The organism is Streptomyces sp. NPDC057010 (assembly GCF_042673805.1).
GTDB lineage: Bacteria > Actinomycetota > Actinomycetes > Streptomycetales > Streptomycetaceae > Streptomyces.
The window spans coordinates 1-54,092 of the sequence record NZ_JBHUSC010000027.1 but is presented as its reverse complement, the minus strand read 5'-3'; the positions used below and the strand labels follow the sequence as shown (position 1 = coordinate 54,092).

The window sequence follows — 54,092 nt, the reverse complement described above, 5'->3', positions numbered from 1 at the left end:
GTCGGGGTCGGAGGAGACGACGAGATCGGCGTCGGGCCGCAGCCGCCGCATCGCGGCGGCCGCCGCAAGCAGGCCGATTCCGGAGTCCATAAGCGCGATCTTCACCCGCCCACCTTAGTCGACACCCCCGCCCCGGGACGGGGACGACCCCGACGACCCGGCGAATCGTTCCGCCACGGGACGGGCCCGTGGGGCGGCCCACCAAGCCCCGCCGGCGATCGAGGCGCGGGGCACGGGGGCAGAGCCCGGTCTTGCAGCCGCACCCACACACCGGAGCAACCCCATCAAGCCCCACGGCGATCGAGACGCGGGGCACGGGGGCAGAGCCCGGTCCTGCAGCCGCACCCACACACCGGAGCAACCCCATCAAGCCCCACGGCGATCGAGACGCGGGACACAGGGGCAGAGCCCGGTCCTGCAGCCGCACCCACACACCGGAGCAACCCCATCAAGCCCCGCCGGCGATTGAGGCGCGGGACACAGGGGCAGAGCCCGGTCCTGCAGCCGCACCCACACACCGGAGCAACCCCATCAAGCCCCGCCGGCGATTGAGGCGCGGGGCACGGGGCGGAGCCCCGGTCTTGTAGCCGCGCCAGAGCGGCCCTCCAGGCAGGGCGGGCGGCGAGGCCCGAGGGGCGAGGTGCGCGACATGCCCCGCAGGGACCGGCACACTGCCGCCATGGGCCTCCTCACCGCCGCCGCCGCGGCCTACGCCTCCCTCGCCGCCTGGCTCTGGCTCACCCTCGCCCAGGGCATGTTCTGGCGCACCGACGTCCGCCTCCCCCCGCGCACCGCCCCCGCCCGCTGGCCGTCCGTCGCGATCGTCGTCCCGGCCCGGGACGAGGCCGGGGTGCTGCCCCGCAGCCTGCCCTCCCTCATCGCCCAGGACTACCCCGGCGAAGCCGAGGTGATCCTGGTCGACGACGGCAGTACCGACGGCACCGGCCCCCTCGCCCTGCGCCTCGCCCGCGAGAACCCCGGCCTCCCCCTCACCGTCACCTCCCCCGGCGACCCGGCCCCCGGCTGGACCGGCAAGCTCTGGGCCCTGCGCCACGGCATCGCGCTCGCCCGCACCGCGCACGCCGCCGAGCCCGACTACCTCCTCCTCACCGACGCCGACATCGCGCACGAGCCCGACAGCCTCCGCGAGCTCGTCGCCGCCGCCACCTCCGCCGACCTCGACCTGGTCTCCCAGATGGCGCGCCTGCGCGCCATCAGCCTCTGGGAACGGCTCGTCGTTCCCGCCTTCGTGTACTTCTTCGCCCAGCTCTACCCCTTCCGCCGGGTCAACCGCCCCGGCTCCCGCACCGCGGCCGCCGCCGGCGGCTGCGTCCTGCTGCGCACCGAGACCGCCGTGCGGGCGGGCGTCCCCGACGCCATCCGCCAGGCCGTCATCGACGACGTCTCCCTCGCCCGCGCGGTCCAGCGCTCCGGCGGCCGGATCTGGCTCGGGCTGGCGGAACGGGTGGACAGCGTGCGCCCGTACCCGGCGCTCGGCGACCTCTGGCGGATGGTGTCGCGCAGCGCCTACGCCCAATTGCGCCACCAGCCCCTCCTGCTCGCCGGCACGGTCGCGGGCCTGGTGCTCGTCTACCTCGTGCCCCCGGCCGCCCTCCTCGCGGGGCTCGCCGCCGGACGCCCCGCGCTCGCGTGGGCCGGCGGCCTGGCCTGGCTGCTGATGGCCGGCACCTACCTGCCGATGCTGCGCTACTACCGCCAGCCCGCCGCGCTCGCGCCGCTGCTTCCGCTCACGGCGCTGCTGTACCTCCTGATGACCGTCGACTCGGCCGTCCAGCACTACCGGGGCCGCGGAGCGGCGTGGAAGGGCCGTACCTATGCCCGTCCCAGCGACGCCTGAAACGGCGAACTGCCGCCCGAAACAGCGTCATCCGAGGTCACCGCGGTGTGACGCTGCGTCAGCACGAAATCGGTGCACGGCACAACCGGTGAGTACGAGTACGAACAAGGTGGGGTGGAAGTGACGAATCGTGCACGTGAACGCCAAGTGAAAGCTGTGGCCCTGACCTGCGAATATGCAGGTCAGGGGGGTGTTCGGGACACCTCGCTATGGACCCGGTGAAGTCGTGGGCTTAACTTAGGTCCCATGACCTCCCCCCGCTCCACTTATGGCGGCGGTTACTACTCCGCGCCCTCTTTCCCGGACACCCCCATCTACGACTCCCTCGTCGCCGAACGGGGCACTCCGCAGATCGCCCCGATCCGCGTCCCGGCCGCCTACGACTCCCCGAGCGCGGGCTATTCGAGCGGCGGGTACCTGCCGGCCCTCGCCTCGGCGCTGCCCGCGCTCCCCGCGGCGGTTCCGCAGCAGCAGAACGCCCCGGGCTACGGGTATCCGTACCCGCAGCAGGCCGCCCCTCAGCCGATGCCGCTCCAGCACGCACCGGCCCCCTACATCCCGCAGCAGCAGCCGGTGGCGGCCCGCGCGGGATACATCCCGCAGCCCCAGCCGCAGCAGCCCCGGCCGGTCGCCGCGGCCACCGGGTACGAGGCCATGCGGCCGGCCGCGCCGCGCCCCATGGCGGCTCCCGCGCCGGTGCCGGCCGCCGCGTACGAGGACCCGTACGGCCGCCCCTACCAAGGACGCGGCTACTGATCCGAGCGCGGTTATCCGCTGGGGCGGAGGAGGGGGCTCCTGAGAGGATTGCCCCCATGTCGAATCTGTATGTCCAGGAGCTCCACGTCCACCCCGTCAAATCGCTGGCGGGGGCCGCTCCCGACGAGGCGGCCGTGGAGCCCTGGGGTCTGTCCGGGGACCGGCGGTGGGCGCTGGTGGACTCCGGGGGCACGGTCATCACCCAACGCCAGCAGCCGCGGCTCGCCCTGGCGACGGCCCTTCCGCTGAGCGGCGGCCGGATCGCGGTGTCGGCGCCGGGCATGGCGGAGCTGCTCGTGGAGGTGCCCGAGCCGGGCCGGCCGGAGCCGGTCGCCCTGTTCGGGAAGAAGGTCGAGACCGTGGCCGCGGCGGATGCCGCGGCCGACTGGTTCAGCGCGTACCTCGGCGTGCCGGCCCGGCTGGTGCACCTGGACGATCCGGCCGTACGCCGGCCCGTGGATCCGGACTACGCGCTGCCGGGCGAGACGGTGAGCCTGGCCGACGGGTATCCGCTGCTGATCACCACCCTCGCCTCGCTGGACGCGCTCAACTCGCTGATCGCGCAGGGGGAACATCCGCACGAGGGTCCGCTGCCGATGAACCGTTTCCGCCCGAATGTGGTGGTTTCCGGGGCCGAGGCGTGGGCGGAGGACGGCTGGCGGCGCATCGCGATCGGCGACGCCGTCTTCCGCGGCGTACGGGAATGCGGGCGGTGCATCGTGACCACCACCGACCAGCACACCGCGAAGCGGGGCAAGGAGCCGCTGGTGAGCCTCGCCAGGCACCGGCGGATCGGCAAGTCCCTGGCCTTCGGGCGGCAGCTGGTGCCGGTGCGGCTGGGCACGGTGCGCGTCGGCGACGAGGTCCGCGTCCTGGAATGAGCTCCATGAGCTCCATGCGCTCATGGAGCTCGATGAGCGGGACGAGCGGAATGACACCTTCGAGGGGCTCCGCGCCCGGGCTGGAACCAACCGCCACGACCAGGCCGTTGGATCAGTCAGGACGGGTGGCCGCCCTGCCGGGCCAGCGGAGCCGGCTCGGGTGACGCTTGTCTCGCGCGTCCCGGAATGCGCGTCCCCGGGGCATGCGAGAGGCTTGGACGCGCAGGCATACGGAGGCAAAGGGGGTGCCGGACCGTGCGGACAGCAATGGGTGTGTGGCGTTGGCGGCGCAATCCGCTGCGCCGGCCGACCGATCTCTTCGAAGCGTGGGTGGCGTTCGCCGCGCTGGTGTGCGTGCTGCTGGTGGCTCCGGCCATCGGCTGGGTGGCGGGACTGCAGGTGGACGGGCAGCTCCAGCGGGCCGCGGTGGAGCAGCGCCAGGAACGGCACCTCGTTCCGGCGGTGGTGGTCCGGCAGGCCACCGAGTCGGCGGCGAGGGCGTCCGCCGATCCCTCGGCGCAGCAGAGCTCCCCGTACCGGACCAGGATCGTGGCCTCGTGGACCGCGCCCGACGGCAGCAGCCACGAGGGCACGGTGCCGGCCGCGGAGGAACCGCCGCGCCCCGGCGACCGGTTCCGGATATGGACCGACACGCACGGCCGCCTGGTGGCGCAGCCGCTCGATCCCTCCGCCGCAGCGTTCCACGCGGGGGTGGCGGGCCTGGCAGCGGCGATCGGCGCGGCCGCGCTGGTGGAAACGGTCCGCCGGCTGGTCGTACGCAGGCTCGTGCACCGGCGGTACATACGGCTGGACCGCGCATGGGCGGCGGCCGGGCCGGACTGGGGCCGGGCGGGCGCGGGCAGTTGACCTGGCGGCCCGCCGGCGTCCCGCGCGCTACGGTGGGGCATCGGCAGCGCGAAGACGAGGGTGGGGGCACGACAGCACCATGGCTCAGGGCACGGTCCAGGTAACGCACGGCGGGGCCTCGCGGTGGCGGCGCCGCTCCGGTGAGTATCCGACGCTGGCCGCCGCACTGGCCGTCGCGGGCGACGGGGACGTGCTGTCCATCTCCCCCGGCACCTACCGGGAGAACCTGGTCCTGAACCACGCCGTCACCCTGCGCGGGCCGGAGGGCGGGCTGGGGTCGGTGCGCATCGCGCCGCTCGACGGGGTCGCGCTGACCGTGCGCGCCTCCGCCGTGGTCCAGGACCTGCACCTGGAGGGCCAGGACCGGGCGGCCCCCGCGCTGCTCGTCGAGGACGGCTCCCCCGAGCTCACCGATCTGCGGGTGAGCACCCGGTCGGCGGCCGGCATCGAGGTGCGCGGCAGCGGTGCCCGGCCGCTGGTGCGGCGGTGCACGGTGGAGAACCCTACGGGGGTCGGTATCTCCGTCCTGGACGGCGGCGGCGGAGTGTTCGAGGAGTGCGAGGTCGTGGCCGCCGGGCAGAGCGGGATCTCGGTGCGTGGCGGCGGCCGTCCCCGGCTGGAGCGCTGCCGGGTCCACCACTCCGCGGGCGCCGGCATCGGGGTCACCGGCGAGGGCTCGGGACTGGAGGCGCTGGGCTGCGAGGTGTACGAGATCAAGGGCACCGGGGTGCAGATCGCCGCGCGCGCCGCGGCCCGGCTCACGGACTGCGCGGTGCACCGCACCACGGCCGACGGTGTCACGCTCGACACCGACGCCGTACTCACTCTGACCGGCTGTGACATCCACGACATCCCGGAGAACGCGGTCGACCTGCGGTCGCGTTCGGTCCTCACGCTCAGCCGCACCGCGGTGCGCCGCTTCGGCCGCAACGGCCTGTCGGTGTGGGACCCGGGGACGAGGGTCGACGCCGAGTCCTGCGAGATCCACGACAGTACGGGCGACTATCCGGCGGTGTGGGTCAGCGACGGGGCCACGGCCTCGCTCGCGAACTGCCGGGTGCACGACGTTCCGGACGCGCTGTTCGTCCTGGACCGGGGTTCGCGCGTCGACGTCGTCGACAGCGATCTCTCCCAGGTCCGCAACACCGCGGTCTCGGTGAGCGACGGGGCCACCGCGCAGCTCGACGACTGCCGGATCCGGGAGGCGGCGACCGGGGCCTGGTTCCGCGACCACGGCAGCGGCGGCACCCTCGCCAACTGCACGATCGACGCCGTGCAGACGGGGGTGATCGTCACCAAGGGCGCCGACCCGCTCCTGGAGCGGTGCACGGTCACCTCCCCCGCCGAGGCCGGGTTCTACGTGTCGGCGGGCGGCCGCGGCACCTTCACGGCCTGCCGGGTGACGGGCAGTTCCGGCTTCGGCTTCCACGTCATGGACGGCTGCCGCACCACCCTGGCGCGCTGTCACACCGAGCGCTGCGCGCGCGGTGGGTACGAGTTCGCCGAGGACGGGCCGGTCGCCGAGGACTGCACGGGTGACGAGTCCGGCTCGCGGGCGGCGGCCCAGGCGGCCGCGGGCGGTGTGTCCGCCGGGGCGCAGGCCGGGGTCCGTACGGTCACGGCGGCCCGGAGCCCCGAGGCACGGCAGGCCGCCCCGGCGCCGGAGGCCGGAGCCTCCGGGCTGCCGGAGGATCGGGGCGGGGCGGCCTCCGACGCCCGCGGGTCCGGTGCGGTGCTGGGCCAGCTCGACGCGCTGGTCGGCCTGGACAGCGTCAAGCGCGAGGTGCGCGCACTCACCGACATGATCGAGGTGGGCCGGCGGCGGCAACAGGCGGGCCTCAAGGCCGCCTCGGTGCGCCGGCACCTGGTCTTCACCGGCTCCCCCGGCACCGGCAAGACCACGGTCGCCCGGCTGTACGGGGAGATCCTGGCCTCCCTCGGCGTGCTGGAGCGCGGCCACCTGGTCGAGGTCTCCCGCGTGGACCTGGTCGGCGAGCACATCGGCTCCACGGCGATCCGTACGCAGGAGGCCTTCGAACGGGCGCGCGGCGGGGTGCTGTTCATCGACGAGGCGTATGCGCTGGCTCCGGAGGACTCGGGCCGGGACTTCGGGCGTGAGGCCATCGACACCCTGGTGAAGCTGATGGAGGACCACCGGGACGCGGTGGTGGTGATCGTCGCCGGGTACACGGCGGAGATGGAACGCTTCCTGACCGTCAACCCCGGTGTGGCCTCCCGGTTCTCACGGACCATCACCTTCCACGACTACGGGCCCGAGGAGCTGCTGCGGATCGTGGAGCAGCAGGCGGAGGAGCACGAGTACCGGCTCGGCGAGGGAACCTCCGAGGCCCTGCTGGCGTACTTCACGGAGCTGCCCAAGGGGCCCGCCTTCGGCAACGGCCGCACCGCGCGCCAGACCTTCGAGTCGATGGTCGAGAGGCACGCGGGGCGGGTGGCTCAGCTGTCGGAGCCGAGTACGGACGAGCTCACCCTGCTGTTCCCGGCGGATCTGCCGGCGCAGCCGGCTCCTTGCTGAGCCGCTGCGACGGCACCGGCGCGGGGTCGGCGGCGCCCAACCGGGCCAGGAGGGCGTCGCGTTCGGCGGCGAAGGCCGGATCGGCCTGGTAGTCGGAGTGGCCGAGGACGGGCGCGGGCAGCGGGTGGCGGGCGCTGCGCCCGTAGGCGACCGGGTCGGCGAGCGGCCCGCGGTCCACGCCCTCGGCCGTGCCGGGCAGCACCGGGCCGCCGATGGGGTCGGTGGCCCGCCACAGGTTGCGCCAGCAATCGACTTCCCCGTGCAGGGCGGCGAGCGGGCCGGGCCCGAAGTAGGCCGGGAACCAGCGCCCGTAGAGGCGCCCGAGCGGGGAGCCGTAGGTGAGCAGGGCGACCCGGCGGCGGGCGGGCGGCGGCAGCTGCCAGACGGCCGCCGCGGCGAGCACGCTGCCCTGGGAGTGGCCGGAGATGACCAGGCGGCCGCCGGTGCGGGCGGTCCAGCCGGTCATCCGCCAGGTCAGGTCGGGGACGGCGCGCTCGGCGTAGCAGGGCGGCGCGAAGGGGTGGGCGGCGCGCGGCCAGAAGGTGCCGACGTCCCACAGGATGCCGATGGTGCGGCGGGCGGCGGGATCCCGGTAGGCGCGGCGGCCCCAGGTGACGAAGAGGACGAAGCCGAAGCCGATGAGCCAGGACCCGGTGTCCTGGGCGGCGCGGGCGGCGGCCTCCAGCAGCGGGCGGCTCCCGCGGGCGGCCTCGCCCGGGACCTTTCCGCTGAGCCAGGCGCCGGCGAGCGCGCCCGCGCCGAGCAGCAGGGTGATGCCGGAGACGGCCGCCACGAACCAGGGCGCGGAGTCGGTGAGCGCGGCGGCGGCCCGGGCCCCGGCGATCCGGCGGCTGCGGGCCCGGTCGGGGGCCTCTCCCGGGTACTCGGCGGCGACCCCGGCGGCCAGCCGGCGCCTGGCCCGGGCCCCGCGCACCGCGAACCAGGCGGCGAGCAGGGCCAGTACGAGGAGCAGCGGGGGTAAGACGGCGGCCTGCCAGGACAGCAGCACGGGCGGCCCGGGCAGCGGCGTGCCGGCCATCCCGGGGGTACCCCCGCCGTCCAGCCAGTCGGCGACGCGCTGGGCGACCCCGCCCGACATCACCCCGCCGAGGGCGCAGCCGAGCACGGCGACGGCGGGCCCGCCGAGGCCGCTCAGTGCGGCGCGGGGATCGGGGGCCTGCCGGTGCAGGTACCGGGCGACGGCGGCGAGGGCCAGCGCGCAGCAGCCCTGGCCCAGCATGAGCACGCCGAAGGCGAAGTCGCCGGGGAGCCGCCCGGCGGAGGTCCAGCCGGGCCGCGACCAGCAGGCGTGGACGAGGACGGCGGCCAGCAGGGCGAGCGCGGCGCCGGGCAGCAGGGTGACGGCGGCCCGGTCGAGCCGGTGGTCGGCCCGGGCCTCGGTGCGCCCGCGCCGGCAGACGACCCAGGCCACGGTCAGCGCCCCGGCGGCGAGCAGCACCTCCAGGGCCCAGCCGAGGGCTTCGAGTACGGGGACCCCGCCCGCCCCGCGGTCGTGACGGAGGGTGGGGGCGGCGACGGCCGCGGCCACCGTGAGCAGCCCGGCGGCGGTGTGCGCGGCCCGCAGCCGGGCCACGAGCCTGCGCCCGTACCAGAATCCGGGGCGGCCGAGCGCGGGCGCGGTGTCCGAGGCGGTGTCCGGGTCGGGGGCGCCGGCGGGCGGCGGCTGGGACTCGTAGGCGCTCCACGTGCGGTTGGACAGGAACCAGAGCAGGCCCGTCAGCGCGGCGGGGACGAGGGCCCCGAGGGCCAGCCGGCGCCCCGGCTGGGCCCACCAGCCGCCGTCGGCGAGGAAGCCGAGCCAGGAGCGGTCGGCGGTGCAGGTGGCGGAGCCGGCGCACTGCCAGGCGAACAGGTCGAGGGCGACCTCGCAGGCGGCCGCGATCAGCAGCACGGTCAGGCTGAGCGCGAGCACCCGTACGAGGAACCCGTACGAGCGCACCGCGCGCGGCGCCGGACCGGCGGCGGGCGCGGCCGGCCGGGCCCAGTGGGCGAGGTTGGCCACCATGAAGGGCAGGAGCAGCAGCCACAGGGCTCGGGCGCCGTTGCCGGAGGTGAGCCGGGACCAGCAGTAGGCCTCGGGGACGGGCCGCCCGGCGTACCGCTCGGGGTGGGCTTCGGCGTCGGCGTCCTCGGTACGGCGGAACACGGCGGCGGTGGAGTCCCCGGTCACCCGCACGGTCCGCGGATCGCCGAGCAGCTCGGCGGGCGCGGCCCCGGCGACTCCGTGCACCAGCAGCTCGAGCGCGAGGGGCCCGGCGGCGGGGCGGGGACCGGGCTCCGGGCGGGAGGCCGGCCCCGGGCGAGGGCGTGAGCCCGGGTCGGCATGCGGGTCGGGGTTCGGTGGTGTGGGGCTCTGCGGCACTGCGGGCTCCGCTCGCGGGGCGTGATCGGCGCGGCTCCAGCATCCCGCGCGGCGGGGGCCCGTGGCCAGGGCCGCGCGCCCGCGGGCTGCGAAAATCCCCTCCGGAGCGGACATCTGACGGCCAGCCAGCTATCGTGACGCCCGCACAGCCCGCCGCGACACTGCCACGCCCCAGCAGCAGGAGGTACCGCCATGGCTCGCCGACTCCGACCGGTGGGGCTGGACTTCGTCGAGGACGCTTCGGTCCGCCTGGCCTTCACCGCCGAGGCGGCTGCGCCGCCGGAGGCGGTGTACCAGGCGCTGGCCGAGGAGGTCGAGGGCTGGCCGCGCTGGTTCCGGGCGATCACACTGGCCCGCCCCACGCACGGCGGCGCGGGCCGGGAGATCGAGCTGACGGGCGGGGTGCGCTTCCGGGAGACCATCATGGCGGCGGACCCGGAGCAGCGCTACGCGTACCGGGTGGACGAGACCAACGCCCCCGGGGTCCGGGCCCTATTGGAGGAATGGCGGCTGACGCCCACCGGCTCGGGCACCCGGATCCGCTGGACCTTCGCCGCGGACGGCTCGACACCCTTCCGCCTGGCCCTGAAGGCCCTCCGCCCGGGCCTGGGCCGCTCCTTCCACACGGCGGTCCGCACCCTGGACGGCCACCTGGCCGCACCGCGCGCCGGTCAGTAGTCCCAGACCCTCCTACGAAACTCCTGCAGCGTCAGCGCCGGACCGTCGGCGAAGTGGACGACCGCGGCACGACGGCCCGGGCCTTGGACCGCCCCTTGCCGGCGAGGACGCGCCGTCAGGCGGACGGCTCGCGCCACACCCCCGTGGTCAGCAGCGTCTCGAGCGTCTTCGCGTACGGGGCGATGTCGAGGCCCTGCGCCGCCAGCCAGTCGTCGGAGTAGTACTTGTCGAGGTAGCGGTCGCCCGGGTCGCAGAGCAGGGTGACGACGCTGCCCGTACGGCCCTCGGCCACCATCTCCGAGACGATCTTCAGGGCGCTCCACAGGCCGGTGCCCGTGGAACCGCCCGCCTTGCGGCCGATGGCCTGTTCCAGCGCCCGGCAGGCGGCGACGCTCGCCGCGTCCGGGACCTTCATCATCCGGTCGATGGCGCCCGGCACGAAGCTCGGCTCCATGCGCGGCCGTCCGATGCCCTCGATGCGCGAGCCGCAGTCGCTGCTCGCGTCCGGGTCGTTGTTGGTCCAGCCGTCGAAGAAGCAGGAGTTCTCCGGGTCCGGGACGCAGACGCGGGTGTCGTGCTGCATGTAGTGCACGTAGCGCGCGATGGTCGCGGAGGTGCCGCCGGTGCCGGCGGTCGCGACGATCCAGGCCGGTTCGGGGAAACGTTCCAGCTTCAGCTGCTGGTACATCGATTCCGCGATGTTGTTGTTGCCGCGCCAGTCGGTGGCCCGCTCCGCGTACGTGAACTGATCCATGTAGTGGCCGCCGGTGCGCGCCGCGAGCCGCGCCGACTCCTCGTACATCTTCATCGAGTCGTCCACGAAGTGGCATTCGCCGCCGTGGAATTCGATCAGGCGGCACTTCTCCGGGCTGGTCGTGCGCGGCATGACGGCGATGAACGGGACGCCGATCAGCTTGGCGAAGTACGCCTCGGAGACGGCGGTCGAGCCGGAGGAGGCCTCGATGACCGGCCGGCCGGGGCGGATCCAGCCGTTGCAGAGGGCGTAGAGGAAGAGCGAGCGCGCGAGGCGGTGCTTGAGGGAGCCCGTGGGGTGCGTGGACTCGTCCTTGAGGTAGAGGTCGATGCCCCAGGCCTCGGGGAGCGGGAAGCGCAGCAGGTGCGTGTCCGCCGAGCGGTTGGCGTCGGCCTGGACCTTGCGGACGGCCTCCTTGAGCCAGGCGCGGTAGTCCGCGTCGCTGCGGTCGACGTCGATGGTCGTCGTGGCAGCCGTACCGCTGGTGCCGGTGGTACCGCTGGTGCCGGTGGTGCTCATGCGCCCTGCTCCTTCGTGCGTTTATTCGCCCCCTGCTTTCGCAATGTACCTCCCCCACCTGCGCAAACAGTCGCTTTGGGTTTCCATGCACATCGCTTTCGATCGCGTTCGGTTGCACTGTGGGGCACCGTGGGTGACCCTGGTGGAGCATTACTGAGGGTGCAGCACCCGTAACACTCATGTCGGGGAGTCGCAGCCGTGATCAGTCATTCCCGCAGGCACTGCGTCGTCGAACTGCAGGCCTTGCCGTGCCGGATCGGACAGATCCGAAGAATCGTTTCGGCGCAGCTGCGCCACTGGCAGCTCGATCCGCTCATAGACCGGGCCGCGCTCGGGGTGACGGAACTGCTGAGCAACGTCCACCTCCATGCGCAGCCGGACAAGACCTGCACCGTCGAGATCGAACTCCGCCTCGGCCGGCTCACGGTCTCGGTCATCGACAGCGATCCGCGACTGCCGGTGCTGAGCGCGCCGCCGGCGGGCTCGCTGGAGACCGGCGGGCGCGGGCTCGCGCTCGTGGAGGCGCTCAGCGAGGCGTGGGGCGCGCGCCACCAGGCCGACGGACCGGGCAAGGTGGTGTGGTTCTCGCTCACGGCGGCCCCCGCGCCGGCGGCTCCGCCGGGCCCGGTACGGATCGGTTCGAAGCCCGTACGAGAACCCGCCCGGTCGGCACTCGTCGCCGTGGACCCCGGAGCCGTCGCGACAGGCCTGTCGGTGGCCGCCTCGGTCGGCGCCGGGCCCGGCTGACGACGCCCGCCGCACCCCGGCGAGGCCGTCCGCCGAGCCGGCCGGAACCCCCGGGACGACCCGCGACCCGCGTCCGGCCGCCCTAGGCCAACGTGCCCAGCGGGTCGTCCAGCACCGGCTGCCACGCCAGCTCCGCGGCGCCGACCAGGCTGTTGTGGTCCAGGGTGCACGGCAGGATCGGCACGCCCCCGCTGCGCCCCCACAGGCTGCGGTCCGCGACCACCGCGCGCAGCCGTTCCGGGTCGGCGTGCAGCAGTTCCCGGTGCAGCCCGCCGAGGATGATCCGGTCCGGGTTGAGGATGTTGACCAGGCCCGCGAGGCCGAGCCCCAGCCGGTCGATCAGCTCCTCGGCGGCCGCCCGTACCGCCGGCTCCGCGTATTCGCTGGCCAGCAGGTCGCGCGCCTGCTGCAGCAGCGACACCTCGGGCCCGGGCGTGCGGCCCGCCGCGGTGAGGAGGGCCAGCGGGTCCGCCTCCACGTCCAGGCAGCCGCGGCCGCCGCAGTGGCAGGGCCGGCCCTCCGGGTTCACTGTGAGGTGGCCCACCTCCAGTGCCAGGCCCGAACTCCCGCTGTGCAGGCGGCCGTCCAGCACCAGGGCGCCACCCACGCCGCGGTGCCCGGTGGCCACGCACAGCAGGTGCTGCGCGCTGCGCCCCGCGCCGTGCCGGTGCTCGGCCAGCGCCGCGAGGTTCACGTCGTTCCCGGTCAGGGCCGGGCCGTCGATCCCGGCCGCCTTCACGCACTGCGCGAAGACCGCCCTTACGGGAGACCCGGGCGGCCAGGCCAGGTGCAGCGGGTTCAGTGCCGTGCCCTCCGGCTCCGCGACCGCCGACGGCACCGCGAGCCCCGCCCCGATACAGCGGCGGCCGGTCTCCGCGAGCAGCGCTGCCCCGGCGTCCACCACCGCGCCGAGCACCTGCGCCGGGTCGGCGGACACGGTGATCTTGCCGGGGGCGGTGGCGACGATCCGCCCGCCGAGGCCGACCAGCGCGGCCCGGAAACCGTCCGGGTGCACCTGCGCGGCGAGCGCGACGGGGCCGTTCTCGTCGATCGAGAGGCGGTGCGAGGGACGGCCCTGGGCGCCGCCGGCACCGCGGCCCTGCGTGCCGCTCGCGCCGCCGGGCCGGGAGTCCACCCTGATCAGCCCGAGCGCCTCCAGCTCGGCGGCGACGGCTCCGGCGGTGGCGCGGGTGACGCCGAGCTCGGCCGTCAGGACGGCCCTGGTCGGGGCGCGGCCGGTGTGGACGAGCTCCAGCGCCGGGCCCAGCGCGCCGCGGCCCCGCTCCAGCTTGGTCCTCGTGGAAGCGGAGCTCGCGGCGGCAGAACCCATCGAAGCAGAATCCGTGGAAGCAGTAGCAGTGGACACCGTGGTCACATCCCCCACCCGCGGCGGGGCCCCGTTGCCGTTCATGCACCCGATCCTCGCATGATCGGGCGGTGCCGGGCGCCGCCCCTTACCCGAGGCCGCCGACCCGGAGCGTGATGTTCAGCCGTCCCGTGAGCCCCAGCCCCTGCGGGCCGGTGCCCGGCAGGACCTTCGGCACCCCGTGGTAGGCCAGTCGGCTCGGGTTCCCGAAGACGAACAGATCCCCGCTGCGCAGCTCCACGTCGCGGTACGGGCGGCCGCGCGAGGCGGTGTTCCCGAAGCGGAAGACGCAGCTGTCGCCGAGGCTGAGGGAGACGACCGGGGCCCCGGACTTCTCCTCGGCGTCGCGGTGCATGCCCATGCGGGAGTCGCCGGCGTAGAAGTTGATCAGGGCGATGTCGTACTCCGCCCCCGCCTCCGGGGGCTCCCCGTAGGCCGCGGCGACCGCCTCCCGCCCCAGCTCGGCGAGCCAGGGCGGCATCGGCTTGACCGGGGCCCCGTCGCCATCGACGACGGTGCGGGCGTATCCGTACGGGTACCAGTGCAGTCCGAGGCACACCTGCCGGGCGGTCATCGTGCCGCCGCCGGGGGTGTGCACGGTGCGCAGCCCGGCGGGCGGGCGGGCCCATGCGCGGCAGGCGGCCAGCAACTCCCGCTGCCGGCCGTCCCCGAGCCAGTCGGGCACGTGCACGGCGCCGGGGGCGATCACGGTCCGCTCGCGCGGAAAGAGTTCCCCGTTCATGCGTCCATTGTCCGACCCGGGGCCACGGGGTGGCTGGCAGAATCCCGACATGGAGATCTTGGATTTCGTGAAGACGCTCGAACGGGACGGGCAGCTGCTCGCCGATCTGGCCGAGCAGGCCGGTATGGACGTCCCCGTGCCCACCTGCCCGCCGTGGCGGGTGGCCGATCTGCTGCGGCACACGGGCTCGGTGCACCGCTGGGCGGCCGCGTACGTGGGAGAGGGCCGGCTGGAGCCGGTGGGGTTCCCCGACCCGCCGGAGCTGACCGGGGCGGAGCTGCTGGCCTGGTTCCGCGAGGGGCACGCGGCCCTGGTCCGGACCCTGTCCGAGGCGCCGGCCGATGTGCAGTGCTGGACGTTCCTGCCGACCGCCGCACCCTCCCCGCTGGCGTTCTGGGCGCGTCGGCAGGCCCACGAGACGGCCGTGCACCGGATGGACGCGGAGGCCGCGCTCGGGGTCGCGTTCTCGGCGGTGGAGCCGGAGTTCGCGGAGGACGGGGTGGACGAGCTGCTGACGGGCTTCCACGCGCGGCCCCGGAGCCGGGTGCGGACGCCGGAGCCCCGGGTGCTGCGGGTGCGGGCCGCCGACACGGGCGCGGCGTGGACCGTACACCTGTCGTCGGAGCCGGCCCGGACGGTGCGGGGCGCCACGGACGAGCCGGTCGACTGCGAGCTGTCGGGCGAGGCGGCCTGGCTGTACGCGGCGCTGTGGAACCGGCTCCCGCTGGCGGGCCCGGGGGTGACGGGCGATACCGGGCTGGCCCGGTTGTGGAGCGAGACGGCCGGAATCTGAGCGGGGAACCCGCGCCCGGGTCGAGGCCTGCCTTGTGACGGATCGTATCCGCTGTGACACTGCACGCATGGGGCGACGCAATCAGGCGGACCGGGACGCGATCACCATCGAGATCGGCTACGCCTTCGTCAGTGCCTGCTTCGCTGCCGCACTCACCTTCGGCGCGGTGTACGGGCCCGCCGTGGTGTTCTCGTTGTCGCGCGCGGCGGAGCACGTACTGGCGGTGGCGGGCGGCGCCATGGCGGCCGCAGTGTTCGTACTCCGCGTCGCGCACCTCCTGTGGCGCTTCGCCCGCCGCCCCGAGAACGACGGCCGCTAGGGCATCCGGCGAAGCGCTCGGCAGGACGTTCGATAGGGTCGACCCCTCAACGATCATGGGGGATCCTCGATGTCCACTTCCACCGTGCGCGGTGCGGCGCTGCTCGCCGTGGCCCTTGCGGCCTTCAGCGTCTCCTGTGGCGCGGACCCGGCCGGCTCCGCGGCCGCTCCGTCGGCGGCGGCTTCCTCGCAGGGCGCGGCCCCGAGCCCGGGACCGGCCTCCGCATCCGCATCCGCATCCGCACCTGCCGACCTCCCGCCCGAGAAGGTCCGGGACGCGTTCGCCGGGCTCCAGGCGACCCTGGACGACGCGTGCACACCGGGCAACTGTGCCTACTTCCTCGGCCGGGTCTACGACGAACTCCACCGCCTGAACCGGTCGATGAAGGCGGACCCGAAGGGGCCCGGCCACTTCCCTGAGCCGATCGGCCTGATCGCGAAACTCGACGCGGAGCTCGGCGGCGACCGGACCTTCGAGAACCTGAAGAAGCACCAGACCTCGCTGATCGGCACCCGGGACGAGATCAACACCTGGATGCAGGGGCACCCTGACGACTACCGCTGACGTCGGCGCACGGCCTCAGCCGAGGGTGGCCGCATAGTCGGTCTGCTCGCGGAACGGCCAATCCGGGGACGCGTCCCAGGGGTTGGGCATGACCGTGCTGGTGGCGTAGGCGTAGCCCGCGCCGCGGCCGAAGGCCGTGCGCAGGGTCGTGCGCATCGACTCGGGGTCCGGGACGTCGTGGACCAGGTGCCAGAACGCCGTTCCGCTCGGGTCGAGTTCGGTACCCGGGCGGTAGCCGCCCACGGGGTCGAAGACGTTGCCGCCGGGCCAGCCGCCGCCGGTGTAGGCCGCGTAGGTGTCCTCGTACGTGACGAACACGTCCGCGGTGCGGCGGCCCGGCTCCAGGTAGCAGTCGGCGATGGCCGTGCCGGGGTTGTCGACGACGAGGTCGCTGGCGCCCGGGTCGAGGGCGCGCATGGTGTCCTGGACGTGGCGGCGGAGCTCCGCGTAGTGGTCGCGGACGGCGTTGCCGGGGCCGCAGTCGCGGCTGACGACGTCGAAGAAGATGCCGTCCACGTGGAGGCGGCCGTCGGGGGTCCGCAGGTAGTTGTCGACGGAGGCCTTGACGGCGGCGATGTCGCGGTTGCCGTGGTCGGTGTGGACGTAGCCGAGGACCTTGGTCCGCTCGCCGGTGGCGGTGGTGGCACGGCGCAGGGCGTCGGCGCGGGCCCGCCAGGTGGCGTCGAACGGGGCGTCGCCGTTTCCGGGGTTGAGGACCACCACCGAGGGGGCCGGTTCGGTGCCGGTGAGGTCCGCCAGCATCCGGTCCCGCGCCCCGACGTAGGCGGGGACCGCGATCTCCAGTCCCCGCACTCCGGGCATCCGGGGCGTGGCCGGGGTCTCGGCCCGGGCCGGCTGGGCGGTGCGCGCCGTCGCACCGGCCGCGGGCGCGGGCGCCGGGGCCGGCGCGGCCAGTAAGGCGGTGACCACGAGGGCGTACAGGGCCTTCACGGCGCGGGGCATGACGGTTCCTCCGGCGGCGGCAGCAGGGGGGCGACCCGAGGAACACTAGACGGACCGGCCCCGGTGCAAGGGGCAACCGCCGGATTGGGCCCGGGGAACAGCAGAGCGACGGCCCGCCGCCGCACGCTGATCCCCGTCAGCGCCCCGCCGGCTGCCTGCTCATACGGCGGGCAGCCCGACCCCGTGGGCCAGCTGGCCCGCGGCGTGCGCGAAGAAGGTGTCCCGGTCCTCGACGACCCGGTTGAACTGCCCGAACAGCTCGAAGGAGACGAGGCCGATCAGCTGCGCCCAGGCGGCGACGAGGGCGGCGGTGACCTCGGGGGGCAGGCCGTCGGCGAAGTCGGCGGTCATCCGGACGGCTTCCGGGCGCAGGGCGGCGGGCAGCGGCGGCAGGGCGAGGCCGCGGCCCTCGTAGGCGGCGCGGAGGACGGCGATGAAGGCGTTGCCGACGCGGGACGCGGGGCCGACGGTGTCCTGGGGGGCGCTGTAGCCGGGGACCGGGGAGCCATAGATGAGGGCGTACTCGTGCGGGTGCTCCAGCGCCCACGCGCGGACGGCCTCGCAGACCGCGATCCAGCGGGCGCGGGGCGGGGCCGAGGCGGCGAGGGCGCGGGCGTCGGCCTCCTCGGCGGCGGCGCCGACGCTGTCGTAGGCGTCGATGATCAGCGCGGTGAGCAGCTCGTCGCGGCTGGGGAAGTAGCGGTAGAGCGCGGAGGAGACCATGCCGAGCTCGCGGGCGACGGCGCGCAGGGAGAGTTTGGCGGCGCCCTCGGCCGCGAGGCGGCGGCGCGCCTCGTCCTTGATGGCGGCGGTGACCTCGATACGGGCCCGTTCCCTGGCCCCACGGACGGTGTTCATGCGGGCCAGTGTGCCACGCAGGCAGAGCACCGCCCAAGAAATGGATCGCCGCTCCATTCAGAGAGCACTGCTCTTGTTTTGGCGCACCGATCCGTGCACACTGTTCTCAAGCGAGAGCACTGCTCTCGAAATCGCGGAAACGCCCCCGGAGGCCACCATGAACGCGTCCAACCCGTCCACCCCGGCCGGCCCGTACTACCTCCAGGCCGGCCCGTTCACGAGGCGCTTCAACGCACTCTTCGGCAAGCTGGCCCGCATCGGCATCAGCCTGGCCGGCTCCGCCGAGCTGTCGGTCCGCGGCCGCACGTCCGGGCAGATGCAGCGGATACCGGTCAACCCGCACACGTACGAGGGCTCCCAGTACCTGGTCTCGGCCCGCGGCCACTCCCAGTGGGTCCGCAACATGCGGGTCGCGGGCGGCGGCGAGCTGCGCGTGGGGCGCAAGGTGCGCACCTTCACCGCCACCGAGATCACCGACCCCGCGCAGAAGGCCGCCGTCCTGCGCACCTACCTGGAGAAGTGGGGCTGGGAGGTCAACGCCTTCTTCCAGGGCGTCAACGCGAAGTCCTCCGACGCGGAACTCCAGGCGGCCGCCGCCGACCACCCGGTCTTCCGCATAGCGGTGTCGAACTGACCGCCGCCCGCAGCAACTGGACGCCGCCTCCCCCCTAAGGGGTGTCCGGCTTCCAGTCCTGGACGAGGAGCCCGAGCAGCACCTCGTCGAGGAACTCGCCCATCACCCAGGCCGAGGAACGCAGCACGCCCTCGCGGACGAAGCCGTTGCGCTCGGCCGAGCGCAACATCGCGGCGTTGTCCGCCAGCGTCTCGATCTGCAGCCGCCGCAGGCCGCGCACGACGAAGCCGTAGCGGCACAGCACGGCGACCACGTCGGTGCCGTAGCCCTTGCCGCGGGCGGACGGCAGCAACCCCAGCCCGAGGTGCGCGGACCGGTTGTGGTTGTCGATGCCCCACAACACGGCCGTGCCGACCAGCGTGCCGCCGGCCAGCTCCACCACGGAGAACGGGACGTGCCCGTGCTCCGTCTCGTCCACCACGAGCCGCGAGTCCTTCGAGCCCGGCGAGATCGGCCGCCACGGCCGGCTCTCGGCGCGCGAGGAGTTGACCACGTCGTCGTAGAGCTCCGCCCGAAGGATCGGGATGTCGTCCTCGTACCGGGCCCTGAGCCCGACCTTGCTACCCCTCAGCATGCAGGCTTCCTATCCGAGCGGGACGCCGACGGCAAACCAATATCGGAACCGCACCGGCACCTCCCGGGGCCGGACGGCGTGCCGCCCGGCCCCGGGAAGACCCGCGGGACGGGGCCTCAGGCGCGGCCGCCGCCGCGGGACGCCTGCCTGGCGTCCAGTGCGTGCAGGGCCCGGCGGGCCAGCGGATACGTACGGACCAGGTCGGCCAGGGTCGTCGAGCCGCGCGTGATCCGGGCGAAGGCCCGCCACGCCGGCCGGAAGCCGGTGATCGCCGCGTGCAGCAGGCCCGGCCGGGCCTCGAAGACGTGCAGCATCCGCCTGCCGACGCCCATCTCCACACCGAGCCCCGCCTTCACGGCGAAGGCGTAGTTGAGCGCCTGGCGGCGCGCGTCCACCGCGTCCTGCGCCTCGGAGATCTTCACCGCCCACTCCCCCGCCAGCCGCCCCGAGCGCAGCGCGAAGGAGATGCCCTCGCGGGTCCACGGCTCCAGCAGTCCGGCCGCGTCGCCCGCGACCAGCACCCGGCCGCGTGAGAGCGGCGAATCGGGCTTGCGGCAGCGGGTCAGGTGCCCGGAGGAGACGGCCGGTTCGAAGCCGGCGAGGCCGAGCCGGGCGATGAAGTCGTCCAGGTACCGCTTGGTGGCGGCGCCGTCGCCCTTCGCCGAGATGACCCCGACGGTGAGGGTGTCGCCCTTGGGGAAGACCCAGCCGTAACTGCCGGGCAGCGGGCCCCAGTCGATCAGCACCCGCCCCTTCCAGTCCTCCGCGACCGTCTCCGGGACGGGGATCTCCGCCTCCAGGCCGAGGTCGACCTGCTCCATCTCGACCCCGACGTGCCCGCCGATTCGGCTCGCGCTGCCGTCCGCGCCGACCACCGCGCGGGCCAGGACGGTCTCCCCGTCGGCGAGCACCACGGCCACCGTGCGCCGGTCGGGCACGGCCGCGCCGTGCTGTTCCACGCGGGCCACGGCCGTACCCGTACGGATGGTGGCGCCCGCCTTCTCGGCCTCCGCGACCAGCGCGGCATCGAACTCCGGCCGGTTGATGAGCCCGAACAGCATCTGCTTCGAGCGCCTGGTCCGGGTCAGTTTGCCCTCGAGCGAGAACGTCACCGCGTGGATGCGGTCCTTGAAGGGCAGCACGAACCCCGGGGGCAGGGCGTCGCGCGAGGGGCCGATGATGCCGCCGCCGCAGGTCTTGTACCGCGGCAGCTCGGCCTTCTCCAGCAGCAGGACGCTCCGCCCCGCCGTCGCCGCCGCGTACGCGGCCGAGGACCCGGCCGGTCCGGCCCCGACCACGACCACGTCCCACACCTCGCCGGTCCCCCCGGCCACCTCGTCCGCGGCCCCCTGCTCGGCCTGTCCTGCGCTTGCGTCGCGTACGTCGTCGTCGCTGCTCACGATGTGCTGCTGCTCCTGATCACCCGGTTGCTCCGATGCCGGGCAAATCCTACGGCGAGTCGCCGCCCCGTCCTGTTGTGCGAGGATCGGGACTGCCTTCGCCGTACCCGGCATACGCCACCCACGCGGATCCGGGCGGCGTACCACTGAGAACAACGTCGCACCCAAGAGGAGCGTGCCCATGTCCCAGAATCCGATCGCCGAGACCATCGCCTCGCTGATGCCCCGCGCCAAGCAGGAGCTCACCGAGTTGGTGGCCTTCCAGTCGGTGGCGGACTGGGCGCAGTTCCCCAAGAGCGAGAGCGAGGCCGCCGCGAACTGGGTGGCGGACGCCCTGCGCGTCGAGGGCTTCCGGGACGTGGCGCTGCTCGACACCCCCGACGGCACCCAGTCGGTGTACGGCTTCCTCCCCGGCCCCGAGGGCGCGCCGACCGTTCTGCTCTACGCGCACTACGACGTGCAGCCCCCGCTGGACGACGCCGCCTGGATCTCCCCCGCCTTCGAGCTGACCGAGCGCGACGGCCGCTGGTACGGGCGCGGCTCCGCCGACTGCAAGGGCGGGTTCATCATGCACCTGCTGGCCCTGCGCGCCCTGAAGGCCAACGGTGGCGTGCCGGTGAGCGTGAAGGTGATCGTCGAGGGCTCCGAGGAGCAGGGCACCGGCGGTCTCCAGCGGTACGCCGAGGCGCACCCGGAGCTGCTGGCCGCCGACACGATCGTCATCGGGGACGCGGGCAACTTCCGCCTGGGCCTGCCGACGGTGACGGCCACCCTGCGCGGGATGACCCTGCTGAAGGTGAAGATCGACACGCTGGGCGGCAACCTGCACTCCGGCATGTTCGGCGGCGCGGCCCCCGACGCGCTGGCCGCGCTGATCCGCGTACTCGACTCGCTGCGCGCGGCGGACGGTTCGACGACGGTCGACGGGCTGGCCTCGGACGCGGTGTGGGAGGGCCTGCAGTACCCGGAGGCGGACTTCCGCGCCGACGCGAAGGTGCTGGACGGGGTCGAGCTGATCGGCGACGGCACGGTCGCGGACCGGCTGTGGGCCCGCCCGGCCGTGACGGTGCTCGGCATCGACTGCCCGCCGGTCGTCGGCGCGACCCCGTCGGTGCACGCGAGCGCCGGCGCGCTGATCAGCCTGCGGGTGCCGCCGGGCGTGGACACCGCGGCGGCCATCAAGCTGCTGGAGGCGCACCTGGTGGCGCACACGCCGTGGAAGGCGCGCCTGGAGCTGGAGGTCGTCGGCCAGGGCCAGCCCTTCCAGGCGGACACGAGCAGCCCAGCGTACGCCTCGATGGCGGCGGCGCTCCAGGCCGCGTACCCGGGCCAGGAGATGCAGATCGCCGGCATGGGCGGCTCCATCCCGCTGTGCAACACGCTGACGGAGCTGTACCCGCAGGCGGAGATGCTGCTGATCGGGCTGAGCGAGCCGGAGGCGCAGATCCACGCCGTCAACGAGAGCGTGTCGCCGGAGGAGCTGGAGCGGCTGTCGGTGGCGGAGGCCCTCTTCCTCGTCAACTACGCGGAGTCCAAGCGGGGATGACCTCCGGTGGGGCCCGGGTCTGTGCTGCGGCGCCGCCGTGCGCGGCCCCGGGCTCCGCTCTCGGCGGACTCCGCTACCGGTGAAGTCGCGTGCGCGGAGCCGACCGCGGTCCGTAGCGTCGGGCGTATGGATCTTGTCGAAGTCATCCCGAACCGGCTCCACATGCTCCGCTTCCCCGTCGGCCAGGCGTATCTCTGGCAGGACGGCGAGGCCCTCACCCTCATCGACGCGGGATACGCCGGCCAGGCGGACGCGGTCGAGGAGGCGATACGTTCCCTCGGGCTGCTGCCCGAACGGCTGGAGCGGATCGTCCTGACGCACTGCCACGGCGACCACTTCGGGGGCGCCGGCGAGCTCGCCGCCCGCCACGGCGCCCGCATCCTGGCGCACCGGCTGGACGCACCCGTGATCCGGGGCGAGCGGCGCGTGCCCGAACCGGTGCTGCTGGACTGGGAGGTTCCGCTGTACGAGCACGCTCTGACGGTGGTCCCCGAGGCCCCGCCCACCCCCGTCGACCGGGAGTTGGAGGACGGTGACGCGCTGGGCTTCGGGGACGGGGCGTACGTGGTCCACGCCCCCGGCCACACGGACGGCAGCATCGGCATCCATCTCCCGTACCACGGCGTGCTGTTCGCGGGGGACTGCATCGCCGCCGTCGGCCCGCTGATGCTGGGCGTCTTCAACGTGGACCGCGCCCGCGCCGTGGAGTCCTTCCGCCGGCTGGCCGCGCTGTCCCCCTCCACGGCCTGCTTCGGCCACGGCGACCCCCTGACGGTGGACACCGCGGCCGCCCTGGCCAAGGCCGCGGCCGACACCCCGGTCGGCTGATCCCGGCGGCAGTCAGCCGGTCGGAACGCCCGCCTCCAGGTAGAGGGGGTGACCGCGTTCGCGGGCGCGCAGGGCCCAGCGCAGACGCTCGTAACGGTGCCGCGGGAGCAGGCCCGCGGCCTCGGTCTCCGTGACGAAGCGCCAGGCCCGCAGCTCCGGACCGGGCAGCCGGAGGCGCTGCGCCGCGCCGTCCGGGAGGCGGCCGCCGTCGAAGAGCAGCCGCAGCCCGCCGAAGCCGGGGGGCTGCGGGGGCTCCCAGTCGACCACCAGCAGCCCCGGCGTCCGGTCCAGGGCGAGGCCCAGTTCCTCCTCGACCTCCCGTACGCCGGCGCAGGCCGGCGCTTCCCCGGCTTCGACGACGCCGCCCGGGAACTCCCAGCCCGCCTTGTACGTCGGGTCCACGAGCAGCACCCGGTCCTGCTCGTCGAAGAGCAGCACCCCGGAGGCCACCGTCTCCCGCGTGGGCTCCGGGGTCTGCACGATCTCGTTGACCGGGGCCGTGTCCGTGCGGACGGCTTCGGCGATCCGCTCCGCCGTCTCGCGCGGGGTCAGGGCTCCGTTGTCGACCACGTGCGCGTCCGCGGTGAGCCACCCGAGCGCCTGCCGGTACACCGGGATGTGGTCGTACGCCCACTGGCGGACCCGGAGGTCCGCCTCCTCCGCCGGCACCTCCGGGTCCTCGCGGGTCGCGATCCGCTCGCGCAGGATCGTTTCCGCCGGGGCCAGCAGCACATGGCGCACCGGGATCCGACGGGCCGCCAGCCCTCCGAAGATCTCGTCCCGGTACTCCTGCCGGAGCAGGGTCATCGGCACGACGAGCACCCCGCCCAGTTCCGCGAGCATCGCCGCCGCCGTGTCCACCACCAGACGCCGCCAGCTCGGCAGGTCCTGGTAGTCGGAGACCTCCGCCAGACGTTTGCGCGGCAGCAGCACGCGCAGCGCGTCACCGATGAACTCGGGGTCGAACAGGGTGCTGTCCGGCAGGATTCCGGTCAGTTCGCGGGCCGTGCTGGTCTTTCCGGCGCTGAAGGTGCCGTTGATCCAGACAATCACGTCTACCCCTCTCCCCATGGCTCGTCCGGAGCCCCCAGTGGCTTGCCCGCACCACCCTGCCACGGAAACCTCAACTTGGGCCTACTGCTTATCCTCAAGGTCAGAGCGCTGCCCGATCCCTCCGGAGGTTTCCCACCGTGCCCTACAGCAGCCGCCCGTCCGACCCCCGTTACGGCAACCGGCCGACCATGAAGGACGTGGCGGCCCAGGCGGGCGTGGGCCTGAAGACGGTGTCGCGGGTGGTCAACGGCGAGCCGGGCGTCACCCCGGACACCGAACGGCGCGTCCAGGAGGCCATCGACGCCCTCGGTTTCCGCCGCAACGACAGCGCGCGCGTGCTACGCAAGGGCCGTACCGCGACCGTCGGCCTGGTCCTGGAGGACCTCGCCGACCCCTTCTACGGCCCGCTGAACCGGGCGGTGGAGGAGGTGGCCCGCGCGCACGGCGCCCTGCTCATCAACGGCTCCAGCGCCGAGGACCCGGAACGGGAGCGGGAGTTGGCGCTCGCCCTGTGCGCGCGCCGGGTGGACGGACTGATCGTGATCCCGGCCGGTGACGACCACCGCTACCTGGAGCCGGAGATCCGGGCGGGCGTGGCCACGGTGTTCGTGGACCGCCCGGCCGGCGGGATCGACGCGGACGTCGTCCTCTCGGACAGCTTCGGCGGCGCCCGGGGCGGCGTGGCCCACCTGATCGCGGGCGGCCACCGCCGGATCGGCTTCATCGGCGACCACCCGCGCATCCACACGGCGACGGAACGCCTGCGCGGCTACCGCGCGGCGATGGCGGACGCGGGCCTGCCGGTGGCCGGTTCCTGGGTCTCCCTCGGCTCCACGGCCCCCGAGCGGGTCGCGGCGGCGGCGCGCGCGATGCTCGCGGGCCCGGAGCCGGTGTCCGCCGTCTTCGCCGGCAACAACCGGGTGACGGTCACGCTGGTACGGGTCCTCGCGGACCGGGACCGGGACCGGGACCGGCCGGTGGCGCTGGTCGGCTTCGACGACTTCGAGCTGGCGGACCTGCTGCGCCCCGGTGTCACGGTGGTGGCCCAGGACGCCGCGGCCCTGGGGCGGGTGGCCACGGACCGCCTCTTCCAGCGCCTGGCGGGAGCCGACCTCCCGCCGTCCCGCATCGAGCTCCCGACGCGGCTCATCGCCCGCGGCTCGGGCGAGCTCCCGCCGGTCAGCGGATAAGGACCGTCGCCCGTCTCGCCCCGGGAAACGGGCCGCGGCCCGGCCCCGGAGAACGGGACCGGGCCGCGGGAGCACCAGCGGGAGGGGCGGGCCCTTACGCCGTCGCCGTCAGCGTCGCCGAGCGGCGCGGGATCGCGAAGGCGTCCAGCTCGGCGCGGGTCAGGCCGGTGAGGGCGGTGACCTCGTCGGCGCCGACGGCGCCGCAGTCGAGGCCGCGGACCAGGTAGCCGGCCAGCGCCTTGGCGGTGGCGGGCTCGTCCATGACGTCGCCCTCGATCTTGGCGACGTACGCCTTCAGGCGCGCGGCGGCGGCCTCCAGGCCCTCGCGGTAGAAGGTGAAGACGGCCGCGTAGCGGGTCGGCAGGTGCGCCGGGTGCATGTCCCAGCCCTGGTAGTAGGCGCGGGCCAGGGCCCGGCGGGTGAGGCCGTAGTGCAGCTTCCACGCCTCGTGGACCTGCTCGGTGGTGCCGACCGGCTTGACGTTGGTCGAGCCGTCGGAGACGCGTACGCCGGTGCCGGCGGCGGCGACCTGCATGATCGCCTTCGCGTGGTCGGCGGCCGGGTGGTCGCTGGACTGGTAGGCGGCGGAGACGCCGACGCAGGCGCTGTAGTCGAAGGTGCCGTAGTGCAGACCGGTGGCGCGGCCCTTGGAGGCCTCGATCATGCGGGCGACGGTGGCGGTGCCGTCGGAGGCGAGGATGGACTGGCTGGTCTCGATCTGGATCTCGAAGCCGATCCGGCCCGGGCGCAGGCCGCGGGCGGTCTCGAAGGCCTCCAGCAGCTTGACGAAGGCGGTGACCTGCTCGGCGTACGTCACCTTGGGCAGGGTCAGGACCAGGTTGTCCGGGAGGCCGCCGTGGGCGAGCAGGCCGGAGAGGAAGATGTCGGTGGTGCGGATGCCGCGGTCACGGACGTTGGACTCCATGCACTTCATGCGGATGCCCATGTACGGGGCGTTCGTGCCGTTGGAGTACGCCTCGGAGATCAGGCGGGCGGCGCGGGCGGCCGCCTGGTCCTCCTCCTCGTCGGAGCGGACGCCGAAGCCGTCCTCGAAGTCGACGCGGAGGTCCTCGATCGGCTCGGAGGCGAGCTTGGCGCGGACGCGGTCGTAGACCGGTACGGCCAGCTCGTCGGAGATGCCGAGTACCTTGGCGAAGGTGGCGGCGTCCGGGGCGTGCTCGTCCATGGCGGCGAGGGCCTGGTCGCCCCAGGAGCGGATGGTGTCCGCGGCGAAGACGTCACCGGGCACGTAGACCGTGTGGATGGGCTGGCGGGTGCCGGGGTCGCCCGGGTAGTGGCGCGCGAGCTCCGCGTCCACCGGCGCGAGGGAGGCACTGATGCCCTCGCTGACCGCGCCTGCGAGGCTCGTCGCCACCTTCTCCTGCTGACCCATCGTGCACTCTCCTCTTTTCCGCTTCACGGAAGCTTAGATCCGCATTGCAGAAATTTAGTCACGGGGTTCCGCTCAGTCAATGGTCCCTCCCGTCTCCTGGACAAACGACTCGGGGCCGTGCGGTGAGAAACACCACACGGCCCCGAGAACGTCAGGCTATGAAGAGAAGCGCAGGTCAGCCCTTGCGCGCCTTGATCTCCTCGGTCAGCTGCGGGACGACCGTGAAGAGGTCGCCGACCACGCCGTAGTCGACCAGGTCGAAGATCGGGGCCTCGGAGTCCTTGTTGATGGCCACGATGGTCTTCGAGGTCTGCATGCCGGCCCGGTGCTGGATCGCGCCCGAGATGCCGGAGGCGATGTACAGCTGCGGGGAGACCGACTTGCCGGTCTGGCCGACCTGGTTGGAGTGCGGGTACCAGCCGGCGTCGACGGCGGCGCGCGAGGCACCGACGGCCGCACCGAGGGAGTCCGCGAGGTCCTCGATGATGTGGAAGTTCTCGGCGCCGTTGACGCCGCGGCCGCCGGAGACCACGATCGCGGCCTCGGTCAGCTCGGGGCGGCCGGTCGACTCGCGCGGGGTGCGGCCGGTGACCTTGGTGCCGGTGGCCAGGGCGCCGAAGGTGACGGCGAGCGCCTCGACGGCGCCGGCGGCCGGAGCGGCCTCGACCGGAGCCGAGTTCGGCTTCACGGTGATGACCGGGGTGCCCTTGGAGACACGGGACTTGGTGGTGAACGACGCGGCGAAGGCGGACTGCGTCGCGACCGGGCCCTCGTCACCCGCCTCCAGGTCGACGGCGTCGGTGATGATGCCGGAGCCGATGCGGACGGCCAGGCGGGCGGCGATCTCCTTGCCCTCGGCGGAGGACGGGACGAGCACGGCGGCCGGGGAGACGGCGTCGTACGCGGCCTGGAGCGCGTCCACCTTCGGTACGACGAGGTACTCGGTGAACTCGGGGGCGTCGGCGGTGAGGACCTTGACGGCGCCGTGCTCGGCGAGCACGGCGGCGGTGTCGGCCGCACCGGCGCCCAGGGCGACGGCGACGGGCTCGCCGATGCGGCGGGCCAGCGTCAGCAGCTCGAGGGTGGGCTTGCGGACGGCGCCGTCCACGTGGTCGACGTAGACGAGAACTTCAGCCATGGGACTGCTCTCCTGCGATTGCGAAGTGTCTGGGGGCTAGTTAAAGGAGGCTGAAGTTCTTAGATGAACTTCTGGCCGGCCAGGAACTCGGCCAGCTGCTTGCCGCCCTCGCCCTCGTCCTTGACGATCGTGCCGGCGGTGCGCGCCGGGCGCTGCGCCGCGGAGTCGACCTTGGTCCAGGAGCCTTCCAGACCGACCTCGTCGGCCTCGATCTCCAGCTCCTCCAGGTCCCAGGACTCCACCGGCTTCTTCTTGGCGGCCATGATGCCCTTGAAGGAGGGGTAACGGGCCTCGCCCGACTGGTCCGTCACGGAGACGAGCGCGGGGAGGGAGGCCTCCAGCGTCTCGCTCGCGGTGTCGCCGTCGCGGCGGCCGGTGACGGTGCCGTCCTCGACCTTGACCTCGGAGAGCAGGGTGACCTGCGGGACGCCCAGGCGCTCGGCCAGGATCGCCGGGAGCACGCCCATGGTGCCGTCCGTCGAGGCCATGCCCGTGACGACCAGGTCGTAGCCGGCCTTCTCGATCGCCTTGGCGAGCACCAGCGAGGTGCCCATGACGTCGGTGCCGTGCAGGTCGTCGTCCTCGACGTGGATGGCCTTGTCGGCGCCCATCGACAGCGCCTTGCGCAGCGCGTCCTTGGCGTCCTCGGGGCCCACCGTCAGGACGGTGATCTCCACGTCGTCGTCCGACTCCTCGGAGATCTTCAGCGCCTGCTCGACGGCGTACTCGTCGAGCTCCGACAGCAGGCCGTCGACGTCGTCACGGTTGACGGTCAAGTCCTCGGTGAACTGCCGGTCGCCGGTGGCGTCGGGCACGTACTTCACACAGACAACGATCCTCAGGCTCACGCCGGCTCTCCTACCGCATCGTCTTTTCTGGTACCGCCTTGTGCAGGCAGCATAGGCGCCTTGTCGGGCGGATCCCGGTCGGGGCGGCCCGCGCTCCGAAGGGAATGTTACTCGTCAGTACACCGTGGGTCCCGCAAAGGTGCAAGGCCGATGAACTGTGATCTGTCCAACGCCGCCCGACATGCCCCCAGCAGGGACGATTCAGTCGCGCAACGCGTTGAAGCGACCCTGGTGGTAGAGCAGGGGACGGCCTTCCCCGGCCGGATCCCCCGCAACCGCCTCCGCGATGATCACACGGTGCTCGCCGGCGGGCACCCGGGCCACCACCCGGCACACCAGCCACGCCAGCACCCCGTCCAGGACCGGGACCCCGTGCGGTCCCGCGCTCCAGTCGGTGTCGGGGCCGAAGCGGTCGGCGCCGCTGCGGGCGAACAGGCCCGCGAGCTCCCGCTGGTGCTCGCCGAGTATGTGGACGCCGAGGTGGTCGCTGTCGCGCACCGCGGGCCAGCTGGAGGCCCCGGTGCCGATGGTGAACGAGAGCAGCGGCGGGTCCGCGGAGACGGAGTTGAGCGAGGTGGCCGTGAAGCCCGCCGGCCGGCCGCCGGTCTCGGCGGTGATCACCGCCACCCCGGCGGCATGCTGCCGGAACACGGAGCGCAGGAGGTCGGGCGAGCCGGGGAGTCCGGCGCCGAATCGGGGGGACGGAGCCATCGGGGCCGCAGGAGCGGTCATCGGGGTCTTCCTTCTGCCGCGCGGTGCGCGGGCACGGTCGGGGATCAGGGGTCGGGGGCGCTCAGTGATCCCAACAGCGCGCGCTCGCGTAGCGGACGAGGTCCACGTGGACCCGTCCGTAGAGCAGGAGTTCATACCGCATGCCGCCAGCCTCGCGATTTCCCGTGTACACAGTCAAGCGGGATCCGTCAGATGTCAGGCGCGTCACGCTGCGTGCGGGCGCGTGCACCGGCGCTCCCGCCCCATGACCCCTTCGAACGGCTGTCGCAGGGCCGTCGTGCGGCGTCGTCATACGGCGGCCCCCAGGGCGGCGATCACATCCGCCTTGCGCGGCATCCCGGCGGCCCGCCGGACGACCCGGCCCGCCGCGTCCAGGACGAGCACGGTCGGGGTCTTCTCGATCTCCAGGGCACGCATCAGGTCGAGCCGGTCCTCGGCGTCGATCTCGATGTGCGCGACCCCCTCCACCATCGCCGCGACGTCGGCGAGGATCCGCCGGGTGGCCCGGCAGGGCTGGCAGAACGCGCTGGAGAACTGCACCAGGCTGGCCCGCTCCCCCGGCTCCTCGCCCAGCTCCGCGGCGCCCAGCACGGCCCGTCCGTCGTCCTGCCCGAGCACGCGCGCTCCCCTCGTCGCCATCCTTGCGGGTACATCATCCCCGCGGACACATACGCTGGGGGCAGCGCCCGGCGGGCCGTCCGCATTCCCGGCGTGATGAGAATCTCGCCGAGCGCGACCGTCTGGGCTGGCCAGCAGCCCGCGTATGGGGCACGATCCCCATGGTCGCGTACCTACGCTTCCGTAACTTCCGGCCGGGAGCACCTCCCCAGGCAGAAAGCGGGGTCTCCCCACCATGGCTGAGCTCGTCTACCCTCCCGTGATCGGCGCCGCGCACGGCCTCTTCCGCGCGCTGGACATCCGTATCGACATGAAGGGCACCGAGAACATCCCGCGCAAGGGCGGGGCGGTCCTGGTGTCGAACCACATCGGGTACCTCGACTTCATCTTCGCGGGCCTGACCGCGCGGCCGCAGAAGCGCCTGGTGCGCTTCATGGCGAAGGAGTCGGTGTTCCGGCACCGGGTGTCGGGCCCGCTGATGCGCGCCATGAAGCACATCCCGGTGGACCGCAAGCAGGGTGAGACAGCCTACCAGCACGCCCTGGACTCGCTGCGGGCGGGCGAGATCATCGGCGTCTTCCCGGAGGCCACGATCTCCCAGTCCTTCACGCTCAAGAGCTTCAAGTCGGGTGCGGCGCGCATGGCCCAGGAGGCCGGAGTTCCGCTGATTCCGGTGGCGCTGTGGGGCACGCAGCGGCTGTGGACCAAGGGGCGGCCGAAGAACCTCAAGCGCAGCCACATCCCGGTGACGATGCGGGTGGGCGAGCCGCTGGAGGCGCCGACGGACCAGTACGCGGGTGCCATCACGCGCCGCCTGCGCGAGCGCGTGCAGGAGCTGCTGGACGCGGCGCAGCGCGCCTACCCGGACAAGCCCAAGGACGCCGCCGACTCCTGGTGGCTGCCGGCCCACCTGGGCGGCACCGCCCCGACGGCGGCCCAGGTGAAGGAAGCCGGCTGACCGGTACCCGGGCACGGAACAACGGCCCCGCGGTGCGGGGCCGTTGCCTCTCCGGACGGGGCGTCAGTGGGGGTTCTCGGCGTGGGTCAGGGTCTCCCAGGCCTCGAAGTGGTTCTCGGTGCCCGCCGGCCGCCGGCCCTCGGTGAGCCTGCGGGTGTTCTCCATGGTGACGCCGAGCCGGGTGTGCAGGGCGTTGTAGCCGACCTCGGTCGCCGGGCCGATGCCCTTGGTCAGGCTCCCGCCGCACAGCCAGGACGGCACCGGCTCGCCGAGTTCGTAGCCGGCGTGGAAGCCCAGCGCGTGCCGGAAGCGGTCCTTGAACTGCGGGTACAGGTCACGGCCCTGGATCCGTGAGGTCTCGGCGACGTGCATGGCCGCCGCGATGCCCATCCCGGTGTGGCCGAAGTCCCGGCAGGTCTCCTGGGCGAGGCCGTTCACGAAGGTGCTCTGGCCGTGCCAGTAGGCGATCAGCTCGCTCTTCGTGTCGATGCTCGACCGCGGCGGGTAGAGCGGCTGCGGGCCGTCGGAGGCCAGGTAGAAATAGGCGGGGACGCGGCCGAGGTAGATGGTCATCGCCTTGTCGTAGCTCGCGCGGTCGTCGAGGTGGACCGAGATGCCGATCGCCGCGTCCATCATGATCAGTTCCCAGTTGCCGTTGCTGTTCGGCTTCCCGCCGATGACCTCGGGCAGGTAGACGTCGCGGAGCATGGTCGCGAAGCGTCCCTGGTTCGGCCAGCCGCCGGTGTACGTGTGCTTGATGATCTCGGCGGCGCGGGGCCAGGTGGAGCCCGCCCAGCCGCTCTGCAGCGGCGCGTTGCTGTTGGTGTGGTCCTTGATCTTCGCGGACCAGGCGTCCATCAGCTCGATGGACTTCCTGGCGTACGTGGCGTCCCGGGTGACGTACCAGGCGAGCGCCTGGCTGTAGGCGGCGATGGCGTCCTCGCGCTCGTCGCTACAGCCGATGTCCGGGTTCGAGTACGAGCCGCACTCGACGACCGCGCGCGGCTTGGGCGTGCGCGACAGCGAGCCGTACCTGCTCCCCAGCATCTGGTCGTACGCCGCCTTCCACGGCTGCCGGCCGGCCTGTACCTGGGTGCGCACGAAGTCCAGTTGGGCGCGGCTGCTCAGGACTCCGGGGTGGGCGAACTGCGCGGGGGCGGCGGGCACCGCGGCGGATGCGGGCACGGGCGCGGCGAGGGTGGGGGCGGGCAGCAGGGTCGCCGCCAGGCCGAGGGCCAGCGCGGCCAGTGCGGCGGGGATTCCGAAACGCATGGGGGCCTTCCGGTGGGTGGGGGGATTTCCGGCGGGAGGGGTTCCGGTGGCCCGAAGATACTCATGTCCATGCCAAGTTGACAACGATGTCCGACAAGAAAGTTTCCTATCAACTCTCCTGCATCCAAGGGGACTCCAGCGGAACCGGATCCTTTCCCTGTACACCCATATGACGTAACGTCCGCGAGTGCGGGCGTGACGACACTTCGGGGGGCTGGGATGGGCGGGCTGGGCCGGTACCTGGCGGCGGCACTGGCCGCGCGCTTCGCCTCGGAGGGCATGGCGATGGCCGTGGTGCTGCTCGCCCTGGAACGCACCGGGAGCGCGGCCTACGGGGCCTTCGTGCTGACCGCCTGGCTCGCCCCGCACGTCCTGGCGGCACCCCTGGCGGGCGCCGCCGCGGCCCGAACCCGCCGGCCGCGGCTGTTCCACGCCGGGGCCCTGGCCGGCTTCGCGACCGCGGTCACCGTGCTCGCCGTGCTGCTGGGCCGCGCTCCGACGCCGCTGGTGCTCGCGGTGGCGGTGCTCGGGGGCAGTTGCGGGCCGATGGTCACCGGCGGGCTGTCCAGTCTGGTCACCTCCCTGGTCCCGGCGGGAGCCGGGCGGGACCGGGCGTACGGCTGGGACGCCTCGACCTACAACGCCGCGGGCGTCACCGCACCGGCGGCGGTCAGCCTCGCCACGGCCGTGTGGTCCGGCGGTCCGGCGATGGCCCTCCTCGCGGCGTCGGCCGCGCTGGCCTCGGCCCTGGCGGCCACGCTCCCGTACGAGGACCCCCGCGCGGGCCGGGCCGCCGGTGCGCCCCGGGCCGGGCTGGGCGCGGGGCTCGCCGCCCTGTGGCGGGTCCGGGAGCTGCGGGCGGTCACCTCCGCCACGACCCTGGCCTTCGTCGGCATCGGCTCGCTGACCACCACGGCGGTGCTGCTGGCCGCCGAGATGGGCAGCCCGGGCACCGGGGGCGTGCTGATGACGGCCTTCGCGGTGGGTGCGCTGGGCGGCTCGCTGACGCTGGGCCGGATGACGTCGGTGGCCCCGGGCCTGCTGGTGCGCTGGGCGCTGGCCGGGACGGGCGTGGCCCTGGCCGTGGCGGCGTTCACGCCGTCGGTCGCCGTCACGGCGGCGCTGTTCGCGGTGGCGGGGGTGTGCGACGGCCCGCTGCTCACCTCCACGCTGCGGATCCGCGCGGAGCACGCACCGGACGGGGTGCGGACGCAGGTGTTCACCCTGGGCGCGGGGCTCAAGGTGACGGCGGCGTCGACCGGGGCGGCCCTGGTGGGGTTCGCGGCCGACGCGCCCGCGTGGACGCTGCTGACCGGGATCGCCGGCATGCAGCTCGCGGCGGCCCTGCTGCACGTCCTGACGGCGCCGCGGGAGCCCGTACCGCTGCCGCCCGCCGCTACAGGGCGACCGGAAGGTTCCGCCACAGCTCGGGCCGGTCAGCGGACTCCTTGAGCACCTTCAGCGTCGCCGGGTGCGGGGCGGCGTACAGCTCGGGATAGTCGATCTCGCCGAGCTCCGGACGCACCGGGAAGGCCAGTTGCTCCACGTCGAGGCTGAACCGGGCGTCCACTCCGGGCTTGTTGCCGCGCGGGTCGATCCGCGCCCACTCCTCGCTGCCGGGCAGCCGGAGGGCGACGAGCCCGTGGATCACGAGGCCGCTGCCGTCGTCCTCGCCGAGGAGCTGGTAGCACAGGCCGGCCGGGATGCCCTGGGCCCGCAGCAGGGCGACGAGGGCGTGGGACTTGGCGTAGCAGATGCCGTTGCGCGTGCTCAGCACGTCGGAGGCCCGCCACGAGACCCGCATGTCCCCGGAATCGGCGGAGTGCGGGATGGTGTCGCGGACGAACTCGAAGGCGACTTTGGCGTATGAGTATGCATCGCCGGTGGCGGACCAGAGGGCGTCCGCGGTGTCCTGTACGAGGGGATGCCAGTGGTCGATCGTCTCATCCGAGGCCAAATAGGCATGGATGTCTGGGTTCTGTTGGATCAGCTGCATGGCCCGGAGCATAGGCAAACCCCCGGCCGTAGATCAATAGATTTACGGCCGGGGGCATAAATATTCACCACTCGTGATCGGCTGGCCGCGCGATCGGCTAGCGGGACATCTCTTCCTTCAGCGCCTGGAGGAAGCCGTCCACGTCCTCCTCCTGGGTGTCGAAGCCGCACATCCAGCGGACGTCGCCCGCGGCCTCGTCCCAGAAGTAGAAGCGGTAACGCTTCTGCAGCCGTCGCGACACCTCGTGCGGCAGCCGCGCGAACACCGCGTTCGCCTGCACCGGGTAGAGGATCTCCACCCCGTCGGTCTCCCGCACGCCGGCGGCGAGCCGCTGCGCCATCGCGTTGGCGTGCCGGGCGTTGCGCAGCCACAGGTCCTTGGCGAGCAGCGCTTCCAGCTGCACCGACACGAACCGCATCTTGGACGCGAGCTGCATCGACATCTTGCGGATGTGCTTCATCTGCCGGACGGCGTCCGGGTTGAGCACGACCACGGCCTCGCCGAACATCATGCCGTTCTTGGTGCCGCCGTACGACAGCACGTCCACGCCCACCGTGTTCGTGAAGCTGCGCATCGGCATGTCGAGCGAGGCCGCGGCGTTGGCTATCCGGGCGCCGTCGAGGTGCACCTTCATGCCGAGGCCGTGCGCGTGGTCGCAGATGGCCTTGATCTCGTCCGGGGTGTAGACCGTGCCGAGTTCGGTGTTCTGGGTGATCGAGACGACCTGCGGCATCGCCCGGTGCTCGTCCTCGAAGCCCCAGGCCTCCTGGTCGATCAGCTCGGGGGTGAGCTTGCCGTCCGGGGTGGGCACGGCGAGCAGCTTGATGCCCGCCATCCGCTCCGGCGCGCCGCCCTCGTCCACGTTGATGTGGGCGCTCTTGGCGCAGATCACGGCGCCCCACCGGTCGGTCATGGCCTGGAGGGCGACGACGTTCGCGCCCGTGCCGTTGAACACCGGGAAGGCTTCCGCGTACGGCCCGAAGTGGCTGCGGATGACCTTCTGCAGGTGTTCGGTGTACTCGTCCTCGCCGTACGAGACCTGGTGGCCGCCGTTGGCCAGCGCGACGGCGGCCAGGAGCTCGGGGTGCACCCCCGCGTAGTTGTCGCTTGCGAAACCGCGCACCGCCGGGTCGTGGTGGCGCCGGGCGTCGGTCTTCCCGGCATCGGTTCTCACGGTTGCGGAGTGAGCCACAGACGCTGTCCGTTCACATCGATGGCGGGCCGCTCCCAGACGCCGGCGATGGCCTCGGCCAGCTCCTTGACATCGGTGAAGCCCGCGAACTTCGCATTGGGACGCTCGGCGCGCATCGCGTCGTGCACCAGTGCCTTGATCACCAGGATCGCAGCCGCGGCTCCCGGGCCCTCATCGCCCCCGGCCTTGCGGAAGGAGTCCGCGAGGGCCAGGGTCCAGGCCTCGGCGGCCGCCTTGCCCGCGTTGTAGGCGGCGTTGTTGGCGACCGGCTTGTGCGCGCCGGACTGGCTGACCAGCACGTAGCGTCCGCGGTCGCTGCGCAGCAGTCCGTCGTGGAAGGCCAGCGAGGTGTGCTGGACCGTGCGGATGAGCAGCTTCTCCAGGAAGTCCCAGTCCGCGAGGTCGGTGTCGGTGAAGGTGGTGCTGCCGCGCCAGCCGCCGACGAGGTGGACGAGGCCGTCGATCCGGCCGAACTCCTTCTCGGTGCGCTCGGCCCAGGCCTTGGTCGCGTCGAGGTCGAGCAGGTCCACGGTGTCGCCGGTGACGGTGGCGCCGCCGTGGGCGTAGCGCGCCGCGTCGACCGCTTCCGCGAGCCGCGCCGGGTCGGCGTCGGACGCGACGACCACGGCACCCGCCTCGGCGAGGCGGAGCAGGGCGGCGCGGCCGGCGGGCCCGCCGGCCCCGGCCACCGCCACCACCGCTCCGTGCAGCTTTCCGTTGCCGTTCCCGGAGCCGTTCATCTGTGCAGCCTCCTGAGGGCGGGTGCTCACGCGGCGACTCGCTCGGCGCGCTCGGCGTTCAGGGCGGTGATGCCCTTGGTCGAGGCGATCACTCCCTTGAGCTTCTTGGCGAGCGCCTCATAGAACATGCTCAGCGGAAACTCGTCGGGAAGCACGTCGTCCACGAGCTTCCGCGGCGGCTGCGTCAGGTCGAGGGCGTCGGGGCCCTTGGCCCACTTGGAGCCCGGGTGGGGGGCGAGGTAGGTGGAGACCAGCTCGTAGGCCTTGAACCAGTGGACGAGCTTCGGGCGGTCGATGCCGGCCCGGTAGAGGTCCTCGATCTCGGCGCACAGCTGGTTGGTGACCTGCGGGGCGCGCATCCAGTCGATCTTCAGCTTGTTGTCCGTCCAGCGCACGACGTCGTGCTTGTGGAGGTAGGCGAAGAGCAGCTGGCCGCCGAGGCCGTCGTAGTTGCGGGTGCGGTCGCCCGAGACGGGGAAGCGGAACATCCGGTCGAAGAGGACGGCGTACTGGACGTCGCGGCCGTGCTCGTTGCCCTCGGACTCCAGCTTCACGGCCTCCTTGAAGGCGGTGAGGTCGCAGCGCAGCTCCTCCAGGCCGTACATCCAGAACGGCTGGCGCTGCTTGATCATGAAGGGGTCGAACGGCAGGTCGCCGTGGCTGTGGGTGCGGTCGTGGACCATGTCCCACAGGACGAAGGCCTTCTCACAGCGCTCCTGGTCCTCGACCATGCGGGCGATGTCCTCGGGCAGCTCGATGCCCAGGATGTCCACGGCGGCCTCGGTGACCTTGCGGTAGCGCGCGGCCTCGCGGTCGCAGAAGATGCCGCCCCAGGTGAAGCGCTCGGGGGCCTCGCGCACGGCGATGGTCTCCGGGAAGAGCACGGCCGAGTTGGTGTCGTAGCCCGGGGTGAAGTCCTCGAAGGTGATGCCGAGGAAGAGCGGGTTGTCGTACCGGGTGCGCTCCAGCTCGGCGAGCCACTCGGGCCACACCATCTTGAGGACGACGGCCTCCAGGTTGCGGTCCGGGTTGCCGTTCTGCGTGTACATCGGGAAGACGACCAGGTGCTGGATCCCGTCGGCGCGCTCGGCGGCCGGCTGGAAGGCCAGCAGGGAGTCGAGGAAGTCGGGCACCCGGAATCCATCCTCGGCCCACTTGCGCAGGTCGGCGACGAGAGCCCGGTGGTACTGGGTGGCGTGCGGGAGCAGCGGGGAGAGCGCCTCGACGGCGCCGATCACGCGCTCGACGGCGGCCATGACGGTGGCGCGGGCGTGCTCGCCCTCGGCTTCGAAGTCGATGGAGCCGTCCGCGGACTGCCAGGGGCGGATCTCCTCCACGGCGGCCTTGAGCTCGGGCCACGCCGGGTGGTCGACCACCCGCGTCTCAGCGGCTGTCACGGGACCGCCGGCGGCCGGCACAAGAGTTTCCGTCATGTCACTTCCTCCACAGGAGAACCTCACGTCAGGGCAGCGTAAACGTGCGAGGCTCTCCCGCTCAAGAGGGAACTCGGGAAATTATCCTGCGACACCCCCTGCTTCACCGGAAGTCTTCCCGTTCGTCAGGGTGGAATGAGTGGCTCCGCCCAGGCGTGCCTAGGGCTGCCCGGCCCTGCGGGAGCGCCCCGGCCCGTCCCGCACGCCCGGGGAAGCGGCGAGCGTCACAGGCCCCGGAAGTGCGGGATGACCTTTTCGCCCCACTGCCGCAGAGTCTCCAGGCAGGCCTCCTGCTCCACCGTGCCCATCTGGATCAGGCACATGATCTCGTCGGCCCCCGCCGCCCTGAGCCGCTCCACGTACGCGATGGCGTCGTCGGCGCTCCCGTAGGCGTGGTCGGCGTTGAAGGTGGCCGTCGAGGTCGGCCGGACCGGGATGTCCAGCTCGTGCAGCCGGGCCACCACCTGCTCGGCGGCCTTCCGCATCTCCGCCGCCTCGTCGGCGCCCGCGACCACGGCCTCGTCGGGGATGCCGGCCCCGCCGTACCAGTGGCCGATGGACTGGGCGAAGAACCGCTGGCCGCGGATGCCGATGCGGCGCGCCTCCTGCGGGTCGTCGAGGACGATGGTCGGGCAGAGCACCGAGAAGTGGTCGTTGACCACGGAGGACACGAACCGGCTGCCGTCCCGCCCGGCGATGGCGGCGTCGTAGACGGACCGCATCCCCGCGATCGACTCCGGGCCCGCGAAGCCCATCACCAGGGCCCCGATGCCCAGCTCGGCGGCCTGCACCAGGGTCTCGCCCCGGCTGCACGCCAGGAACAGCGGCGGGTGCGGGGTCTGCTCCGGCCGCGGCAGGATCGGGTGCGGATCGATGTCGATCAGCTCGCCGTGGTACTCCAGCTCCTCCTCCTGCCAGGCCCTGCCGATGATCCGCAGGGCCTCCTCGACCTCCGCCGTGGTGCGCTCCCTGTCCACCCCGCACAGCGAGGTCTCCTGCTCGGTGCCGCCGCGCCCGGCCCCGAGGTCGAGGCGCCCGCCCGAGAGCAGGTCGAGCATGGCGGCCCGCTCGGCGACGCGGACCGGATGGTTGAAGTTGAAGGGCATGCACACGACGCCGTGGCCGATGCGTATGGTGTTCGTCCTGGCCGCGACCCAGGTCAGGAAGATCTCGGGAGCCGACATGTGTGCGTACCACTTCAGCGAGTGGTGCTCCACCGCCCAGATCCGGTCGAAACCCATACGCTCGGCGAGCACGGCCTGCTCGACGCAGTCGCGGATGACCTGGTGCTCCCGTTCCACGGTCGGGTCGGCAAGCTGAGCTTCGAAGATGACGGAGAACTTCACTGTGCCTCCAGGTGTGCGTCCCGTGCCCGGTCTCACTTCAATTCGAAATATGACTAGTAGTCAGAAGGCGAAGAAGCAAGAGAAGAAGCAAGAGCTGCCGCCGACCGCGTGGGCCGTCCTCGGGCTGCTCTCCTTCCCCGGAGAGCGCACCGGGTACGAACTGAAGAAGTGGGCGGACTCCTCGCTGCGCTTCTTCTACTGGTCACCCGCCATCAGCCAGATCTACGCGGAGCTGCGCCGGCTGGAGGATCTGGGATACGCCTCCTCCGCGCGCTCGGGCCCCGAGGAGGCGCGGGCCAAGCGCCGCTACGCCATCACCGGCGCGGGACGCGAGGCACTGGCCGGCTGGGCAGCCGACACCTCCGAGGCCGGGCCGCCGGTGCTCAAGCACGGGCTGCTCCTGCGGGTCTGGCTCGGGCACCTGGCCGAGCCCGAGCGGCTGCGCGCCATGGTCGGCGAGCACCTGGAGCGCACCCGGGAGGAGCTGGCCGCCGTACGGGAGGCGATGGCGCATGCGGCCGAGGTACCGGAATGGGCCTTCCCCACGCTTGCGCTGCGCTGGAGCGAGCGGCAGCACCTGGCCGAACTGGAGCTGGCGGAAGCCCTCTTGGCCGATCTGGCGGCCCTACCCGAGGGCGGGACCCCGGGGCGTCAAGCCGGCGGGGACGCGCCCACGCCCGGGTGACGCGACTCCGCCCACGAGCGCGGTCAAGAGGGCGGACAAGCCCGGCGGGAAGCGGCCGGTGCGCCCTCGCGGGGCGTTGCACGGGCGGTCCCATCGCACCTTCGGCGCACTAGCATGCGTCCTCATCGCGCGCGGCCGGTCGGGACACCGCGACCGCGCGGGGAGCCGCCGTCGACGGAAGCGAGAGAACCTTGACTTTCCTCACCATCGGTCACCGCGGGGTCATGGGTGTCGAACCGGAGAACACCCTCCGGTCGTTCGTCCGCGCGGAACGTTCCGGCATGGACGTCATCGCGCTGGATCTCCAACTGAGCAAGGACGGCGCACTCGTCGCCCTGCACGACCCCGAAGTGGACCGCACCACCGACGGATCGGGGCCGGTCACCGACCTGACCCTCGCCGAGCTGCGCGCCCTCGACGCCGGCCAGGGCGAGCAGGTACCGCTCTTCGAGGAGGCCCTGGACGCGGTCCGGGTCCCGCTCCAGGTGTCGGTCCGGGACCTGGCCGCGGCCGGGGCGCTCGCGGAGCTGGTCCTGCGGCGCGACCTGACCGCCCGGGTGGAGGTGGCCTCCTTCGACGACGCGGTGCTCGTCGAGACGGCCCGGCTGGTGCCGGGCGTCCGGACCGCCCTCTACGCGAGCCCGCACGGGGACGACATCGTGGACCGGGCGCTGGCCGCGGGTGCGGGAACGATCGCCCTGGACATCCGGCGCATCGCCCTGGGGACGGTGGAGGCGGCCCACGCGGCCGGCCTGCGGGTGACCGGCTGGACGGTCAACACCCTGGACCAGCTGCGGCTCGCGCGGGCGCTCGGGCTGGACGGTGTGACCACCGACTTCCCGGAGATCCGCAGCACGGGCCGCTTCACGGCGTGACGGCGCCGCGCACCGTGGCGGCTCCGCCTACAGCGGCTTGACCAGCAGCTCGAAGGCCAGGTCGTCGCGGAGCGGCACGCCGAAGCGCTCGTCGCCGTAGGGGAAGGGGCTCAGCTCGCCGGTGCGCCGGTAGCCGCGGCGCACGTAGTAGGCGATGAGCTCCTCCCGCACGTTCACCACCGTCATCCGCATCTCCTTGGCGCCCCAGGTCTCCTGGGCGCGGCGCTCGGCCTCGGCCAGGATCTCCTTGCCGAGGCCGCCTCCCTGGAGACCGGGGCGGACCGCGAACATCCCGAAGTAGACGTGGTCCCCGCGGTGTTCGAGCTGGCAGCAGGCGACGAGCTCGCCCGCGCGCTCGACGACCAGCAGGACGCTGTCGGGGGTGTTGATGACCTCCCGGACCCCCTGCGCGTCGGTCCGCTGCCCTTCGAGGTAGTCCGCCTCCGTGGTCCAGCCGCCGCGGCTCGCGTCCCCGCGGTACGCCGACTCGACGAGCGCCACCAGCGCGGTCACATCCGCCTCGACGGCGCTGCGGAAACTCAGGGCGGCGGGGTTGGCGGTCGACGACATCGGGGGCTCCGTTCCATGCGCTGGCACATGACGTGCCGGGTAGGGCAAGGAGAGCCTAACCCGGGGCCGCGTGAGCGCCGCGTGAGAAGGGCATCTCTTCCCGTGACGCCGACGAACCGGGAGGTTCCGCCGTGCACGGTTCCGCCATGTCCCCCTCAGTTTCCTCCGCCGTCTCCTCCTGGCTGCTGGTCCTGCTCTGTGCGGTGAGCGGCGCGTACTGTCTGCGGCAGGTGCGCAGAGCGGGCGGCGGGGCCGTCGGGGAGGCCGTGATGGGCTTCGGCATGGCGCTGATGGCGGTGCCCCTCCGGGGCGCCGGCGAGTGGCAGGCGCCCGCGCTCGCGGCGGTCTTCTGCGGCGCGGCCCTGCACGCCCTGTGGCTGCTGCGGGGCGGGGCGCACCACGCGCACCACCTGGTGGGCTCGCTGACGATGGTCTACATGTCCCTGATGGCGGCCTCCGGGCACGGGCACGAGGCCGGCCTGCCGCTGCTGACCGGCCTGCTGCTCCTCTATTACGCCGGGTACGTGGTCCTCGGCGGGGCCCGGCTGGTCACGGCGGGCGGAGCCGCCACCCGGCAGCAGCCGGACGGCCCCGGCGCACCGCGCGGATCCGGCGAGCTGTCCCGAGCGTGCCGACTGGCCATGGGAATCGGGATGTTGGCGATGCTGCTCACCATGTGAGGGCGTCGGCGACGTGTCCTGCGTCACCAATCCCGCGAGGCCGTACCCGCAGGTAGCCCGGCGCTCATAGGCTGGCGACCATGATGGTCCCCGCCGCTCTTCTGATGCTCGGCGCCCTGACCGCGGTGCTCGCCCCCCGCCTGCTGGCCCGGGCGCAATGGCCCGAGCGCGAACCGGTCGTCGCCCTGTGGGTGTGGCAGTGCGTGGTGGGGGCGGTGCTCCTGTGCCTCGGGCTGTCGATGCTGCTGAGCGCGGCCGCCGCCTGGCAGGCCGTACGGGGCCGGCTGTTCGCCGCCGCCCCGCGCGGGGTGGCCGACGCCTACGCCCTGGGCGCGGCCGGCGGGCCGTGGGCCGCGGGTACGGCCCTCGCGCTGGCGGGCGGCGCGCTGTGGACCGCGGCGCTGCTGGCCCGTGAGGTGCTGCGGACGCGGGCGGGCCGCCGTGCGCAGAGCGCCGAACTGCGGGAGCGGGCCCCGCTGCTGCCCGGGGAGGACCCGGCGGGCGCGCGGCTCGTCGTACTGGAGGGCCCGCGCTCCGAGTCGTGGTGGCTGCCGGGGCCCGCCCCGCAGCTGGTGGTGACGACGGCGGCGCTGGGCCGACTGAAGGGCAGTCAGCTCGATGCCGTACTGGCCCACGAGCAGGGGCACGCGGCGGCGCGGCACGACTGGCTGCTGCACTGCTCGCGGGCGCTGGCCGGCGGTTTCCCGCAGGTGCCCGTCTTCGCGGCGTTCGAGGCGCAGATGCACCGGCTCGTGGAGCTGGCCGCCGACGACGTGGCCTCGCGGCGGTACGGGCGGCTGACGATCGCGCTGGCGCTGGTCGGGCTGAACGAGGACCGCGGGGTGTTCGAGCCGTGCGCGCATCCGCAGTCCCACGTCCCGCAGCGGGTGCGGCGGCTGCTGTCGGCCCCGCCCCGGCTGCCGGCGGCCCACCGGCTCCGGCTGACGGCGCTGGCCACCCTGGTTCCGGCGATACCGCTGCTGGTGGCGTTCGTGCCGGCGCTCAGCGCCCTGGCGTAGCGCGCCCGGAGCGGGGGCGGCGCCCGGTGGTGCGAGGATCCCCCGTATGCGGAGCGATCACGGCGTGCGGTGGGCGGGCATCGGCTGCGCGCTGCTCGCGGCCGTCCTGACGGCGCTGGTGGTGGCGGGCTGGGGGCCGGTCCTCTCCTGCGACGACCGGGTCGCCCGGGATCTTCACGGCCATGCCGTCGCCCACCCCGGGGTCACCCACACCCTGCGGATCCTCACCGACTGGGTGTGGGACCCCTGGACGATGAGGCTCCTGGCCACCATCGCCTGCGTACGGCTGTGGTGGCTGGGGCAGCAGGAGCGGGCGGTGCGGGTGGCGCTGGCCACGCTGGGGGCCGCGGTGGTGCAGCAGGGGCTGAAGGCGCTGGTGGGGCGGCCGCGGCCGGTGTGGCCGGATCCGGTGGACTCGGCACTGTTCTCGGCCTATCCGTCGGGCCACGCCATGACGGCGACGGTGGTGTGCGGGCTACTGCTGTGGCTGCTCCCCCGGGACGCCCCGCGATGGGCCGTGCGGTCCGCCTGGGCCGCCGCGGCCGTGTCCGTGCTCGGGGTCGGCTTCACCCGGATCTATCTGGGCGTGCACTGGGTGTCGGACGTGGTCGCGGGCTGGCTGCTGGGCGTGGTCGTGGTGGCTCTCGCGACTTCCTGGCCCGCACCGCGGCACCGGTCCGGCCCGGCCGGACGATGAGGTTGTGGATGAGCCCGATCGGGCGTGCCTGCTCTGGGCGATCCCCCGTGTCACCCAGAGCAGGCGACCCCGTGCGCTGAGTATATTGGCTCGGAGCCAGTCAACGCAGCAGGAGTAAGCATGGTCCCGCGCAGCGCATCGGTCAATGAAGAATTGCGGAGACGTTCCCGGGAGCGGCTGCTCCAGGCCACGGTCGAACTCGTCGCCGAGCGCGGCTACGAGGCGACGACGCTCGGCGACATCGCCGACCGGGCGGGCGCGGCCCGCGGCCTGGTCTCGTACTACTTCCCGGGCAAGCGGCAGCTGCTCCAGTCCGCCGTGCACCGGTTGATGCACCTCAGGCTGGAGGCGGCGCTGGAGCGCGAGCCGCGCAGCGAGGACGGCCGCGAGCGGCTCGCGCGGGCGGTGGACGCGATCCTCGGGCTGGCGCGGGACGAGCCGCTGCTGATGCGGACCCACATGGCGGGCATCCTCACGGCCGAGGGGTTCGTGCAGTGCCCGGAACAGCAGCGGCTCGCCGAGCTGTTGCGGGACACCGTCACGCGGTACGGCTCGCCGGACGTGGACGCGGACTATCCGCTCCTGCGCGCCCTGCTGATGGGCGCGGTGGTGGCGGTCCTGCTGCCCGGTGCGCCCATGCCGCCGGCGCGGCTGCGGGCCGAGCTCTTCCAGCGTTACGGGCTGGACTGGGAGCTCGGCGTCCCGCCGCCCGGCGGGCCGCCCGCCGGAACGTTTCCCTCACCTCCCTAGGCCCCGGTGCCAGCCGGGGTCAGCCGGGGTCAGCGGTACTCGGGCTGGCTCTGCACGTTGAGCCGGTCCATCCACACCCACTTGGCGCTCTCGGTGCGCCAGTCGTCGAGCCTCAGCACGTCGAGGCCCTTGGTGATGTCGTTCGAGTAGATGTGCCCGTTGTAGTAGTAGGCCGACCAGGACCCGCCGAGCCCGATCTTGTCCGTGGTGAGCGGGCCGCGCTCGAAGTAGCCGATCTCCTTGGGGGCGGCGGAGTCGGTGAAGTCCCAGACGGAGACGCCGCCCTGGTACCAGGCCTGCACCATGATGTCGCGGCCGCCGCCGACCGGGACCAGCGAGCCGTTGTGGGCCACGCAGTTCTCGGTGTCGGCCTGGTGGCGCGGGATCTTGAAGTAGCTGCGGAAGACGAGCTTGCGCTGGTCACCGCGGCCGGTGATGTCGTAGATCCCGTCGGCGCCCCGGTTGGGGCCGGTGGCCTCGTTGCAGGTGGCGCCGACACCGCCGCCGAGTTCGTCGGTGAACACCACCTTGTCGGCCTGCTCGTTGAAGGTGGCCGAGTGCCAGAACGCGAAGTTCACGTTGTCCTGGACCCGGTCGATCACCCGGGGCTCCTCGGGCTTGCTGATGTCGAACAGGATGCCGTCGCCCATGCAGGCTCCGGCGGCCAGCTTCTTCGAAGGGAGCACGGTGATGTCGTGGCAGCCGGTGGTCTTGGAGACCCCGGGGTTGGTGGGGGCGCCCGGGTTGCCGCCGTCCGGGAAGAGGACCGGGAAGGCGACCACCGCGGCCTGCGTCGGGGCCTTCTTGGGGACCTTCACCACCGAGATGCCGTCGTGGGGCGGCTGGCAGTCGGGGAACGCCTCGTTCGGGGAGTACGAGGCGACGTAGAGGTAGATGTCGCGGCCGCCCGGCACCAGCGTGTGGGTGTGGGAGCCGCAGGCGGTCTCGACGGACTTGATGTACTTGGGGTTCTTCTTGTCCTTGATGTCGAAGATCTTGATGCCCTCCCACGAGGACTTCTCCGTCGCGGGCTGCGAGACGCTGTTGCAGGAGTCGTCGCTGCGCGAGGAGTCGGTGGAGAGGAAGAGCAGGTCGCCGTAGACGGAGATGTCGTTCTGGCCGCCGGGGCAGAGCACCTGGCTGACGGTCTTCGGTGCCTTCGGATTGGCGATGTCGTAGATCGTGAAGCCGTTGTAGCTGCCCGCGTAGGCGTACCGGCCCTGGAATGCCAGGTCGGAGTTGATGACGGCGGGGTCGGTGCTGGGGATGTTGGCCAGGGGTTTGATATTGGCGCTGTGCACGATCTCGTCCTGGCCGGGTATCTCGCCGGGTGCGAGTTCCCTGCCCTGGAGCGGGGCCGCGCTCTGCCGTTCGCCGCGGCCGGGCGATAAGTCACCCGGGTCCGGGGTGGCGGCGGCCGGTCCGGCCGCCAGAAGTGTGGTGAGGAGCCCGGCCGCCGCGGCGGCCACGCCCAGACTCCTGTTCCGCCCTCTTGTGGTGCGCAACGAGGTCATGTTGCCCTCCCATGGGAGTCCGATCGGTTCCGTTCGGGATGGGAGCGGAACCAGGACCCCGGCAGTATCTTCCTCTTCATGGACATGGCAAAAGCCCCCCGGCGTCATGAGGCCCCGGGGCGCCACCATCCCCTGGGGCGCCCCGCTGCCGTGAGGACCTGGCTTCGTCGATCCACCGGCGCGGCCGCGGCCGCCGCCCTCCTGCTCGCCCTCGCCGGCTGTGCATCGGACGGCGGGGCGGACCGGGCCGAGGACGGACGGGCCGTGGTCATCGCACCGGGCAGACCGGGCGAGAAGGCCCGCACCCTCAGCCCCGAGCAGGCCGCGCGGGAAACGCCCGACGACAGCCCCAACGCGGCCGACCACACGTACACACGGCACATGATCGAACACCACCGGCAGGCCCTGGCGATGAGCGCGCTCGCTCCCGAGCGGGCCGCGGCGGAGGGGGTCAAGCGCGTCGCGGAGCGGATCACGGCCGCCCAGCAGCCCGAGATCGGGGCGATGGAGAAGTGGCTGGCCCGCTATCCGCAGCCCCCCGCCGGATCCGGCGGCCACGACCACGGCGCGATGCCGGGCATGGCGACGGAGCAGCAGCTCAAAGAGCTGAAGGACGCCCGCGGCGCGGACTTCGACCGGCTCTTCCTGAAGCTGATGATCGCCCACCACGAGGGTGCGCTCACGATGGCCGGCACGGCGCTGGCCGAGGGCAACAACGTGATGGTCGAGGAAATGGCCAACGAGGTCGTGGCGACGCAGACCGCCGAGATCCACCGGATGCGCGCGATGGGCTGACGGCCGCCGGGGCCGGTGTCATGCTGGGAACACCTGCGGGAGGAGCTCCGCCGTGCTTCGTGTTGCCGTCGTCGGATCGGGCCCCAGCGGGGTCTACGCGGCCCAGACGCTGGTGCAGCAGCGTGAGGTGCCCGGGGTGCGGGTCGACGTACTGGACCGGCTGCCGGCACCGTACGGGCTCGTGCGGTACGGGGTCGCCCCGGACCACGAGAAGATCAAGTCGCTGCAGGGCAGCCTGCGCACCGTGCTGGAGGACGAGCGGATCCGCTTCCTCGGGAACGTCGAGGTCGGCGGGGAGCTGCTGCCCACGGAACGGCTGCTGGAGCTGTACCACGCGGTGATCTACTGCGTGGGGGCGGCGCGGGACCGGCTGCTGGGGATCCCGGGCGAGGAGCTGGCCGGGGTGCACTCGGCGACGGCCTTCGTGTCCTGGTACAGCGGCCACCCGGACGCGGTGGGCGAGACCTTCGACCTGCCCGGCGTGGACTCCGCGGTGGTGGTCGGCGCCGGCAACGTGGCCGTGGACGTGACGCGGATCCTGGCCCGCGGCGCGGCGGAACTCGCGCCGACCGACATGCCGCAGCCGGCGCTGGGCGCGCTCGCGGACAGCGGCGTGCGCCGGGTGGCGATGGTGGCCCGGCGCGGCCCCTCCCAGGGCAAGTTCACCACCAAGGAACTGCGGGAGCTGGGCACCCTGCCGGGGGTGGACGCCCGGACGGACGCCGCCGAGCTGGCCCTCGACCCCGTGTACGACGATCCGGGTGCGGCGGCGGCGCTGCCCGCGGTGGCCCGGCGCAACCTGGAGGTGCTGCGCGGCTGGGCCGAAGGAGGCCCGGGCGGTGCGGAACGCCACATCGACCTGCGGTTCTACCTGCGGCCGGTGGAGGTCCTGGGCGGGCCCGACGGCCGGGTGACGGGGATGCGCTTCGAGCGGACCGCCGCGGACGGCAGCGGCGGGGTCACCGGGACGGGCGTGTACGAGGACATCGGGGCGCAGTTGGTCCTGCGCTCGGTGGGATACAAGGGCGTCCCGCTCTCCGGACTGCCCTTCGACCCCGCCAAGGGCACGGTCCCGCACGCCGCGGGCCGGGTGCTGCGCGCGGGCCGGGCCTCGGTCGGCGAGTACGTCGCGGGCTGGATCAAGCGCGGCCCGACGGGCGTGATCGGCACGAACCGGCCCTGCGCCAAGGAGACCGCGTCCTCGCTGCTCCAGGACGCGGGGGCGCTGGCCCGGCGCGAGCTGCCCGGGGATCCGCTGGACGCGATGCAGGCGGCCGGCCTGGACCCGGTGCAGTGGCCGGGGTGGCTGGCCATCGAGACGGCCGAGGCCGATCTGGGGCGCTCGCTGGGCCGCCGCTCGGTGAAGATCCCGGACTGGGCCGGTCTGCGCGGCGCCGCGGGCCTCGCATAGGGTGGGCAACTCGTTCACGACCCAAGGGAGTTGACGATGGGAACGTCCTGGGGGCGGGGCACCGGCGCGGCGCTGGCGGCGGTGGCGTGCGCCGCGCTGCTGGCGGGCTGCACGGAGGAGGCCCGGGTGACGGCCGGCGTCGGCCCGACCGTGACGGCGACCGCCGCGCCGTCGGACGCCGCCGCGCTGGCCGAGCGCTACCGGGCCGCCGGCGGGGACGCGGACGTGTACGGCATCCAGCGGGAGCCCGGGCCGGAGGGCGTGCCGCTGCTGATCGTCCGCACGCGCAACGCGGACGCGAACGCCGCTCTCTTCGTCAGGCAGTCCGCCTCGATCACGTCCTACCTGTCGGGCAAGGAAGGCCTCTCGCTCAGCCGCGGCTACCTGATGGACGTCTTCGGCCCCGACGGGGCCCTGCTCCACCGGTGGGACGCGCGGCCCTAGGCCATGGCCCGGCCCGCGGCGAGGCGGGACTCTTCCGCGGCGGCGGCCGCGAGGACGCTGTCGAGCAGCCCGGGGAAGACGTCCTGGAGCTCCTCGCGGCGCAGGGTGTTGAACTTGGTGGTGCCGCGGTAGGTCTGGCGTACGACGCCGCTCTCGCGCAGGACCCGGAAGTGGTGGGTGGTCGTGGACTTGGTGACCGGCAGGTCGAAGGAGGAGCAGGCCAGTTCGGCCGAGGAGCCGGCCAGGTCCCGGACGATGGACAGCCGCACCGGGTCGGAGAGCGCGTGGAGCACGCCCTCCAGGCGGATCTCGCCCGCCTCGGGGTGGGGGAGGGCGCGGGCCGCGTCACGTTCCGTCATGTCCCTGCTCCACCCGCTCGGCTCGGTCCGTGCCCCCATCGTACGAGAACCGTCGCAGGACGGGCGGGGGCGGGTGCGGTGCGGCCCGGGCGCCGCGCGTGCCCGGGCCGCACCCGGGTCACCAGGACCGCTGGTACTGGCCGGGCACAGGGATCTCCGCGCCCAGTTCGGCGGCCGCGCGGCGGGCCCAGTACGGGTCGCGCAGCAGCTCGCGGCCCAGCAGGACGGCGTCGGCCTCGCCGTTGGCCAGGATCTTCTCGGCCTGCTCCGGTTCGGTGATCAGGCCGACCGCGGCCACGGGCAGGCTGGTCTCCGCCTTGACCCGTGCGGCGAACGGCACCTGGTAGCCGGGGCCGGCGGGGATCTTCGCATGCGGGGCGAGCCCGCCGGTGGACACGTCGAGCAGGTCCACCCCGTGCTCCTGGAGGAGCGGGGCCAGCCGGACCGTCTCGTCGGCGGTCCAGCCCTCCCCCTCCAGCCAGTCGGTGGCCGAGATCCGGAAGAACAGCGGGAGTTCCTCGGGCCACACCTCCCGTACGGCGTCCACGACTTCGAGCGCGAAGCGGGTGCGGTTCTCGAAGGAGCCGCCGTACTCGTCGGTGCGCTTGTTGCTGTGCGGGGAGAGGAACTCCCCGATCAGGTACCCGTGGGCGCCGTGGATCTCGAGGACCTCGTAGCCCGCGGCGAGCGCACGCCGGGCCGCCGCGGCGAACTGGCCGACGATCTCGCGGATTTCACCGGTCGTCAGCTCGTGGGGCACGGGGTGGCCCTCGGCGAACGGCACGGCGCTCGGCGCGGCAGGCTGCCAGCCGTGCGCCTCGGGCCCGACCGGTGCGCCGCCCTTCCAGGGCTGATCGGTGGAGGCCTTGCGGCCGGCGTGTGCGATCTGGATGCCGGGGACGGCGCCCCGGGCCTTGACGAAGGAGGTGATCCGGCGCAGCGCCTCGACCTGGGTGTCGTTCCAGATGCCGAGGTCGTAGGGGGTGATGCGGCCTTCGGGGGAGACGGCGGTGGCCTCCTGGACGATCAGGCCCGTGCCGCCGACGGCGCGGGCGGCGTAGTGCGCGAAGTGCCACTCGTTGGCCACGCCCGCGTCCGGGCCGAAGGCCTCGGCGCTGTACTGGCACATCGCGGCCATCCACACGCGGTTCGGGATCGTGACCGAGCGGAGGGTGTAGGGAGCGAACAGGGCTGCGAAAGCGGCGGGGGCGGCAGGGGCGGCACTCATCAGGGCTCTCCAGACATCACCGGGCGCGCCGGGGATCGGCGGCTAAGTACGAGGAACACCGTACTACGAAATCTCTCGTACTACGAGACCTCTCGTACTAGCGCGTCCAGCTCGGCGCGCAGCGCTCCGGCCAGAGCGGGCAGGTCCGGGACGGCGGCCGCGTCGGCGACCAGGCCGTAGTGGACGGTGCCCTTGTACGTGGAGACCGCGACGGCCAGGGACTGGCCGGCGGCCAGCGGGGCGAGCGGGTAGACCTCGCGGACCCGGCTCCCGCCGAGCGAGAAGGTGAGGCCCGGCAGCGGGACGCTGGTGACGAGGATGTCGAAGAGCAGCCGGGCGGCCTGGGCGACGAGCGGGCCGCCGAGGCGGTGGCCGAGCGGGTGGACGTGGTCGGCGAGGAGGGCGACGGCCCCGGCACCGCGGGCGGGGCCGGCGTCCTTGTTGCGGTCCATGGCGACCCGGACGCGGTCCAGGCGGCGCAGCGGGTCGGGCTCGGCGAGCGGGAGGCGCAGCAGGTATCCGGAGAGCCGGTTCCCGGCGCCCGCGGCTCCGCCGGGCCCGCGGCGACGGGAGACGGGGATCAGCGCGCGCGGTCCGGCGCCTCGGGGCTCGGGGTCGCCCCGGCCGGCCAGCCAGCGCCGCAGCGCCCCCGCGACCAGGGCGATCAGTACGTCGTTGACGGTGCCCCCGGCACCCTTGCGGACCAGGTTGACCTCGTCCAGGTCGAGGGTGAGGCCCGCGACCGTACGGGTTCCCGGGCGGTCGGGGTGACCGGTGAGCGCGGCGGGCACACCGAGGGGCAGTCCGGCGCGGGCCACGGCGGCGCCGATCTCCAGCGCCTGCCCGACGTCCTGGACCCGGGCGGCGAGCGCCCCGGGCAGGCGGCGCAGGGCGGACCCGGCCCGCTGCTCGGCCGCGGGGCGCGGCTCCGGGGCGGGTCGTTCGGGGGCCGTCCGCAGGGCCGGGCCCTCGTCGAACAGCGCCGCGGCCAGCGCGAGCGCGCCCAGGCCGTCCGCGAGGGCGTGGTGGAACTTGAACAGGACCGCGAAGGAGTCCGGGTCGGGCCCGGCCAGCACGTGCGCCTCCCAGGGCGGCAGCTCGCGGTCGAGGGGCCGGGCCATGAGGGGGCCGGCGGCGGTGTGCGGATCGGCCGAGTCCGTCCGTACGAGGAACACGTGGCGCGCCGGGTCGAAGTGCGGGTCCGGCGACCAGGCGGCCGCGCCGACGGGCAGCAGGACGTCGCGGATCCGGCGGCGCAGGCCCGGCACGGCGGCGCAGCGGGCGGTGAGCAGGTCGGCGGCGTGCTCGGCGGCCGCGGTTCCGGCGCAGGCTCCGGCGGCGGTGAAGACGGCGAGGGCGCCCAGGTGCATGGGGTGGGCGGCGGATTCGATCCGCCAGAAGGCGAGGTCGAGCGGGGACAGGTGCTCGGTGGCCACGTGGGTCCTCTCGCATGCGGCGGCAGTGGCCTGAAGTCAACCTATTGCGAACGCTCGTATGCAAGTAGTGAGGATTTCCGGAAGGTAAATGAAGGTAAACGATCTGTATCGATCGGCGGCTCAGCGCCCTCGTTGCGCCCCCAGGGCCGCTGTCGGTGGGCGGGTGCAGACTGGCCGGAAAAGCCGGAGACACGTGGACGACGAAGTCCGGAGGTGCCGGCCATGGCCGACGTACTGCTGCTCGTGGGGACCCGCAAGGGATTGTTCATCGGCCGCCGCCGGGGCGACGGCCCCTGGGAGTTCGAGGGGCCCCATTTCAACGCCCAGGCCGTCTATGCGGCCGCCGTCGACCGGCGGGGCCCGGCACCCCGGCTGCTGGTCGGCGCGGACAGCCTGCACTGGGGCCCGTCCGTCTTCAGCTCGGACGACCTCGGGGCCACCTGGCGGGAGCCGGCCGCGGCGGCGGTGAAGTTCCCCAAGGACACCGGCGCCTCGCTGGAGCGGGTCTGGCAGCTCCAGCCGGCCGGCCCGGAGGCCCCGGACGTGGTGTATGCGGGGACGGAGCCCGCGGCACTGTTCCGCTCGGTGGACCGCGGTGAGTCCTTCGAGCTGGTCCGCCCGCTGTGGGAGCACCCGAGCCGCTCCCGGTGGGTGCCGGGCGGCGGCGGTGAGGGGCTGCACACGGTGATCACCGACCCCCGCGACCCGGACACGGTGACCGTGGCCGTCTCCACCGCCGGGGTGTTCCGGACGGAGGACGGCGGCGCCAGCTGGACCCCCTCCAACGAGGGCGTCTCGGCGGTCTTCCTGCCCGATCCGCACCCCGAGTACGGCCAGTGCGTGCACAAGATCGCCCGTGACGCCGGGGACACGGACCGGCTGTACCTGCAGAACCACTGGGGCGTCTACCGCAGCGACGACGCGGGCACCCGGTGGACGGACATCGGCGGCGGGCTGCCCTCCGACTTCGGCTTCGCGGTCGCCGCCCACCCCCACCGGCCCGACACCGCCTACGTCTTCCCCCTCAACGCCGACTCCGACCGGGTCCCGGCCGGGCACCGCTGCCGGGTCTTCCGCACCCGGGACGCGGGCGAAACCTGGGAACCGCTCTCGAAGGGGCTGCCCGCCGGGGACCACTACGGCACGGTCCTGCGCGACGCCCTGTGCACCGACGACGCGGATCCGGCGGGCGTCTACTTCGGCAACCGCAACGGCGAGCTGTACGCCAGCCACGACGACGGCGAGAGCTGGCAGCTGCTGGCCGAGCACCTGCCCGACGTCCTGTGCGTGCGGGCGGCGACGATCGGCCAGTAGAGTGATCCACCGTGGCAGCACGACCGTTGAACGAGATCGTCGAGCCGGGCTGGGCCCGTGCTCTGGAGCCGGTGGCGGGGCAGATCGCCGCGATGGGCGACTTCCTGCGCGCGGAGATCTCGGCGGGGCGGACCTACGTCCCCGCCGGGGCCAACGTGCTGCGCGCCTTCCAGCAGCCCTTCGACGAGGTCAAGGTCCTCATCGTCGGCCAGGACCCCTACCCGACCCCGGGGCACGCGGTCGGCCTGTCGTTCTCCGTGGCCCCGGACGTCCGGCCGGTCCCACCGAGCCTCGACAACATCTTCCTGGAGATGCACCGGGACATCGGCACCGGCCGCCCCGCGAACGGCGACCTCACCCCGTGGACCCGGCAGGGCGTGCTGCTGCTCAACCGGTCGCTGACGACCGCGCCCCGCCGGTCGAACGCGCACCAGGGCAAGGGCTGGGAAGCCGTCACCGACCAGGCCATCCGGGCGCTTGCCGCGCGCGGCAAGCCGCTGGTCTCCATCCTGTGGGGCCGGGCGGCCCGCAACTTGCGGCCGCTGCTCGGCGACCTGCCGGTGGTGGAGTCCTCCCACCCCTCCCCCAAGTCCGCCGACTACGGGTTCTTCGGCTCCCGGCCCTTCAGCCGGACGAACGACCTGCTGGTGGGCCAGGGTTCACAGCCTGTGGACTGGCGCTTGCCGTCCGTCAGTTGACGGTATCTGCTATTCACCGGATAAATACGGACAGATGCCCCGCGATATGGCCCTGCCCGAACACCCTGTTCCGATAAGCCAGTAGCATGCGGCGCCATGAGCTCCCCCACTGGGCCCGCAAACGGCCTGCCCGTACGAATGCCGCGACCCCGCCAGACCGGACGGCACCGCCGGCCCGAGCCCGCGGCGGCGCCCGAGGGCGCGCCCGCGCTGGTGCTCGCCGTGCCCGGTGCGCCCTCGTCCGCCTCGCGGGGGCTGGCGGAAGAGGTCCTCAGCCTTGGCCGTTCCGAGCTTCCGGGCCTCGACGCCCGGATCGGTTTCCTCGAGGGTGACGACGACTCCGAGTTCCCGTCGCTGTCCGGCGTGCTGACCGCCGTCGCGACCGAGCGCGCCGCGCGTGCGGAGTTCGCCCGCGCCGCCGGCCACGAAGTGCCCGCGCCGACCGGCCCCGACGCCGTGGTCGTGCCCCTGCTGGCCGGCCCGGACGGCGATCTGCTGCGCCGGGTCCGCCAGGCGCTGATGGACTCCACGGCCGCCGCCGAGCTGGCCGACGTACTCGGCCCGCACCCGCTGCTCGCCGAGGGCCTGCACGTGCGGCTGTCGGAGGCGGGCCTGGCCCGCGCCGACCGCGCGCGGCTGTTCACCGTGACCACCGCCGCCGACGGCATCGTGCTGGCCACCACCGGTGGCGAGGAGGCCGTGCAGGCCGCCGGGATCACCGGCATGCTGCTCGCCGCCCGGCTCGCCGTGCCCGTCAAGGCGGCCGCGCTCGACGAGGAGGGCTCGGTGGCCGCCGTCGCCGAGCAGCTGCGCCGCGAGGGCTCCACGCAGCTCGCGCTCGCCCCGTACCTGATCGGCCCGGAGGCCGCCGAGGGGCTGCTGGACACCGCGTGCAAGGAGGCCGACTGCGCCGCCGCCGAGGTGCTCGGCGCCTACGGTGCGCTCGGGAAGCTGGCCGTCGCGCAGTACTCCGCGGCGCTCGGGATCACCCAGGGCGCCTCGGCGCACTGACCTGCCCGTCACGCGTCCCACGCGGCGAGGGCCCGCCCCCCCGGACAACCGGGTGGGGCGCCCGCGCCCCTTGCTCGCCGGGGGTAAGCCGAAGACGCCCCAGGTGGCGGCCCGTACGGGCCCCGCGCCGG

General features: G+C 73.4%; 55 protein-coding genes (1 of these 55 running past the window's edge). 28 read left to right on the top strand and 27 right to left on the bottom strand.

Annotated features, from left to right (window positions below):
- A protein-coding gene (locus tag ACFTXQ_RS22345) for a glutamate racemase (RefSeq protein WP_382643345.1) crosses the window boundary here: on the bottom strand, positions 1-105 show its start. It extends 687 nt beyond the left edge of the window; 105 of the gene's 792 nt are visible here — the first part of the coding sequence; its start codon is at positions 103-105; its stop codon lies off the left edge, out of view.
- 574 nt (positions 106-679) lie between these two features.
- On the opposite strand from ACFTXQ_RS22345, the gene ACFTXQ_RS22340 reads away from it, so the two are divergent.
- The 5 genes from ACFTXQ_RS22340 to ACFTXQ_RS22320 all read left to right on the top strand — a co-directional run bounded on the left by ACFTXQ_RS22340 (position 680) and on the right by ACFTXQ_RS22320 (position 6,898).
- Positions 680-1,858 (top strand): glycosyltransferase, encoded by a 1,179-nt coding sequence (locus ACFTXQ_RS22340; RefSeq protein ID WP_382643410.1) that lies wholly within the window; start codon positions 680-682, stop codon positions 1,856-1,858.
- Between the two features lie 246 nt (positions 1,859-2,104).
- Positions 2,105-2,614 (top strand): DUF6643 family protein, encoded by a 510-nt coding sequence (locus ACFTXQ_RS22335; RefSeq protein ID WP_382643343.1) that lies wholly within the window; start codon positions 2,105-2,107, stop codon positions 2,612-2,614.
- Positions 2,615-2,670: 56 nt separating this feature from the next.
- On the top strand, positions 2,671-3,495 hold the full coding sequence (locus ACFTXQ_RS22330) for an MOSC domain-containing protein (RefSeq protein WP_382643341.1): 825 nt from the start codon (positions 2,671-2,673) through the stop codon (positions 3,493-3,495).
- Between the two features lie 255 nt (positions 3,496-3,750).
- Entirely contained in the window at positions 3,751-4,362 is a 612-nt protein-coding gene (locus tag ACFTXQ_RS22325) for a hypothetical protein (protein ID WP_382643339.1), read from the top strand.
- A 79-nt stretch (positions 4,363-4,441) separates the two neighbouring features.
- Entirely contained in the window at positions 4,442-6,898 is a 2,457-nt protein-coding gene (locus ACFTXQ_RS22320; protein ID WP_382643337.1) for a right-handed parallel beta-helix repeat-containing protein, read from the top strand.
- Here the strand turns inward: ACFTXQ_RS22320 and ACFTXQ_RS22315 are convergent.
- On the bottom strand, positions 6,849-9,149 hold the full coding sequence (locus tag ACFTXQ_RS22315; RefSeq protein ID WP_382643335.1) for a hypothetical protein: 2,301 nt from the start codon (positions 9,147-9,149) through the stop codon (positions 6,849-6,851). The two genes, ACFTXQ_RS22320 and ACFTXQ_RS22315, sit on opposite strands and share 50 nt — an antisense overlap.
- Positions 9,150-9,473: 324 nt before the next feature.
- Here ACFTXQ_RS22315 and ACFTXQ_RS22310 point away from each other — a divergent pair, with 324 nt between their 5' ends.
- Positions 9,474-9,959 (top strand): SRPBCC family protein, encoded by a 486-nt coding sequence (locus ACFTXQ_RS22310; protein WP_382643333.1) that lies wholly within the window; start codon positions 9,474-9,476, stop codon positions 9,957-9,959.
- A 115-nt stretch (positions 9,960-10,074) separates the two neighbouring features.
- Here the strand turns inward: ACFTXQ_RS22310 and ACFTXQ_RS22305 are convergent, their stop codons facing one another.
- On the bottom strand, positions 10,075-11,232 hold the full coding sequence (locus ACFTXQ_RS22305; RefSeq protein ID WP_382643331.1) for a PLP-dependent cysteine synthase family protein: 1,158 nt from the start codon (positions 11,230-11,232) through the stop codon (positions 10,075-10,077).
- Between the two features lie 198 nt (positions 11,233-11,430).
- On the opposite strand from ACFTXQ_RS22305, the gene ACFTXQ_RS22300 reads away from it, so the two are divergent.
- Positions 11,431-11,979 carry an ATP-binding protein gene (locus ACFTXQ_RS22300; RefSeq protein ID WP_382643329.1) on the top strand — a complete coding sequence of 183 codons (549 nt, stop codon included), beginning with the start codon at positions 11,431-11,433 and terminating at the stop codon, positions 11,977-11,979.
- An 82-nt stretch (positions 11,980-12,061) separates the two neighbouring features.
- Here the strand turns inward: ACFTXQ_RS22300 and ACFTXQ_RS22295 are convergent, their stop codons facing one another.
- Together ACFTXQ_RS22295 and ACFTXQ_RS22290 are read right to left on the bottom strand one after the other, a co-directional pair.
- Positions 12,062-13,309, bottom strand: a complete 1,248-nt coding sequence (locus tag ACFTXQ_RS22295) for an ROK family protein (RefSeq protein WP_382643327.1) — start codon at positions 13,307-13,309, stop codon at positions 12,062-12,064.
- Between the two features lie 124 nt (positions 13,310-13,433).
- Complete coding sequence (locus ACFTXQ_RS22290) at positions 13,434-14,087, bottom strand: alpha-ketoglutarate-dependent dioxygenase AlkB family protein (RefSeq protein ID WP_382643325.1); 654 nt, start codon at positions 14,085-14,087, stop codon at positions 13,434-13,436.
- 49 nt (positions 14,088-14,136) lie between these two features.
- On the opposite strand from ACFTXQ_RS22290, the gene ACFTXQ_RS22285 reads away from it, so the two are divergent.
- The 3 genes from ACFTXQ_RS22285 (at position 14,137) to ACFTXQ_RS22275 (ending at position 15,763) form a co-directional block, all read left to right on the top strand.
- Positions 14,137-14,880, top strand: coding sequence for a maleylpyruvate isomerase family mycothiol-dependent enzyme (locus ACFTXQ_RS22285; protein WP_382643324.1), 744 nt, complete (start codon positions 14,137-14,139; stop codon positions 14,878-14,880).
- 67 nt (positions 14,881-14,947) lie between these two features.
- Positions 14,948-15,199, top strand: coding sequence for a DUF6332 family protein (locus ACFTXQ_RS22280; protein ID WP_382643322.1), 252 nt, complete (start codon positions 14,948-14,950; stop codon positions 15,197-15,199).
- Between the two features lie 69 nt (positions 15,200-15,268).
- On the top strand, positions 15,269-15,763 hold the full coding sequence (locus tag ACFTXQ_RS22275; protein ID WP_382643320.1) for a hypothetical protein: 495 nt from the start codon (positions 15,269-15,271) through the stop codon (positions 15,761-15,763).
- 15 nt (positions 15,764-15,778) lie between these two features.
- Here ACFTXQ_RS22275 and ACFTXQ_RS22270 read toward each other — a convergent pair whose 3' ends face one another.
- Positions 15,779-16,726 (bottom strand): spherulation-specific family 4 protein, encoded by a 948-nt coding sequence (locus ACFTXQ_RS22270; RefSeq protein ID WP_382643318.1) that lies wholly within the window; start codon positions 16,724-16,726, stop codon positions 15,779-15,781.
- Between the two features lie 159 nt (positions 16,727-16,885).
- Positions 16,886-17,584, bottom strand: a complete 699-nt coding sequence (locus ACFTXQ_RS22265; protein ID WP_382643316.1) for a TetR/AcrR family transcriptional regulator — start codon at positions 17,582-17,584, stop codon at positions 16,886-16,888.
- A 157-nt stretch (positions 17,585-17,741) separates the two neighbouring features.
- Here ACFTXQ_RS22265 and ACFTXQ_RS22260 point away from each other — a divergent pair, with 157 nt between their 5' ends.
- Complete coding sequence (locus ACFTXQ_RS22260; protein WP_382643314.1) at positions 17,742-18,218, top strand: nitroreductase/quinone reductase family protein; 477 nt, start codon at positions 17,742-17,744, stop codon at positions 18,216-18,218.
- Positions 18,219-18,252: 34 nt separating this feature from the next.
- Here the strand turns inward: ACFTXQ_RS22260 and ACFTXQ_RS22255 are convergent, their stop codons facing one another.
- Together ACFTXQ_RS22255 and ACFTXQ_RS22250 are read right to left on the bottom strand one after the other, a co-directional pair.
- Positions 18,253-18,792: a GNAT family N-acetyltransferase gene (locus ACFTXQ_RS22255; RefSeq protein WP_382643312.1), complete on the bottom strand. Its 540-nt coding sequence runs from the start codon at positions 18,790-18,792 to the stop codon at positions 18,253-18,255.
- Positions 18,793-18,908: 116 nt separating this feature from the next.
- The gene (locus ACFTXQ_RS22250; protein ID WP_382643408.1) at positions 18,909-20,126 is read right to left on the bottom strand and encodes a geranylgeranyl reductase family protein; all 1,218 of its coding nucleotides are present in this window, start codon (positions 20,124-20,126) and stop codon (positions 18,909-18,911) included.
- A 247-nt stretch (positions 20,127-20,373) separates the two neighbouring features.
- Between ACFTXQ_RS22250 and ACFTXQ_RS22245 the strand changes: the two genes are divergently transcribed.
- Both ACFTXQ_RS22245 and ACFTXQ_RS22240 read left to right on the top strand, forming a co-directional pair.
- Complete coding sequence (locus tag ACFTXQ_RS22245; protein WP_382643310.1) at positions 20,374-21,738, top strand: dipeptidase; 1,365 nt, start codon at positions 20,374-20,376, stop codon at positions 21,736-21,738.
- Between the two features lie 126 nt (positions 21,739-21,864).
- Positions 21,865-22,566 (top strand): MBL fold metallo-hydrolase, encoded by a 702-nt coding sequence (locus tag ACFTXQ_RS22240; RefSeq protein WP_382643308.1) that lies wholly within the window; start codon positions 21,865-21,867, stop codon positions 22,564-22,566.
- Between the two features lie 12 nt (positions 22,567-22,578).
- Here ACFTXQ_RS22240 and ACFTXQ_RS22235 read toward each other — a convergent pair whose 3' ends face one another.
- On the bottom strand, positions 22,579-23,619 hold the full coding sequence (locus tag ACFTXQ_RS22235; RefSeq protein WP_382643306.1) for an NUDIX domain-containing protein: 1,041 nt from the start codon (positions 23,617-23,619) through the stop codon (positions 22,579-22,581).
- A gap of 188 nt (positions 23,620-23,807) precedes the next feature.
- Between ACFTXQ_RS22235 and ACFTXQ_RS22230 the strand changes: the two genes are divergently transcribed.
- Positions 23,808-24,809, top strand: a complete 1,002-nt coding sequence (locus tag ACFTXQ_RS22230; RefSeq protein WP_382643406.1) for a LacI family DNA-binding transcriptional regulator — start codon at positions 23,808-23,810, stop codon at positions 24,807-24,809.
- Between the two features lie 94 nt (positions 24,810-24,903).
- Here ACFTXQ_RS22230 and ACFTXQ_RS22225 read toward each other — a convergent pair whose 3' ends face one another.
- The 6 genes from ACFTXQ_RS22225 to ACFTXQ_RS22200 all read right to left on the bottom strand — a co-directional run bounded on the left by ACFTXQ_RS22225 (position 24,904) and on the right by ACFTXQ_RS22200 (position 29,559).
- Positions 24,904-26,202, bottom strand: coding sequence for a DUF6986 family protein (locus tag ACFTXQ_RS22225; protein ID WP_382643304.1), 1,299 nt, complete (start codon positions 26,200-26,202; stop codon positions 24,904-24,906).
- A gap of 175 nt (positions 26,203-26,377) precedes the next feature.
- Positions 26,378-27,340 (bottom strand): electron transfer flavoprotein subunit alpha/FixB family protein, encoded by a 963-nt coding sequence (locus tag ACFTXQ_RS22220; protein WP_382643302.1) that lies wholly within the window; start codon positions 27,338-27,340, stop codon positions 26,378-26,380.
- A gap of 59 nt (positions 27,341-27,399) precedes the next feature.
- Positions 27,400-28,188, bottom strand: a complete 789-nt coding sequence (locus ACFTXQ_RS22215) for an electron transfer flavoprotein subunit beta/FixA family protein (RefSeq protein ID WP_382643300.1) — start codon at positions 28,186-28,188, stop codon at positions 27,400-27,402.
- A 201-nt stretch (positions 28,189-28,389) separates the two neighbouring features.
- Entirely contained in the window at positions 28,390-28,899 is a 510-nt protein-coding gene (locus ACFTXQ_RS22210; RefSeq protein WP_382643404.1) for a flavin reductase family protein, read from the bottom strand.
- Between the two features lie 82 nt (positions 28,900-28,981).
- Positions 28,982-29,062: a putative leader peptide gene (locus ACFTXQ_RS22205; protein WP_356870695.1), complete on the bottom strand. Its 81-nt coding sequence runs from the start codon at positions 29,060-29,062 to the stop codon at positions 28,982-28,984.
- 146 nt (positions 29,063-29,208) lie between these two features.
- Positions 29,209-29,559 (bottom strand): TlpA family protein disulfide reductase, encoded by a 351-nt coding sequence (locus ACFTXQ_RS22200; RefSeq protein ID WP_382643298.1) that lies wholly within the window; start codon positions 29,557-29,559, stop codon positions 29,209-29,211.
- 214 nt (positions 29,560-29,773) lie between these two features.
- Between ACFTXQ_RS22200 and ACFTXQ_RS22195 the strand changes: the two genes are divergently transcribed.
- Entirely contained in the window at positions 29,774-30,496 is a 723-nt protein-coding gene (locus tag ACFTXQ_RS22195; RefSeq protein WP_382643296.1) for a lysophospholipid acyltransferase family protein, read from the top strand.
- Positions 30,497-30,559: 63 nt separating this feature from the next.
- Here the strand turns inward: ACFTXQ_RS22195 and ACFTXQ_RS22190 are convergent, their stop codons facing one another.
- Complete coding sequence (locus tag ACFTXQ_RS22190; RefSeq protein WP_382643294.1) at positions 30,560-31,768, bottom strand: alginate lyase family protein; 1,209 nt, start codon at positions 31,766-31,768, stop codon at positions 30,560-30,562.
- A 219-nt stretch (positions 31,769-31,987) separates the two neighbouring features.
- On the opposite strand from ACFTXQ_RS22190, the gene ACFTXQ_RS22185 reads away from it, so the two are divergent.
- Positions 31,988-33,220, top strand: a complete 1,233-nt coding sequence (locus ACFTXQ_RS22185; protein WP_382643402.1) for an MFS transporter — start codon at positions 31,988-31,990, stop codon at positions 33,218-33,220.
- On the opposite strand, the gene ACFTXQ_RS22180 is transcribed toward ACFTXQ_RS22185, so the two are convergent.
- The 5 genes from ACFTXQ_RS22180 to ACFTXQ_RS22160 form a co-directional block, all read right to left on the bottom strand.
- Positions 33,165-33,764, bottom strand: a complete 600-nt coding sequence (locus tag ACFTXQ_RS22180) for a transglutaminase family protein (RefSeq protein WP_382643292.1) — start codon at positions 33,762-33,764, stop codon at positions 33,165-33,167. The genes ACFTXQ_RS22185 and ACFTXQ_RS22180 overlap by 56 nt on opposite strands.
- A gap of 97 nt (positions 33,765-33,861) precedes the next feature.
- Positions 33,862-34,956, bottom strand: a complete 1,095-nt coding sequence (locus ACFTXQ_RS22175) for a threonine aldolase family protein (protein WP_382643290.1) — start codon at positions 34,954-34,956, stop codon at positions 33,862-33,864.
- Entirely contained in the window at positions 34,935-35,696 is a 762-nt protein-coding gene (locus tag ACFTXQ_RS22170; protein ID WP_382643288.1) for an SDR family NAD(P)-dependent oxidoreductase, read from the bottom strand. The genes ACFTXQ_RS22175 and ACFTXQ_RS22170 overlap by 22 nt, the downstream gene beginning before the upstream one ends.
- A gap of 26 nt (positions 35,697-35,722) precedes the next feature.
- A complete protein-coding gene (locus tag ACFTXQ_RS22165) occupies positions 35,723-37,129 on the bottom strand; it encodes a DUF6421 family protein (RefSeq protein WP_382643286.1) in 1,407 nt (468 codons plus the stop codon).
- 224 nt (positions 37,130-37,353) lie between these two features.
- Positions 37,354-38,475, bottom strand: a complete 1,122-nt coding sequence (locus tag ACFTXQ_RS22160) for an LLM class flavin-dependent oxidoreductase (RefSeq protein WP_382643284.1) — start codon at positions 38,473-38,475, stop codon at positions 37,354-37,356.
- 49 nt (positions 38,476-38,524) lie between these two features.
- On the opposite strand from ACFTXQ_RS22160, the gene ACFTXQ_RS22155 reads away from it, so the two are divergent.
- Together ACFTXQ_RS22155 and ACFTXQ_RS22150 are read left to right on the top strand one after the other, a co-directional pair.
- A complete protein-coding gene (locus ACFTXQ_RS22155; RefSeq protein ID WP_382643282.1) occupies positions 38,525-39,160 on the top strand; it encodes a PadR family transcriptional regulator in 636 nt (211 codons plus the stop codon).
- A 191-nt stretch (positions 39,161-39,351) separates the two neighbouring features.
- On the top strand, positions 39,352-40,035 hold the full coding sequence (locus ACFTXQ_RS22150; RefSeq protein WP_382643280.1) for a glycerophosphodiester phosphodiesterase: 684 nt from the start codon (positions 39,352-39,354) through the stop codon (positions 40,033-40,035).
- 27 nt (positions 40,036-40,062) lie between these two features.
- Here ACFTXQ_RS22150 and ACFTXQ_RS22145 read toward each other — a convergent pair whose 3' ends face one another.
- Positions 40,063-40,605 (bottom strand): GNAT family N-acetyltransferase, encoded by a 543-nt coding sequence (locus ACFTXQ_RS22145; RefSeq protein WP_382643278.1) that lies wholly within the window; start codon positions 40,603-40,605, stop codon positions 40,063-40,065.
- A 146-nt stretch (positions 40,606-40,751) separates the two neighbouring features.
- On the opposite strand from ACFTXQ_RS22145, the gene ACFTXQ_RS22140 reads away from it, so the two are divergent.
- The 4 genes from ACFTXQ_RS22140 (at position 40,752) to ACFTXQ_RS22125 (ending at position 43,751) form a co-directional block, all read left to right on the top strand.
- Positions 40,752-41,285 carry a DUF5134 domain-containing protein gene (locus tag ACFTXQ_RS22140; protein WP_382643276.1) on the top strand — a complete coding sequence of 178 codons (534 nt, stop codon included), beginning with the start codon at positions 40,752-40,754 and terminating at the stop codon, positions 41,283-41,285.
- A gap of 80 nt (positions 41,286-41,365) precedes the next feature.
- Positions 41,366-42,304, top strand: coding sequence for a M56 family metallopeptidase (locus tag ACFTXQ_RS22135; protein WP_382643274.1), 939 nt, complete (start codon positions 41,366-41,368; stop codon positions 42,302-42,304).
- A gap of 46 nt (positions 42,305-42,350) precedes the next feature.
- Complete coding sequence (locus tag ACFTXQ_RS22130; RefSeq protein WP_382643272.1) at positions 42,351-43,001, top strand: phosphatase PAP2 family protein; 651 nt, start codon at positions 42,351-42,353, stop codon at positions 42,999-43,001.
- 120 nt (positions 43,002-43,121) lie between these two features.
- Complete coding sequence (locus tag ACFTXQ_RS22125; protein WP_382643270.1) at positions 43,122-43,751, top strand: TetR/AcrR family transcriptional regulator; 630 nt, start codon at positions 43,122-43,124, stop codon at positions 43,749-43,751.
- A gap of 29 nt (positions 43,752-43,780) precedes the next feature.
- Here the strand turns inward: ACFTXQ_RS22125 and ACFTXQ_RS22120 are convergent, their stop codons facing one another.
- Complete coding sequence (locus ACFTXQ_RS22120) at positions 43,781-45,265, bottom strand: LVIVD repeat-containing protein (RefSeq protein WP_382643268.1); 1,485 nt, start codon at positions 45,263-45,265, stop codon at positions 43,781-43,783.
- A 150-nt stretch (positions 45,266-45,415) separates the two neighbouring features.
- Between ACFTXQ_RS22120 and ACFTXQ_RS22115 the strand changes: the two genes are divergently transcribed.
- Genes ACFTXQ_RS22115 through ACFTXQ_RS22105 form a run of 3 tightly spaced genes read left to right on the top strand, consistent with a single transcriptional unit; the run spans position 45,416 to position 47,915 of the window.
- The gene (locus tag ACFTXQ_RS22115) at positions 45,416-46,060 is read left to right on the top strand and encodes a DUF305 domain-containing protein (RefSeq protein ID WP_382643266.1); all 645 of its coding nucleotides are present in this window, start codon (positions 45,416-45,418) and stop codon (positions 46,058-46,060) included.
- A gap of 52 nt (positions 46,061-46,112) precedes the next feature.
- Positions 46,113-47,471: an FAD-dependent oxidoreductase gene (locus ACFTXQ_RS22110; RefSeq protein ID WP_382643264.1), complete on the top strand. Its 1,359-nt coding sequence runs from the start codon at positions 46,113-46,115 to the stop codon at positions 47,469-47,471.
- 36 nt (positions 47,472-47,507) lie between these two features.
- Positions 47,508-47,915 (top strand): hypothetical protein, encoded by a 408-nt coding sequence (locus ACFTXQ_RS22105; RefSeq protein ID WP_382643262.1) that lies wholly within the window; start codon positions 47,508-47,510, stop codon positions 47,913-47,915.
- On the opposite strand, the gene ACFTXQ_RS22100 is transcribed toward ACFTXQ_RS22105, so the two are convergent.
- The 3 genes from ACFTXQ_RS22100 to ACFTXQ_RS22090 form a co-directional block, all read right to left on the bottom strand.
- Positions 47,912-48,274 (bottom strand): ArsR/SmtB family transcription factor, encoded by a 363-nt coding sequence (locus tag ACFTXQ_RS22100; protein WP_382643260.1) that lies wholly within the window; start codon positions 48,272-48,274, stop codon positions 47,912-47,914. The two genes, ACFTXQ_RS22105 and ACFTXQ_RS22100, sit on opposite strands and share 4 nt — an antisense overlap.
- 118 nt (positions 48,275-48,392) lie before the next feature.
- Complete coding sequence (locus tag ACFTXQ_RS22095; protein WP_382643258.1) at positions 48,393-49,502, bottom strand: NADH:flavin oxidoreductase/NADH oxidase; 1,110 nt, start codon at positions 49,500-49,502, stop codon at positions 48,393-48,395.
- Positions 49,503-49,582: 80 nt separating this feature from the next.
- Entirely contained in the window at positions 49,583-50,938 is a 1,356-nt protein-coding gene (locus ACFTXQ_RS22090; RefSeq protein WP_382643256.1) for a wax ester/triacylglycerol synthase family O-acyltransferase, read from the bottom strand.
- 222 nt (positions 50,939-51,160) lie between these two features.
- On the opposite strand from ACFTXQ_RS22090, the gene ACFTXQ_RS22085 reads away from it, so the two are divergent.
- The 3 genes from ACFTXQ_RS22085 (at position 51,161) to ACFTXQ_RS22075 (ending at position 53,961) form a co-directional block, all read left to right on the top strand.
- A complete protein-coding gene (locus ACFTXQ_RS22085; protein WP_382643254.1) occupies positions 51,161-52,252 on the top strand; it encodes a WD40/YVTN/BNR-like repeat-containing protein in 1,092 nt (363 codons plus the stop codon).
- A gap of 11 nt (positions 52,253-52,263) precedes the next feature.
- Entirely contained in the window at positions 52,264-52,950 is a 687-nt protein-coding gene (locus tag ACFTXQ_RS22080) for a uracil-DNA glycosylase (protein ID WP_382643252.1), read from the top strand.
- Between the two features lie 96 nt (positions 52,951-53,046).
- On the top strand, positions 53,047-53,961 hold the full coding sequence (locus ACFTXQ_RS22075) for a sirohydrochlorin chelatase (RefSeq protein WP_382643250.1): 915 nt from the start codon (positions 53,047-53,049) through the stop codon (positions 53,959-53,961).
- Positions 53,962-54,092 lie beyond the last annotated feature (131 nt).

Bases quoted from the DNA above. Each gene is read 5' to 3' on its own strand.
- ACFTXQ_RS22340 (WP_382643410.1), top strand. From the start codon at position 680: ATGGGCCTCCTCACCGCCGCCGCCGCGGCCTACGCCTCCCTCGCCGCC.
- ACFTXQ_RS22335 (WP_382643343.1), top strand. From the start codon at position 2,105: ATGACCTCCCCCCGCTCCACTTATGGCGGCGGTTACTACTCCGCGCCC.
- ACFTXQ_RS22330 (WP_382643341.1), top strand. From the start codon at position 2,671: ATGTCGAATCTGTATGTCCAGGAGCTCCACGTCCACCCCGTCAAATCG.
- ACFTXQ_RS22320 (WP_382643337.1), top strand. From the start codon at position 4,442: ATGGCTCAGGGCACGGTCCAGGTAACGCACGGCGGGGCCTCGCGGTGG.
- ACFTXQ_RS22310 (WP_382643333.1), top strand. From the start codon at position 9,474: ATGGCTCGCCGACTCCGACCGGTGGGGCTGGACTTCGTCGAGGACGCT.
- ACFTXQ_RS22305 (WP_382643331.1), bottom strand. From the start codon at position 11,232: ATGAGCACCACCGGCACCAGCGGTACCACCGGCACCAGCGGTACGGCT.
- ACFTXQ_RS22295 (WP_382643327.1), bottom strand. From the start codon at position 13,309: ATGGGTTCTGCCGCCGCGAGCTCCGCTTCCACGAGGACCAAGCTGGAG.
- ACFTXQ_RS22290 (WP_382643325.1), bottom strand. From the start codon at position 14,087: ATGAACGGGGAACTCTTTCCGCGCGAGCGGACCGTGATCGCCCCCGGC.
- ACFTXQ_RS22285 (WP_382643324.1), top strand. From the start codon at position 14,137: ATGGAGATCTTGGATTTCGTGAAGACGCTCGAACGGGACGGGCAGCTG.
- ACFTXQ_RS22280 (WP_382643322.1), top strand. From the start codon at position 14,948: ATGGGGCGACGCAATCAGGCGGACCGGGACGCGATCACCATCGAGATC.
- ACFTXQ_RS22275 (WP_382643320.1), top strand. From the start codon at position 15,269: ATGTCCACTTCCACCGTGCGCGGTGCGGCGCTGCTCGCCGTGGCCCTT.
- ACFTXQ_RS22270 (WP_382643318.1), bottom strand. From the start codon at position 16,726: ATGCCCCGCGCCGTGAAGGCCCTGTACGCCCTCGTGGTCACCGCCTTA.
- ACFTXQ_RS22265 (WP_382643316.1), bottom strand. From the start codon at position 17,584: ATGAACACCGTCCGTGGGGCCAGGGAACGGGCCCGTATCGAGGTCACC.
- ACFTXQ_RS22260 (WP_382643314.1), top strand. From the start codon at position 17,742: ATGAACGCGTCCAACCCGTCCACCCCGGCCGGCCCGTACTACCTCCAG.
- ACFTXQ_RS22255 (WP_382643312.1), bottom strand. From the start codon at position 18,792: ATGCTGAGGGGTAGCAAGGTCGGGCTCAGGGCCCGGTACGAGGACGAC.
- ACFTXQ_RS22245 (WP_382643310.1), top strand. From the start codon at position 20,374: ATGTCCCAGAATCCGATCGCCGAGACCATCGCCTCGCTGATGCCCCGC.
- ACFTXQ_RS22240 (WP_382643308.1), top strand. From the start codon at position 21,865: ATGGATCTTGTCGAAGTCATCCCGAACCGGCTCCACATGCTCCGCTTC.
- ACFTXQ_RS22230 (WP_382643406.1), top strand. From the start codon at position 23,808: ATGAAGGACGTGGCGGCCCAGGCGGGCGTGGGCCTGAAGACGGTGTCG.
- ACFTXQ_RS22225 (WP_382643304.1), bottom strand. From the start codon at position 26,202: ATGGGTCAGCAGGAGAAGGTGGCGACGAGCCTCGCAGGCGCGGTCAGC.
- ACFTXQ_RS22220 (WP_382643302.1), bottom strand. From the start codon at position 27,340: ATGGCTGAAGTTCTCGTCTACGTCGACCACGTGGACGGCGCCGTCCGC.
- ACFTXQ_RS22210 (WP_382643404.1), bottom strand. From the start codon at position 28,899: ATGGCTCCGTCCCCCCGATTCGGCGCCGGACTCCCCGGCTCGCCCGAC.
- ACFTXQ_RS22205 (WP_356870695.1), bottom strand. From the start codon at position 29,062: ATGCGGTATGAACTCCTGCTCTACGGACGGGTCCACGTGGACCTCGTC.
- ACFTXQ_RS22200 (WP_382643298.1), bottom strand. From the start codon at position 29,559: ATGGCGACGAGGGGAGCGCGCGTGCTCGGGCAGGACGACGGACGGGCC.
- ACFTXQ_RS22195 (WP_382643296.1), top strand. From the start codon at position 29,774: ATGGCTGAGCTCGTCTACCCTCCCGTGATCGGCGCCGCGCACGGCCTC.
- ACFTXQ_RS22190 (WP_382643294.1), bottom strand. From the start codon at position 31,768: ATGCGTTTCGGAATCCCCGCCGCACTGGCCGCGCTGGCCCTCGGCCTG.
- ACFTXQ_RS22185 (WP_382643402.1), top strand. From the start codon at position 31,988: ATGGGCGGGCTGGGCCGGTACCTGGCGGCGGCACTGGCCGCGCGCTTC.
- ACFTXQ_RS22180 (WP_382643292.1), bottom strand. From the start codon at position 33,764: ATGCAGCTGATCCAACAGAACCCAGACATCCATGCCTATTTGGCCTCG.
- ACFTXQ_RS22170 (WP_382643288.1), bottom strand. From the start codon at position 35,696: ATGAACGGCTCCGGGAACGGCAACGGAAAGCTGCACGGAGCGGTGGTG.
- ACFTXQ_RS22165 (WP_382643286.1), bottom strand. From the start codon at position 37,129: ATGACGGAAACTCTTGTGCCGGCCGCCGGCGGTCCCGTGACAGCCGCT.
- ACFTXQ_RS22155 (WP_382643282.1), top strand. From the start codon at position 38,525: ATGACTAGTAGTCAGAAGGCGAAGAAGCAAGAGAAGAAGCAAGAGCTG.
- ACFTXQ_RS22145 (WP_382643278.1), bottom strand. From the start codon at position 40,605: ATGTCGTCGACCGCCAACCCCGCCGCCCTGAGTTTCCGCAGCGCCGTC.
- ACFTXQ_RS22140 (WP_382643276.1), top strand. From the start codon at position 40,752: ATGTCCCCCTCAGTTTCCTCCGCCGTCTCCTCCTGGCTGCTGGTCCTG.
- ACFTXQ_RS22135 (WP_382643274.1), top strand. From the start codon at position 41,366: ATGATGGTCCCCGCCGCTCTTCTGATGCTCGGCGCCCTGACCGCGGTG.
- ACFTXQ_RS22130 (WP_382643272.1), top strand. From the start codon at position 42,351: ATGCGGAGCGATCACGGCGTGCGGTGGGCGGGCATCGGCTGCGCGCTG.
- ACFTXQ_RS22125 (WP_382643270.1), top strand. From the start codon at position 43,122: ATGGTCCCGCGCAGCGCATCGGTCAATGAAGAATTGCGGAGACGTTCC.
- ACFTXQ_RS22120 (WP_382643268.1), bottom strand. From the start codon at position 45,265: ATGACCTCGTTGCGCACCACAAGAGGGCGGAACAGGAGTCTGGGCGTG.
- ACFTXQ_RS22105 (WP_382643262.1), top strand. From the start codon at position 47,508: ATGGGAACGTCCTGGGGGCGGGGCACCGGCGCGGCGCTGGCGGCGGTG.
- ACFTXQ_RS22100 (WP_382643260.1), bottom strand. From the start codon at position 48,274: ATGACGGAACGTGACGCGGCCCGCGCCCTCCCCCACCCCGAGGCGGGC.
- ACFTXQ_RS22095 (WP_382643258.1), bottom strand. From the start codon at position 49,502: ATGAGTGCCGCCCCTGCCGCCCCCGCCGCTTTCGCAGCCCTGTTCGCT.
- ACFTXQ_RS22085 (WP_382643254.1), top strand. From the start codon at position 51,161: ATGGCCGACGTACTGCTGCTCGTGGGGACCCGCAAGGGATTGTTCATC.
- ACFTXQ_RS22075 (WP_382643250.1), top strand. From the start codon at position 53,047: ATGAGCTCCCCCACTGGGCCCGCAAACGGCCTGCCCGTACGAATGCCG.